Annotated in this window: 36 protein-coding genes and 1 pseudogene (1 of these 37 running past the window's edge); 25 read left to right on the forward strand and 12 right to left on the reverse strand. The window is 44.8% G+C overall.

The annotated features are described in order from the left end of the window. The first annotated feature begins 33 nt into the window (after positions 1–33). The 7 genes and pseudogenes from Q5076_RS07040 (at position 34) to Q5076_RS07070 (ending at position 5983) form a co-directional block, all read left to right on the forward strand. Positions 34–1050 (forward strand): retropepsin-like aspartic protease, encoded by a 1017-nt coding sequence (locus Q5076_RS07040; RefSeq protein WP_303011994.1) that lies wholly within the window; start codon positions 34–36, stop codon positions 1048–1050. A 114-nt stretch (positions 1051–1164) separates the two neighbouring features. Further along, positions 1165–2565 (forward strand): retropepsin-like aspartic protease, encoded by a 1401-nt coding sequence (locus tag Q5076_RS07045; protein ID WP_303011995.1) that lies wholly within the window; start codon positions 1165–1167, stop codon positions 2563–2565. A gap of 35 nt (positions 2566–2600) precedes the next feature. Beyond that, the gene (locus tag Q5076_RS07050) at positions 2601–3974 is read left to right on the forward strand and encodes a hypothetical protein (protein WP_303011997.1); all 1374 of its coding nucleotides are present in this window, start codon (positions 2601–2603) and stop codon (positions 3972–3974) included. An 11-nt stretch (positions 3975–3985) separates the two neighbouring features. Beyond that, complete coding sequence (locus Q5076_RS07055; protein WP_303011998.1) at positions 3986–4297, forward strand: glycosyltransferase family 2 protein; 312 nt, start codon at positions 3986–3988, stop codon at positions 4295–4297. Next, positions 4290–4517 carry a hypothetical protein gene (locus Q5076_RS07060; RefSeq protein WP_303011999.1) on the forward strand — a complete coding sequence of 76 codons (228 nt, stop codon included), beginning with the start codon at positions 4290–4292 and terminating at the stop codon, positions 4515–4517. Before Q5076_RS07055 ends, Q5076_RS07060 begins: the two co-directional genes overlap by 8 nt. Next, positions 4510–4931, forward strand: a pseudogene (locus Q5076_RS07065) (hypothetical protein). The gene Q5076_RS07060 and the pseudogene Q5076_RS07065 overlap by 8 nt, the downstream one beginning before the upstream one ends. A 167-nt stretch (positions 4932–5098) precedes the next feature. After that, positions 5099–5983 (forward strand): D-isomer specific 2-hydroxyacid dehydrogenase family protein, encoded by an 885-nt coding sequence (locus Q5076_RS07070; RefSeq protein ID WP_303012003.1) that lies wholly within the window; start codon positions 5099–5101, stop codon positions 5981–5983. Here Q5076_RS07070 and Q5076_RS07075 read toward each other — a convergent pair. Both Q5076_RS07075 and Q5076_RS07080 read right to left on the reverse strand, forming a co-directional pair. After that, positions 5966–6754: an aspartate dehydrogenase domain-containing protein gene (locus Q5076_RS07075; RefSeq protein WP_303012004.1), complete on the reverse strand. Its 789-nt coding sequence runs from the start codon at positions 6752–6754 to the stop codon at positions 5966–5968. The genes Q5076_RS07070 and Q5076_RS07075 overlap by 18 nt on opposite strands. A 48-nt stretch (positions 6755–6802) precedes the next feature. After that, positions 6803–9406 carry a hypothetical protein gene (locus Q5076_RS07080; RefSeq protein ID WP_303012005.1) on the reverse strand — a complete coding sequence of 868 codons (2604 nt, stop codon included), beginning with the start codon at positions 9404–9406 and terminating at the stop codon, positions 6803–6805. 441 nt (positions 9407–9847) lie between these two features. Here Q5076_RS07080 and Q5076_RS07085 point away from each other — a divergent pair, with 441 nt between their 5' ends. The 13 genes from Q5076_RS07085 to Q5076_RS07145 all read left to right on the forward strand — a co-directional run bounded on the left by Q5076_RS07085 (position 9848) and on the right by Q5076_RS07145 (position 36701). Further along, on the forward strand, positions 9848–12961 hold the full coding sequence (locus Q5076_RS07085) for a TonB-dependent receptor (RefSeq protein ID WP_303012006.1): 3114 nt from the start codon (positions 9848–9850) through the stop codon (positions 12959–12961). Between the two features lie 11 nt (positions 12962–12972). Continuing rightward, positions 12973–14724, forward strand: coding sequence for a RagB/SusD family nutrient uptake outer membrane protein (locus Q5076_RS07090; protein WP_303012007.1), 1752 nt, complete (start codon positions 12973–12975; stop codon positions 14722–14724). A 21-nt stretch (positions 14725–14745) separates the two neighbouring features. Then, positions 14746–17535, forward strand: coding sequence for a TonB-dependent receptor (locus tag Q5076_RS07095; RefSeq protein ID WP_303012009.1), 2790 nt, complete (start codon positions 14746–14748; stop codon positions 17533–17535). 28 nt (positions 17536–17563) lie between these two features. After that, the gene (locus Q5076_RS07100; RefSeq protein ID WP_303012010.1) at positions 17564–19276 is read left to right on the forward strand and encodes a RagB/SusD family nutrient uptake outer membrane protein; all 1713 of its coding nucleotides are present in this window, start codon (positions 17564–17566) and stop codon (positions 19274–19276) included. Positions 19277–19301: 25 nt separating this feature from the next. Continuing rightward, positions 19302–20555: a discoidin domain-containing protein gene (locus Q5076_RS07105; protein WP_303012012.1), complete on the forward strand. Its 1254-nt coding sequence runs from the start codon at positions 19302–19304 to the stop codon at positions 20553–20555. A gap of 38 nt (positions 20556–20593) precedes the next feature. Continuing rightward, positions 20594–22033, forward strand: coding sequence for a glycosyl hydrolase (locus Q5076_RS07110; RefSeq protein WP_303012014.1), 1440 nt, complete (start codon positions 20594–20596; stop codon positions 22031–22033). Positions 22034–22127: 94 nt separating this feature from the next. Further along, complete coding sequence (locus Q5076_RS07115; RefSeq protein WP_303012016.1) at positions 22128–25709, forward strand: glycoside hydrolase family 2 TIM barrel-domain containing protein; 3582 nt, start codon at positions 22128–22130, stop codon at positions 25707–25709. A gap of 25 nt (positions 25710–25734) precedes the next feature. Continuing rightward, entirely contained in the window at positions 25735–27948 is a 2214-nt protein-coding gene (locus tag Q5076_RS07120) for a GH92 family glycosyl hydrolase (protein ID WP_303012018.1), read from the forward strand. Positions 27949–27974: 26 nt separating this feature from the next. Beyond that, a complete protein-coding gene (locus tag Q5076_RS07125; protein ID WP_303012019.1) occupies positions 27975–30221 on the forward strand; it encodes a GH92 family glycosyl hydrolase in 2247 nt (748 codons plus the stop codon). A 15-nt stretch (positions 30222–30236) separates the two neighbouring features. After that, a complete protein-coding gene (locus tag Q5076_RS07130) occupies positions 30237–31697 on the forward strand; it encodes a glycoside hydrolase family 30 protein (RefSeq protein WP_303012020.1) in 1461 nt (486 codons plus the stop codon). A gap of 22 nt (positions 31698–31719) precedes the next feature. Then, positions 31720–33924 carry a glycoside hydrolase family 3 protein gene (locus Q5076_RS07135; protein WP_303012022.1) on the forward strand — a complete coding sequence of 735 codons (2205 nt, stop codon included), beginning with the start codon at positions 31720–31722 and terminating at the stop codon, positions 33922–33924. A gap of 50 nt (positions 33925–33974) precedes the next feature. Further along, positions 33975–35348 carry a discoidin domain-containing protein gene (locus Q5076_RS07140; protein ID WP_303012024.1) on the forward strand — a complete coding sequence of 458 codons (1374 nt, stop codon included), beginning with the start codon at positions 33975–33977 and terminating at the stop codon, positions 35346–35348. Between the two features lie 18 nt (positions 35349–35366). Then, on the forward strand, positions 35367–36701 hold the full coding sequence (locus Q5076_RS07145) for a discoidin domain-containing protein (protein ID WP_303012026.1): 1335 nt from the start codon (positions 35367–35369) through the stop codon (positions 36699–36701). Positions 36702–36980: 279 nt separating this feature from the next. On the opposite strand, the gene Q5076_RS07150 is transcribed toward Q5076_RS07145, so the two are convergent. The 4 genes from Q5076_RS07150 to dapB all read right to left on the reverse strand — a co-directional run bounded on the left by Q5076_RS07150 (position 36981) and on the right by dapB (position 40942). Further along, a complete protein-coding gene (locus Q5076_RS07150) occupies positions 36981–37616 on the reverse strand; it encodes a WbqC family protein (RefSeq protein WP_303012028.1) in 636 nt (211 codons plus the stop codon). 64 nt (positions 37617–37680) lie between these two features. Further along, entirely contained in the window at positions 37681–38619 is a 939-nt protein-coding gene (gene lepB / locus Q5076_RS07155; RefSeq protein ID WP_303012029.1) for a signal peptidase I, read from the reverse strand. Positions 38620–38669: 50 nt separating this feature from the next. Continuing rightward, the gene (gene lepB, locus Q5076_RS07160; RefSeq protein ID WP_303012030.1) at positions 38670–40154 is read right to left on the reverse strand and encodes a signal peptidase I; all 1485 of its coding nucleotides are present in this window, start codon (positions 40152–40154) and stop codon (positions 38670–38672) included. Positions 40155–40177: 23 nt separating this feature from the next. Further along, positions 40178–40942, reverse strand: a complete 765-nt coding sequence (gene dapB / locus Q5076_RS07165) for a 4-hydroxy-tetrahydrodipicolinate reductase (RefSeq protein ID WP_303012031.1) — start codon at positions 40940–40942, stop codon at positions 40178–40180. Positions 40943–41025: 83 nt separating this feature from the next. Between dapB and Q5076_RS07170 the strand changes: the two genes are divergently transcribed. Together Q5076_RS07170 and Q5076_RS07175 are read left to right on the forward strand one after the other, a co-directional pair. Next, a complete protein-coding gene (locus Q5076_RS07170) occupies positions 41026–42324 on the forward strand; it encodes a DUF2851 family protein (protein ID WP_303012033.1) in 1299 nt (432 codons plus the stop codon). 76 nt (positions 42325–42400) lie between these two features. Then, complete coding sequence (locus Q5076_RS07175; RefSeq protein ID WP_303012075.1) at positions 42401–42955, forward strand: DUF4348 domain-containing protein; 555 nt, start codon at positions 42401–42403, stop codon at positions 42953–42955. Positions 42956–43019: 64 nt separating this feature from the next. Here Q5076_RS07175 and Q5076_RS07180 read toward each other — a convergent pair whose 3' ends face one another. Genes Q5076_RS07180 through Q5076_RS07200 form a run of 5 tightly spaced genes read right to left on the reverse strand, consistent with a single transcriptional unit; the run spans position 43020 to position 51361 of the window. Beyond that, positions 43020–43535, reverse strand: a complete 516-nt coding sequence (locus tag Q5076_RS07180) for a DUF1573 domain-containing protein (protein WP_303012034.1) — start codon at positions 43533–43535, stop codon at positions 43020–43022. A gap of 30 nt (positions 43536–43565) precedes the next feature. Continuing rightward, positions 43566–45719, reverse strand: coding sequence for a DUF4838 domain-containing protein (locus Q5076_RS07185; RefSeq protein WP_303012036.1), 2154 nt, complete (start codon positions 45717–45719; stop codon positions 43566–43568). Next, positions 45694–48660 (reverse strand): hypothetical protein, encoded by a 2967-nt coding sequence (locus tag Q5076_RS07190; RefSeq protein ID WP_303012037.1) that lies wholly within the window; start codon positions 48658–48660, stop codon positions 45694–45696. Before Q5076_RS07190 ends, Q5076_RS07185 begins: the two co-directional genes overlap by 26 nt. 41 nt (positions 48661–48701) lie before the next feature. Further along, positions 48702–50183: a glycosyltransferase family 2 protein gene (locus tag Q5076_RS07195; RefSeq protein WP_303012038.1), complete on the reverse strand. Its 1482-nt coding sequence runs from the start codon at positions 50181–50183 to the stop codon at positions 48702–48704. A 5-nt stretch (positions 50184–50188) separates the two neighbouring features. Continuing rightward, complete coding sequence (locus Q5076_RS07200) at positions 50189–51361, reverse strand: HEAT repeat domain-containing protein (protein WP_303012039.1); 1173 nt, start codon at positions 51359–51361, stop codon at positions 50189–50191. A gap of 324 nt (positions 51362–51685) precedes the next feature. Between Q5076_RS07200 and Q5076_RS07205 the strand changes: the two genes are divergently transcribed. The 3 genes from Q5076_RS07205 (at position 51686) to Q5076_RS07215 (ending at position 56990) form a co-directional block, all read left to right on the forward strand. Continuing rightward, a complete protein-coding gene (locus tag Q5076_RS07205) occupies positions 51686–53065 on the forward strand; it encodes an LruC domain-containing protein (protein ID WP_303012077.1) in 1380 nt (459 codons plus the stop codon). 112 nt (positions 53066–53177) lie between these two features. Beyond that, entirely contained in the window at positions 53178–53876 is a 699-nt protein-coding gene (locus Q5076_RS07210; RefSeq protein ID WP_303012041.1) for a DUF6250 domain-containing protein, read from the forward strand. A 36-nt stretch (positions 53877–53912) separates the two neighbouring features. After that, positions 53913–56990 (forward strand): chondroitinase family polysaccharide lyase, encoded by a 3078-nt coding sequence (locus Q5076_RS07215; protein ID WP_303012043.1) that lies wholly within the window; start codon positions 53913–53915, stop codon positions 56988–56990. Positions 56991–57372: 382 nt separating this feature from the next. Here the strand turns inward: Q5076_RS07215 and Q5076_RS07220 are convergent, their stop codons facing one another. After that, positions 57373–57671 carry the final stretch of a DcaP family trimeric outer membrane transporter gene (locus Q5076_RS07220; protein WP_303012045.1) on the reverse strand. The gene runs 985 nt beyond the window's last position, so the window shows 299 of its 1284 coding nt (coding positions 986–1284); the start codon falls outside the window, past its right edge — the gene reads right to left on this strand; the stop codon is at positions 57373–57375.

A 57671-nucleotide genomic window follows, 5' to 3' on the forward strand; every position in this document is an offset into this window, starting at 1 on the left:
GTTCTGCTGTCTGATACAAGAGGATAAATTGAATTGATAGAACTCACCTTAAAAAAGAACCCTTATAATCTAAATAAGGAAGAACTCGCATTGCGAAAAAGAAACTTAGAAGAAGCATTCAGCTATTTTAAAGAAGTTTCAAGTCAACCTTCAATCAAGATACATAGGAAAGCAACAAATGAAAGTATAAAAATGGAAGATAGTTTAATGCTTGGATTTAAGGCCAAGTTTAATGGTGTTCCCCAAATGACAATTTTGGATACAGGTGTTGATTCATATATCTTAATGAAAAAAACGACAGCCAAAGCAATAGGTATAAGACTAAAAAGTGAATCAAAAGGAACGTTGAATGGAGTGGAAATGATGGGAGAAGAGAATATGGTTGATTCTATAGAAATAGGAAATATTACGCTTTATAATATTCCTGTTATAATTTATGATTTCGATTTGACTTCATGTTTGTCGGATTCCATTAGAAAAGATTCATCTACAATGGAACGGTTTAAAATGGCAGACAAATATCTCGAGAATCCGATAATAGGATTACTGTCTATGTTATTGATTGGTAAAATTGAAATAGATTGGGAGAATAGAAATATATTTTTCCCATATAAGAATAGCAATATACTTCGAAAAGATAATAATCTGTTTGTATTTAATAATATGTTATATGCGCGTTTGAAAATAAATAGAACCCCTTTTACAGGATTACTGGATTCAGGTTCTGATGATTATATTAATATGGATACAACATTTTATCAAAAATATCAAAAGGAAATTCCAATAGATACTACAACTGTTAAAGAAAAGCTTAATATAGCATCTGTTCATGGGGTTCAATTGGATGTAAAATATATGGTTGCGGATAATCCTATTATTGAATTTAATGAAAGAACTATAGGGTATACAGGTAAGCATAATATACAAATATATCCGATGTTTCTTCCTTACTTGGTTTCAGATGGAGTATTAGGTATCAATTTTATGAAAAGTATTGGTCGAAAAATATTACTTGATTTTGATAATATGCGTCTTGAAACTATTGAATAAATAGTAAAGATATGGAAATAAAACTGATACCAAATACGTATTTGAAATAATTTCGGAATAATACAGGTATTCAAATAGTTATACCCATTTGAATGCCGAAAACACTCTATAGATATGAAAGATAAGAAACTTTACTTGGTAGCGAACTTTGTTTTCATTTTTTTTCCATACTTTTTGTATGGACAGGAGGATAAATCACAAGAACTTAATACCTTGTTGAATGAAGGAAAATACTTTGAATCGAGAAAACTATATAAAGAAATATGCGATGTGATAAGTCCGGATATGGATTTATTCTATAAGTTTCAAATGGCGCAGTTTATGAATAAAAATGATAGTGCGGCTATTTATATAGAAAATATGTTGATTGATTATCCGGATATGTTTGGGAATAATACAATTTTTGTTTATGCTAGATTATTTGATATATATGCAGTCAGTCTAAGAAACTATGAGAAGAGTGTATGTACCTATAAGCGTATGGTACAACATTTAAAAGATAATCCTTATCATTTGGATGAGAAGGAACTTGCTTTGTGGAAGGATGGGAATAAAACTCGTGTGGATTATTTAAAACAATTGATGAGTCAACCTCCAATAAAATTGAAACGAGGGAGTGTAAACAGCTCTGTATCTTTTAAAAGTGATAAAAAGCAATTAGTAATAGATGTAAAAACTAATGGCATGTCGCAGAAGACGCTTGTTGATACTGGATGCAATTTTTATTATATAATGAATCGAGGAAAGGCAGAGGAATTGGGATTGGAATGCGCTGTTTCCGAAATGAGTAAAGGAGTGATTAATAATACTGAAATGCTTATAAAACAAGTTATTGTTGACTCTATTGAAATAGGAAACATAACCCTTTATAATATACCGGCAACAATCTTTGAATATGATATTACTCAATATCTTCCTGATTCTGTAAAACAACAACAAGAATCTTTTGCTCAAATAGAACCTTTATACACGAATATTACTAATCCAATTATTGGATTACCAATAATGAAATTGATTGGGAAATTCTTAATAGACTATGAGAAGCAGGCAGTTTCTTTCCCATCTATTACCTTTCGTTTGGATTCGTTGATAGATTCTAATATGTTTCTTTACAATGCATATTTATATACACAGTTAAAGCTAAATAAGAAGGACTTTACAGGAACATTGGATATCGGTTTTGATGAATATATGATGATTGACTCTCTATTTTATGAAAGATATCAAAATGACATACCAACGGTTTCTATGGCAGAAAAAGATTCTTATAATATTGTAATGGTTCATCAATTTTATAATAATATTCCATATAAAATTGCCCATAACCTTTCTATAGAATTTAATAATAAACGAGTGTCTCCTCCTTTAGGAAAGGACATAAAAATATACTCAATGCAGCCTGTTTTTTTGCCAATGAAGATTTTTGATGGGATTATAGGATATGATTTTTTTAGAAGGTTAGGAAAGAGGGTATTGCTTGATTTTGATAATATGCGTCTTGAGGTAGAAGAATAGCTTAGCTTAGATAAATGAAAAATACGATTTAAATTATGAATAATAGAAGAGCTTTTTTAACATTGTTTTTTTCTATCATCTATGTTCTGGCTTTTGCTCAAAATGAACAACAGCAAAAGTTGTTGACTTTATTGAGTGAAGGTCGATATTTCGAATCAAGAGATTTGTATAATGAAATACACGATACCCTTGATTTCGATGAAGAGTTATATTATAAGTATTGGATGTGTAAATTTATGAATAGAAAAGATAGTGCTGCAATTTGTTTGGAAAAGATGCTTGAGGATTACCCTGAATTTGTAGGGAATGGTGTAATGTCGATTTATATAGAGCTATTTAATATATATACTGATCTTAAAGACAAAGAAAAAGGTGTATATACCTATAAACGTGTGATGGAATATTTAAAGGATAATCCTTATGGTATCAATGAAGAAGATATACCTGTGCTGAAGAAAGAAACAGAAGAACGTTTTGCTTGTTTTAAACAGCTAGTGAATGAACCTCCCATTAAGTTGAGACGGAAAAAAACAAGTGATTCCTTAAAAATAGAAGGCAAAGATAAACTTTGGCTTAATGCAAAGTTCAATGGGTTCGTACATAAAGCTATATTTGATACAGGAGGAGGGACATACTGTACAATGAGTCGAAATTGTGCAGAAAAAATAGGTGTTAAATATAATACATCTAAAATAGTAAAAAAGCCATTTAATAATACTGATATGCAAATAATTATGGATTCTATTGAAATAGGGGACATTGTACTATACAATATACCGATTCAATTATTGGACCATGATATAAGTCAATATTTGCCCGACTCGATTAAAAATGATTCGATAGAAATGGAAGACTTTGATTCTGTAAAGGATGAGATTGGTAGTCCGATTCTTGGTTTACCGATGATGCAGTTGATAGGAAGATTGCTGATTGATTATGAAAACAATACAATATCTTTTCCTGATATTCATACAAAAATATCAGAAGAACCAAATCTTTTTTTCTATAATGGGGTCTATATGCATGCGAAGTTAAATAAGCAAGACTTCATAGGTCAGTTGGATACAGGAGCCGATAGTTATATTGAGATTGATTCAGTATTTTATGAAAAACATAAAAACGATATACCAATAGATACTATGACAGTGAAAAAGCCATATAATCTTGCAATGTTTCATCGTACATGGGTTGATATGCCTTATCAAATTCCGGATAATTTGAAAATAACTTTTGATAATAAACAAATATCCCCGCCATCAGATGATGAGAATCCGATAAGGATATATTCAATACAACCTATTTGGTCAACGAAGGTTTTTGATGGAGTAATAGGTTACGATTTTTTCAAAAAAATCGGGAAAAGAGTATTATTGGATTTAGATAATATGCGTCTTGAAGCTATTGAATAAATAATGAAAATATGGGAGCAAAACTAACTGTGATTATTCCTTTCTTAAATGAAAAGGAGGAAGTTCGTAATACTGTGAAAAGTCTTCGTGAGAGTTCAGATCAATGTTTTAAGATAATTCTTATTAATGATTGTTCTACCGATGGATACGATTATAAAAAAATTGCAGAAGATTTTGAAACTCAATATATTGAACCTTCAAAAAGAATGGGAGTTGCTGCATCACGAGATGAAGGCGTAAGTAAATGCAATACGGACTATTTCTTATTTTTGGATGCCCACATGCGGGTTTTTCAAAGAGATTGGGTGGAAATAATTGACTAGAGAACTTGATAATGATAGGAAGTGTCTGTTTTGTGCATCTACTTTAAGTCTTGATAAAGAGAGAGTGCCAAATACTGATAATTTAGGATATGCTTCCCGTTTTGATTTTCTTGATTTGAATGCTCCCTGGTTGACAGATAAAGATGATAAATCTGATGACAGAATTATTGATGTTCCTTGTGTGATGGGAGCTTCTTATGCTTGCAATAAGGATTATTGATTACAATTTAAAGAAGAAACCGTCCCTCACCACGAAAGAGGGCGAGACTGAAACGATGTATGCCGACATTGTTTATAGCGGAACAATTACGGCAAGGCTGCTTATTCGGGCAGTAGCCAAGAAAACCGGATTCAAAGAGGGAATGATAGAAGGAACCCTTTCCGAGTTGCGGGACGAAACACTCGACTACCTGGGCGAGGGATTCCGGGTAGAACTGGGAGAGTTTGGATTCTTCATATCTGGCAACATGGGTTTATTACAAGAACAACGTACACCCAACTCACAGGACGGCTGAAGAATACCGCGCTCGCTGACCTCAAATCTTTTGCAGTCGAGGGTATTATCAAGAGGGAGGGACGGGGCAATCAGATGCACTTCATTGCACCGCCACCCAAGGAGCCGGACGGCGAGTAGTGAACTCTGAATGGAGCTGTTTAACTTACGTTCGCGTGTCTAAAACGTACTGTAATCATTCATCTTTAAATGATATTATGGCTGGAAATTTGTATCTTAGCGCCCATGTTGGGTTACTAATCCGGTAACCATATATGTTTGTATAATACTTCTAAAATAAAAAAACGATGTTTCAGAAACTTGTAGCTATAGAACCGGTCAGCCTGGTTCCGTCGGCCGAAAAAGCGTTGTATTCATTTGCCGGTCAGGTGGTGATGTATCCTGATATACCCGCAAATGATGATGAAATAATTGCCCGTATCGGAGATGCTGATGCGGTGCTTTTGAGTTATACCTCCCGTATCAACCGGTATGTACTCGAATGTTGTCCGAATGTGAAATACATTGGAATGTGTTGTTCACTCTATTCTCCCGAAAGTGCCAATGTTGATATTCGTTATGCCAATGAACGGGGTATCACGGTAACAGGTATCCGGGATTATGGTGACGAGGGAGTAGTGGAATATGTAGTCAGTGAGTTGGTGCGCTGTTTGCACGGCTTTGGACAGGAAACGTGGGAAGATTTGCCTCGTGAGATTACCGGATTGAAAGTCGGAATAGTCGGACTGGGTAAGTCTGGCGGCATGATAGCGGACGCCTTGAAATTCTTTGGTGCTGATATTTCATATTATGCCCGCAGTGAGAAAGAAGCGGCTACTGCCAAAGGATATCGCTTTTTGCCATTGAGGGAACTCCTGGCAGAGAGTGAAGTCATTTGTTGTTGCCTTAATAAAAATACGATTCTGTTGCACGAAGAGGAATTTAAGCAGATGGGTAACCGGAAGATCTTATTCAATACCGGTTTGTCACCGGCATGGGATGAGGCTGCTTTTACTGAATGGCTGGAAGGTGATAACCTTTGCTTTTGTGACACGATAGGCGCGTTGGGGGGTGAACAACTTCTCAATCATCCGCATGTACGTTGTATGCAGGTGTCTACTGGCCGCACGCGTCAGGCGTTTGACCGCCTGAGCGCAAAAGTACTGGCCAATCTGTCAGAATACAATGGGTGAAGCGATATTAATCAGGGTGCTCACTACTGACCACCCTGCAATATCCGATGTAGCACTATAAATGTCTACTACGGCATGCACCTGGTCATTTTTGATTTCTACTCTTTGCGTATCTCCCACAAATCCGGGAGTAGACTGTATGGATACCTGCATGTTCTCCGGACCGACAGAAGCCCGTGAGGCGGCAACTGTAACATTCACTTTGGTTGGAAAGAGGCGAATCGCTTCCGCAGCACTGCCGGAGAAAACGGTACGCTGCTCCGTTTGCAAAGAATCATCATAAACGGGAGTTCCTTTGAGTGCGTTAGGACCTTTTTCATTGAAGAAGCGAGCCGTCGTATTTCCCATCAGGGAGGCAGTTCTTAAAACATCGAATCCACCGGTAGCTCCGGATGCGATATAGACCCGTGTACCATTTGCCCTGGCGGTTTCTGTCACTTCCCGGTAGAATGCCTCATCTGCCAAAGCACCGATAGACAAAGTAACGACAGACGTTCCGTTTCTCAATGCCGGCAAAGCCAATTCTCGCATGGCGGCAGGAGAGGCCGATTCTACCAGATAATCAGGCTTTAATGCCAATAACTCTTCCAATGTGGCGCAAGCAATGCAAGGCTTGCCATGTTGCTGCATTTTATTTACGATGTGTGCTGCTTTTGATGCCGTACGCGAATAGACACCTACCAGATAATAATCTGGTAATAAGCCTTTGACAACTGCATCCGCAACGATTTCTGCAAGTCGTCCACATCCTACAATGACTAATTTTTTCATGCAACAAAGATAATACTTTTATTGGTAAGAGCTTCGGCCGGTCTGTAATTACTGGAGGTCTGACAGGATATCCTCGTAACTGATGGCAGGCTTCTCATTCAACAGGCGTGTATGCTCTGCGACGAAAGTGTCATAACACCTTTTGGATGCTCCCTTCTGTCCCATCTGGAATAATATCTGGCACTTGATGCGCATCGCTTCTTCATCAAGCGTATCATTAAGCAGCAGGACGTCTGCTATCTGCAATATGAGCTTGTTGTTTCCTTTCACATCAGAGGTTTCCAACATTCTAAGCATGAAAGTAGTGACCTGTTTGGTATATTCGTCTTTGAAAGAGTCGAGCCATTCTGCACTGATGGTAGGTGTGAGTGTTCCTCCCGCAGCGAGTTTCAGAATACGCTGTAAGGTAGCGATGTCCACCGTTGCTTTGTCCGGTACTTCCTGTAGGATTTTGCTGATCTCATGATAGTCACAGGTAATGTCGTCACCTATACTGATAGACCAGTAGCCGCCTTTATAATTAATGGCTATGTCCCCTGTTCTTTCAAGAATAAGCCGTAGTTTCCTGATATTCACATTCCGGGTGTTGGAAGCATCCGCTTTGTTCATTCCCAGCCAGAAAGTCTCGTCCAGTTCCTGCGAAGTCACTTTTCTGCCTTTTGCAATACTGTTTAGCAGGATATATAGAAACACCTGTTTGATGATGGGCGTAAATTCCTGCGTGATATCATTTCCTTCCTTATCGAACACCTGAAAATCTCCGAGAAGATGGATGGTGGATATACGTGGCTTTTTATCCTGTAATTTGGTTGTGACGGGCTGTTCCTCTGCCTTTGCGGAATTGTCTACCCTCCCTTCTTCCAAAGTACCTGCTGTCGCAGGAGATATTTTTCTCTTCAACCGTTTCCGGTAGCTGATGGTAACGCCTATTATAATAAGGAGAACCACGACCGATAATACGATGTATTTCATAAGCTCCTTATCCCCTCCGGCAGGTATCTGCTCTATGTCCGAAGCCTTGAGTGGAGGAAATGCAAGCGAATAGATTTCGACACTATAATCGTTACCCGGTTCTTTCTTCTCAAGGAAGACACCGTAAAGTGTCGATGTCTGTTCCACATAAATCAAATCGCAGAAAGATTCCGTATCAAGGAAGTTGTAAGGGATGGAGTCCCCCAGCGTTTCAAACGTTCCATTTTTCCAGTCGATAACGCTTAGGATGGCTGTGGAGTGAAACTTGCTGTTATTGTATGCTATCGTGTATGCCTTATGTTCCTCTTTCCGGAGCACCATGGAGTTACTGAACACAAGAGGAGTGGGGCCGACGGAGAACTGCCCGATCATCTTGCTCGTCATGTCTTTATAGTTGATTTCGAGGATATCATAGAGGTTGGTCGGAAACTCCTCCTGACGTCCCGAATGACTGCCATATCCGCCGATAATCAGAAGCGTGTCGTTACCTAAGTAACCCATGGTACTTAAATAACGCGGGATGACGTATGAAGAGAGGTCTTTGGTGGTCCATTCTCCATCGTCCAGTTTATGTTTGTTGATGGTTGCTTTATAGGTGTGTGCACCATATCCTCCGAACAGAATCAGTTCGTCGTCAATGAGAATCCGGTTATGCTGTTGTACGGGGGCCAGATTTTCCCGTCTTTCTTCCGCAGACCATTCGTTCGTTTCGAAATTATAGGTGATAAGTTCGGGGTATTGAACACTATAAGAGATCAGCCGGTTGTTTTTAGCGTCATAAATCGTTTGGCTGCCTCCGTTACGAAACGGATTTCCTTTTTTGTTCATTACTTTCGATACCATTTTATTTGCTATATCATAGGTAATGACAAATTCACTGCTGGCTATGAATATCCGTGGCTGGATGGTGTCGTATGCTATCTGGGCATTGACCTCTGTCAGTGGAATACTTGCTTCCTTTTCCCAAGTGACGTGTTTGTCCACTTTCCAGACACCGTTCTTCACAGTTGCATAGTTGCCTCCTTTTTCATCATACACCCCTTTATCTGTATGGCGCAGCATCGGCCATTCTCTGATTACCTGTCCTTTGTCGTTGGTGATAACGATGTCCCGGACTGAAATGGGAGGTACGTCCGTAGTATAGAACGTTTGGTGAGTATTGGTACCGAAAAGAATCTGGGTGTGCTTGTAACTGTTGAAAGCAAAAGGGATTTCCTTGACTACATTGTTGATCTGGCACCTTATATTCTGCTGGTTGAAAGTCACTTTGATGTCGAGCCATTGGTGCAGTTCCTTGTCATTGAGTTCCGAGAATTGCATATTGCTCAATATCCCTTGCGAATCGGACATTACAAAATTTATCTTGCTGAGGTTCAGATTGGAAATGAAATCCAGGCTTAATGTGTCGTTCACAACAAAACGGAAGATATAACCGTATGTCAGGACAGCCTGTTCCAGTTTTAATTTGAATTGGAGTGAATATCCGGTAGCCATATCAAGTTCACCGTCCGGATTAAGGTTCAGGGAGGTTCTTTGGTCTTGATTGACTGTGTGAGATTGAAATGTCAGTCCGTAGGAGATCTTTTTCTTATCAGGATTGCCAGCATAACTGATACAAGATAATAGCAGGACTAATAGCAATAATATCTTCTTTTTATTATTCGGCATAATTTTTCTCATGATTAAGATAATTCGATCGGGTAAAAACAAAGGAGGTTGTTGCTCCTTATTTTATAGTTCAACAACAAAATTAGATAAAAACTTAAAATCAGCAAAATATTGCAAGTGAAAAGGACGGGCTTGTAGTAAGAAGTAAGACCTGGGGAATTTTAATTATACTTTTTTTCTGTTTTTTGTGGCAGTTAAGGGCTAGTTAAGTCTTAATTAATGATGATATGATATATTTGTTGCCGGAAAAAGCAATAAGTAACGAACCTATATAAGCTGAGAATTTATGAAAACTTGAAAAACGAAACCTTTGTATGAGTCGAATCAAAAACCGTTCGACAGGATAAGAATTTTATCCCCTTTAATCTAAAACAAAATATTATGTTTAAACAGAAAATCAAAACTAAAAGAAGTATTGGATGCAGAATTTACTTAAGCATCTGTCTCTTGCTCATGGGAATTTGTTCTATGGAGGGGGTACATGCGTCACCTCACTCTGACAGGAACATGAATCCCGCCCCCAATCAGCAAAATAACATTACTGTTTCCGGGGTAGTGAAAGATGTGAATGGAATCCCTTTGATAGGAGTCACCGTGTCTGTATTGAATACAACGACCGGAACCATCACCGATGCCGACGGGAAATACACATTGAATGTACCCGCCAATGCAGAACTTCAGTTTACGTATATCGGATTCACGACCGTGAAAGTGAACGTTGCCGGCAAACGTAAGGTAGATGTAACCATGCGCGAAGATACGCAGCAGCTCGAGGAAGTCGTTGTCGTGGCTTACGGTGTGCAGAAGAAAGAAACCGTCACCGGTTCGTTGGCTTCCGTGACTACCAAAGACCTGTTGCAGTCGCCACAGGCCAATATCAGTAATGCGCTGGCAGGCCGTATGCCGGGTTTGTTTGCCGTGCAGCGGAGTGGTGAGCCGGGAAAAGACCAGTCGACTATCCGTATCCGTGGCGTGGGAACCTTTGCCGATAGCGGTAATGAACAAGAACCGTTGATAATGGTGGACGGTATCGAGAGTGATAACTACAACAACATCGACCCGAATGAAATCGAGAATATAACCATTCTGAAAGATGCTTCTGCCACGGCCGTGTATGGCGTGCGCGGTGCGAACGGTGTAATTCTGGTGACGACGAAACGCGGACAGCAAGGTGCTCCCCGCATCAACGTTTCTACCAGTGTGGCCCGTACTTCTTTCATTGATTTGAGAAAGAGCATGAATTCCTATGAGTATGCCAACTCTTACAATCTGGGGCAGGCTTATGATGCTTACGTGACGGGAAATCTTACCCGTCGTTTCTCGGACGAGGTAATTGAAAAATACCGCACCCAGTCCGATCCGATTCTCTATCCGGACGTAAATTGGACAGATTTGCTGGTGAGCGATGCTTCCTATCAGACGCAGACCAATATCAATATCAGTGGCGGTACCGAACGGGTGAAATATTTCTTCTCCGCAGGCTATTTCACGCAGGATGGTTTGTTTAATACCGATGTTTATGACCCCGGTTATGACTATCAGTTGAAGTACAGACGCTATAATCTGCGTTCCAACTTCGACTTCAATATCAACAAGAACTTGAAAGTCAGTTTCGACCTTTCCACACAGATGGATGACACAAGAGGACCTAACTGGTCGACTTCCAGTTTCATGAATATGCTGATAACTGTTCCGCCTACTATTTCTCCGGGAGTAGTGGACAATAAGATCGTAATGGTTCCCACTACGGCACAAATACCCGCATCTACCCCTATGGTGGCTTACATCAAGGGAAATCATAAAGACTATGCCAACTTTCTGAACGGCTCAATCCGTGTGAACTATAAGATGGATTACCTGACAAAAGGTCTGGCAGTGCGTGCAGCTATTTCCTACAAAAACTATAACAATCATATCCGCAAATACGAGCGTAACGGTACGACCTATGAAGGCAAAGCGGACGGTAACGGCGGAGTCGTTCTGATTCCAGGTGATGACGGTTCGGAGGTAACACGTTTTAGCGAACAATACCAGAAAAACCGCCGTGTCTATTTTGAAGGAGGTATCGAATATGCCCGTCGTTTTGGGAGTCACAACGTTACGGGGTTGATACTTTACAATCAGAGCAAATACTATAGTCCGGATTTGGAGTTTTCTATACCGCAGGGGTATCAAGGATTGGTGGGCCGTGTCACTTACGGGTTCAAAGACCGTTACTTGTTCGAGTTCAACATTGGTTATAACGGGACGGAGAACTTTGCTGAGGGAAAACGTTTCGGTACATTCCCGGCATTTTCTTTGGGATGGGTACTTTCCGAAGAATCGTTCTTCCCGAAAGGCGAGGCAGTGACTTTTGCCAAGATTCGTGGTTCCTATGGTGTGGTCGGAAATGATAAAGTCGGAGGTTCCCGCTTCCTTTATCGTCCTACGTCTTACACCTATACAGTCGATAAGAATCTGTTTGGATCCAGTGATATTTATCACTTCGGCGAGATAGGTTCTTCTTATCAGGGATATAAAGGTGTGTACGAGGGCAAACTCGGAAATCCGGACCTGACATGGGAAAAGTCCAAGAAATGGAATATCGGTGCTGACATGAAGTTTTGGGACAGTAGAATCGGACTGGTATTCGATTACTTCGAAGAAAGACGTAATGATATCCTCTGTAATCGTGGAACCGTACCCAATATCACGGGAGCCGACTTCCCTGCCTATAATCTGGGACGTATGAAAAACTCCGGTTATGAATTCGAACTGTCTTATTATGACAAGGTTGGTGATTTCAGTTATTTTGTAAAAGGTAATTATAGTTTTGCCCGTAATAAAATTTTGTATAAGGATGAAGCTCCTTGGGAATATGCCTACCGAAGTGAAACCGGTCTCCGTTACGGGCAGATTTTCGGTTATGTAGCCGATGGACTTTATAATACTTGGGAAGAGGTGAACGACCCCAACCGTCCTACTTACATGTGGAGCAACAACAAGATTCAGCCGGGTGATATCAAATACCGGGACATTAATGGCGACGGTGTGATTAATGACAACGACCAAGTACCTATCGGTTATTCTAACTTTCCGGAGAAAATCTTCGGATTCTCATTTGGCGGCGAGTTTAAGAATTTCGACTTTTCTGTTTTGTTCCAGGGAGCTTCTAATGTTTCTACAATTGCTTCCAACGTATCCCGTCAGGGATTCAATAACAACAGGGGTGCCGTGCAGGACCTGTTGAAAAGCTGGACCTACGAACGTTATGCAAGTGGACAGGAAATTAAGTATCCACGTTTTTCTGTATCCGATAATGATCATAATTACGTGACTTCTACTTATTGGCTTGAAGACGCTTCTTACTTGCGGCTGAAGAATGCAGAAATAGGCTATACGTGGCGCAATTCTTTTTTCAAACGCATTGGTATCAGTTCGCTTCGTCTCTACGCTAATGGTAGTAATCTGCTGACTTGGACGGATTTGTTGCCCGGTGAAGATCCTGAATCTCCTATGATGGATACTAATAACGAGCCTTATCCTGTGACGAGAACCTACAATTTAGGTGTGAGTATAAATTTTTAAAGATGAATGGAATGAAAAAGTTAGTTACTATAATAATATCTTGTATTGCGTTGGCAATAGGTTCCTCTTCTTGTGAGGATATGATGGGAAACTATCTGGATAAAGCTCCCGGGATTGATGTGACCGAAGATACCGTATTCTCATCGACTGCCCATGCAGAACGTTTCCTGGCCACCGTCTACCGATATGCCGTGCATTCCAATCTGCCTTATTTTACGGAGGGATGGGAAGACCCGACCAATTACGATGGGACATTGACTTCCGGAGCCAGTGATGAGTCGGAGACATGTGCAGCCTGGTACTCTACTCAAAAATGGAATTCCGGTTCGTTGACTCCGGACGATATACAAGACAAACGCTACCCGTTTCGTTGGGTCGCTCTCCGGCAGATTGCCGTTATGATAGAACGCATTCATGATGTACCCGACATCTCCAATGCTTATGCCAATCAGATTATTGCAGAGATGAAGACCCTTCGCGCACTGAATTATCTGGAGATGATGAAATGGTACGGTGGCGTGCCTATCATCGACCGTCGGATTGATTTGAATGAAGACTTGAAAATTCCGCGTGCTTCTTTACAGGAAGTGGTGAATTTTATATTAAAAGACTGTCAGGATGCTATTGATACTCCTGAATTCCCGGAAGACCAGACCGGTGCCCAGAAAGGACGTGTCAGTAAAGGGGTGGCACTTGCTATCAAAGCGAAAACATTACTGTATGCTGCCAGTCCGTTGTTCAATACGGAAACACCTTATATGAGTCTCGGAGTGAATAATAATCTGATTTGTCTGGGCAGTTCCAATCACGAATTATGGAAACAAGCTGCTGATGCAGCTAAAGCTGTACTCGACTGGGCGGCCGCTAATGGTCATCACCTCATTACGGATCAGGGAGTGGATAAGAATTATCGCTACTCATGGGAAGTTTATGACAATCCGGAAATCATTTTCGCTGAAAAGGCACATGGTGAAATCGGTACTTGGGATTGGCCCTGGTCAGCTATTTCTCCTCCCAATATTTATCCGGGTAACCGTGGACAGAGTGGTATTTCGCCGACGCTGAACTTTGTGAAGAAATATGAGAAACGTGACGGTACGGACCAGTACTGGAATCCCGATGGTGGTACCGATTTGCAGGCAAAGATGGGCGAACTGGATTATCGCTTCTCACAGACGATTGCTTATAACAAATCCATCTGGAATGAAGAAAAAGGTGAAATGCAGATATGGGAGGGCGGTAGAGATGCTAGTACTTGCCATGGAGGCTTCTGGTTGCACAAACATTTCCCTGCCAAGATAAACAATACTCAGAGTAAATTAGCTCCGAACTCAACCCTGTTCCAGTTGAATGAATTTTATTTGAGTTACGCGGAAGCACTGAATGAATACCACAACGGACCGACGCCGGAAGCTTATGCTGCTGTAAAAGCGATACGCGACCGTTCCGGACAACCGGAATATCCGGCAGGATTGGATTACGAGAGTTTCAAGAAACGCATCCATCGTGAGAGAGACATTGAAATGGCTTTCGACAATCACCGTCTGTGGGACATCATGCGTTGGAAAGAAGCGGAAACGGAGGGAGTGATGCAAGGTGATATGTGGGGAATCAAAATCTATAAGATAGACGGAAACGACAGCGAATTCAGATATGAGCCTTATGTGTTTGAAAAACGCAGTTTCCACAAGAAGATGTATCTCAACCCATTCCCTACATCGGAAATCAACAAAGGTTATCTGGTTCAGAACCCGGGTTATTAATTACCTTAAAAGTAATATAGTATGAAAAATAAGATGATATATAGAAAAAAAGGATGGATGTTGACGGCTATGCTGGGTTTCTGCCTGGGTGGTTCCGTAGCAGCACAAACCATATCGTCAGATACGATAAGCTATGTGGCTTACGGCACACAACCCGCATGGATAACTACCGGTGCAGTATCGTCTGTGAAAGGATCGGCTTTGGAGAATTCTTTCACTACGAATGTAGCCAATACCCTGCACGGGCGTCTGCCGGGGCTGGTCACTCTTCAGGGAAGTGGCGAAGCGGGTTCCGATAGTCCCACCATGCTTTCTCGCGGAGTCAGTTCGTTTGCTGCCGGCAGAGGGATGTTTATGGTGATTGACGGCTTGCAGGCTCCCGACGGTTATTTCCAGCAGTTGGTGCCGGAAGAAATCGAATCGGTTACTCTTTTGAAAGATGCCGCTGCCACCGCACTGTACGGCAACAGAGGGGCGAATGGCGTGTTGGTCATTACAACGAAGAGAGGACAGACAGGTGGATTGAAAATCAATTTCAGTGCCAAGGTAGGCTTTCAACAAGCTACCCGTTTGCCTAAGTTTGTAGATGCCTATGATTATGCAAATCTGTATAATGAAGCTTTGGTGAACGATGGAGGCTCTCCTTTATATTCCAATGAGGCATTAGAGGCTTATCGTACCGGAAGTGATCCGCTGCTTTACCCTGATGTGGACTGGTATGACACTATATTGAGAGACAATGCTCCGGTGATGAATTATAATTTCAATGCCAGTGGAGGAAATGATTTAATCCGTTATTTCGTATTGTTCAATGCAGTGAAGAGCGAGGGATTGTACATTAAGACAAAGGGGCATTCCGACTATACGGATAATTCCAATTTCGTACGCTATAACTTCCGTACCAATGTAGATTTGAACCTGACGAAACGTTTGTCTGCCACGATTACCGTTGGCGGTACGATTGAAGACAAGTCTCTTCCGGGAACTTCGGAAAATACGGGTGCGGTGTTTGATTTGCTTTCTTCCGTTCCGTCCAATTCATTCCCTATTTTTGTAGGAAGCCGCCAGTATGGAGGAAACAATACTTATGCCAATCCATTGGGCGAAATTGCGGAAAAAGGATATTATAAAACCAACGGACGTCTGGCTCTGACTTCTATCCGCCTGAAAGAAGATTTAGGATTTATTACTCCCGGATTAAGCATCTCGGGTGCTATCGGGTTCAATTCCTACTTCCAGACATATACCATCGGAAGCCATGATTACCAACGGTTCAGCGTACAGAAAATTGCGGATGAAGTAGAATTGACTCCCATTGGTGAAGACAGTGGAAAACTGAATATAGATGAAGGCAAATCGTATCAGCAACGTAATTTATCCATGCAGGCATTGTTGAATTACGACCGTACTTTCGGTGTCCATACAGTTAGTGGTATGTTAATGGCTAACCGTGATGAATTGACTATATCAGAACACAATCTTCCTTATTTCAATGTTGGTATGGGCGGACGTTTCACGTACGTTTATGACCAAAGATATATTGGTGAGTTCACATTCGGCTACAACGGGTCCGAGAACTATCCGTCGGGACACCGTTTCGGATTCTTCCCGGCAGGTTCTATCGGCTGGATCGCAACGAATGAGGGCTTCCTGAAAGACAATAAGGTACTTACATTCCTGAAACTGCGTGCATCGTATGGACTGACCGGTAATTTCGATATCGGTGGTACCCGCTATATGTTCGACCAGTATTACGACTGGGGAGGTTATTATCCGTTCGGAGATGCGAACTCCAATGTAGAGACCTACTTTGAGGGAACACTTGCCAACTCAAGTGTGACCTGGGAGAAAGAAAAACAACTGAATGTAGGCTTTGATGCAACATTGTTTAGAAAATTAGATATCAGCTTTGACTTTTTCAACCGTGACCGCAGAGACATTCTGGCAACTCCTTATCGTACGATTCCCGATTTCGTAGGATTCAAGAAACCGGAAATGAATGTCGGTAAGGTGAACAATAAAGGTTTCGAGCTGACAGCTCGTTATGCAGACCGGATTAATGATTTCAACTACTATGTACAGGGTGGCGTGTGGTATGCTCACAATGAAGTGAAATACAATGCGGAGATGTTGCAGCAGTACTCTTATATGTATCGCACCGGTCACCGGGTAGATCAACCTTTCGGATTGCAGGCCATCGGCTTCTTCAAGGATCAGAAAGACATTGACGACTCTCCCCAGCATACTTTCATGAAAGTGCAGCCGGGTGATATCAAATACAAGGATATGAACAATGACGGGGTAATCAATGAAAATGACGTTTGTGCCATCGGATATACCAACCTGCCGGAGTTTACTTATAGCTTCAATCTGGGTTTTGCCTACAAGGGTTTCGACCTCGACGCAAACTTCCAGGGCGTAGGTAACCGTACCGTATACAGAAGCGGACGCTATTACGAAGCTTTTCGCAACAACGGCAACGCATCGGAATGGGCACTCGAAAGATGGACACCTGCCACAGCGGCTACTGCCACCTATCCCAGACTGTCTACAGGCGAAAACCAGAACAACTATCAGACATCATCGTTCTGGCAGGAAAACGGTGCATTCCTCAAACTCCGCAGTCTCGAAGTGGGATACACGCTTCCCGTTCAGCTTGTGAAAAAGCTAAGCTTGGATAAAGTGAGATTTTTCCTCAACGGAACCAATCTGTTCTCTTTCGACCACATGGATGGGTTTACCGATCCGGAAACGATGAGCGGCTATCCTGCCATCCGGACCATGAGCATCGGTGTGAATGTACAACTGTAAAAGCCCTGTAACTTAAAATTGTAACGATATGAAAAAGATAAATATACTATTATCCGGCTCGATAGCCGTTCTTCTGTTAAGCTCGTGCAACCCTATTCTCGATAGGGAGATGATGCTGACCATGACAGAGAAGCAGGCGTTGGAAAGCTATGACGTCGCTCAAAAGCGTGTGAACGGGCTTTATACATATCTTCCCAACGGATTTTCGCCGGTGGGAGGAGCGATGATGGCTGCCGCTTCCGATGAAGCCGAGTATTCGGTAGCTTCTTCATCCGTCCACATGTTCAACAACGGTTCGTGGAATCCGCTGAATAACCCGGATAACGTCTGGACTTATTATTACCAAGGAATCCGTCAGGCGACTCTTTTTCTGGAGACTGCCGACCAGATTAACATGGAAAGATACAAACTGGACCCGCAGAATCAGGCTGATTATGAAATGAGAATGGCGAATATCGAACGGTGGAAATACGAAGCCCGTTTCTTGAGAGCTTATTTCTATTCCGAATTGGTGAAGAGATATGGTGGAGTACCCCTGGCAAACGAACTGATGGATATGGACACCGACTACCGGAACATTCCGCGGAATACATTGCAGGAATGTATTGATTTTATAGTCGATGAGTGCGGACAGGTAGCACCGCATTTGCCGGCCGTCTATCAGGCGAGTGATATGGGACGTGTCACCCGGGGAGCAGCTTTGGCTCTGAAGAGCAGAGTGTTGCTGTATGCGGCAAGCGAACTGTTTAACAATCCGGTATGGGCACAAGGATATGAGCATAAGGATTTGATTTCTTTAAGTGGAACGGACAGACAGACCCGGTGGGAGAATGCAGCGAAAGCGGCCGGAGAGGTTCTTTGGGGTACAGACGTGGCGGAAGCCGGTTATAAATTGTCCGGGAATTATCAGAGCTTGTTCCGTTCGTTCAGCGATAATGAGATAATTCTTGTCCGCCGTAACGGATATGATAATTCATTCGAGAAGAGCAATTACCCGATTGGTGCCGATCAGGCAACCGGTGGTACGGCTCCTTCCGGAAACTTGGTGGATGCTTATGAAACTACTAGTGGAAGAACGTTCAATTGGAAAGACCCGTCGATGGCTGCAAGACCCTATGAAAATAGGGATCCTCGTTTGGCTGCAACCGTTCTTCCGAATAATAGTACTTTCCAGGGACGGCCGGTAGAATGCTGGGAAGGCGGAGCCGATGGACCGGACAAAAATAATGCTTCCCGAACTGGCTATTACTTGCTGAAATACGTTGATCCCGAATTGAAACTCCTACAAGGCCAGACGGCTATTCACTCTTGGATTATCATTCGTTTGGGTGAAATCTACCTCAATTATGCCGAAGCCATGAATGAGGCTTATGGTCCCGATGCAAAAGGAGTCTATGGGAAAAGTGCCCGTGATGCTGTTAATGAAGTACGTAGACGGGTAGGTATGCCTGACGTAGTAGCCGATTCTAAGGAAGAAATGCGTGAGAAGATTCGTCATGAGCGCCGGGTAGAACTGGCGTTCGAGGATCACCGTTTTTGGGACGTGCGCCGTTGGATGACTGCTCCGGATGACTTGAATGCGCCGCTGAAAGGGGTGAAAGTCACTCGACTTTCTTATAACAGTTTCGAGTATCAGAGTGTGGAAGTAGAAAGCCGGAGCTTCAAGCGTTCGATGTATTTCTATCCGATTCCGCAGAATGAGCTGAACATAACAGGATGGCCACAGAATCCGCTTTGGTAATGTAATTATTAAATAGAACAGAAGTATGAAAAATAAGAACATCAAACTTTGGATAGCAGCCCTGGCTTGTCTGGCAGGATGGAGCTCATGCACCCATGAAGAATATGTGGATGTAGAGTATCCCGAACAGCAGATTTATATGCCGGCTGCCAATGTAGATGCTGACGGGATATATTTAATTGATGATGTACCGGCTACTTCCCTTTCGGAGGAGGTGCCGGGCAATCCCTATCGTTTTAAAGTAGACATGAAGACGTATGATTTCGTCGTTCCGTTGGCTGTCTATCGTTCGGGCATAGAAGACGGAGGAACGTTGAACATAAGTCTTCGTGTAAACAATGACACGATACAAAAATTGATAAACGCGGGTAAACTGGAAGCGAACATACTGCCCGTAGACAGATACCGGTTGGAGAAATCGGCAGAGCTTGCAGACGGGAGCACTTATGTACCGTTCAATCTGATTGTGGATTTGAAGTATCTGGATGATAATTATACGGAAACAGGTAAGAAGTTTGCGGTAGCAATAGAGGCACAATGCCATGACCGTCAGTTGAATCATAATGTGGTGATTGTAGTGATTGATACCAAAATCATGCGTCCTACCGTTGATTTTACTTTTTCTGTGGATCAGAACAACTGGAAACGGATTATTTTCAAGAGTACGGCCAAGTATGCTTATTCTTCTACTTGGACGTTTGGTGAGGGGAATGCAACTTCCACTTTGGCTAATCCATCTCATACATATACCGATAAGGGTTCTTACCAGGTTACCTATAGAGCGGTTGGAATCACGGGTAAAGAAGTGGTAGTTTCCAAAACAATCTCGGTATTGAATATTGGTAAATTACCGAATGTGAAGTGGAAGATTACAGATTATTCGAGCTATTCTGCTGAGTCTCCTGGTGATGGACGTCCGGAAGCGGCTATTGATGGTGACCTTTCGACTTATTGGCATTCGCAGTGGAGTGATCCTATTCCTGCATGGCCACATTGGTTTGCAGTAGATATGGGGGAGGTACATGTTATTAGTAGTTTTGTTTGTTACAGACGTTCCGGAGATGCTCGTGGACAGATAAAGAATAGATTCTGGACTAGTCTGGACGGTGTGAATTGGGACGATCAGGGAGAATTCGCTTTCAACTCCGAAACAGATGACGGACAAACATTTCCGATGAATAATTACCCCATGGCAAGATACTTCAAATATGAAGCTACGGAAGGACCAAATGCATGGGCGTTCCTAGCTGAAATAGAAGTGTATGGAGAAGTCGAATAATAATAGAAGAGATTAAAATGTTTAAAAGAAGAATAATTATGAAGAACCTGAATTTATTTATGTACTGTGCATTTGCAGTAATGTCATGTAGCTCTGATTTTCCGACTTATGACGATATTAAAAAACAGCCGGAACCGGTACAGGCAAAAACAGTCAATGAATTTCTCAATTCAATGGGAGTATGTGCCGGAATTGAGGGTAGAGGGGAAACTGTAGAGCCGAGTGCTGATGATAATATGGGCTCTGCTGAACGATTCAACTATATAGGAGTGCGTTGGGTACGTGCAGGAACAGAAGGCTCCTATAGAAGCGATCCTGACGAGTTGGCGGAATCACGGGAAAAACTGATGAAAAGTTTGTATAAGTTCCATGAATTAACCAATGCAAAATTTTCTTTTGGTATAGGTAGCGGTTCCAGTGGTGGTAAAGCTGAACTGGAGTTTATGCTGGATTGTGCTAATGAATTGGCACAAAAAGGAATGTTGATTGCTCTCGAAGGGGCTAATGAACCGAATAATTTTCCGTTAGTTTATGACGGAACACCCGGTGGTGGGAGCGATACATGGCTGGGAGTAGCTTATCAGCAACGAGATCTTTTTGAACTCTCCAGAAGCAGTAAATATCCGTATCTGAATAACATACCTGTGTGGTCGGTATCTACAATCGGTGCGACGAATGATAATGTAGGGTTGCAATATCTGACTATACCGGATGGAGCGAATACCAAAATGCCTGACGGAACCCGTTATGCAACTCACATGAACTGTCACAACTACGCATTTCAGAATGAGGGTGAATGGGCGAAGCCGAATGACAACCAGACTTGGAAACACTCGGATCCTACTTCCAATAATCCCGGTGACGGACCGTACGTGAACTTCGGTGTAACCTGGAATAAGAACTTCAAGGGATATACTAATGAAGAACTGGCCAATCTACCGCGTGTCGTAACGGAAACCGGATTGAAGGTTTTCGGAAACTTCTCGGAAGAGATACATGCTTCTTTCCTGATGAATATCTATTTGAGCCAGTTTAAGAGGGGATGGTCCAACACGGCTATCTATATTCTTCGCGACCGTGTGGATGAAGATCCTATAAACATCACTTATGGTATGTTCAGAGGTGATAATACGAAGCGTCCGGCTGCCGATTGTATCCGTAACATGACTACGATTCTGGCGGATGACGCAAATGCTTCTTTGAATCCGGGAACATTGACGTATGCCATTCCTAACCAGCCGTCGGTAGTGCACGACCTATTGTTGCAGAAAACGAACGGTAAATATTACCTGATTGTCTGGGGTGAGAAATACTCGGGAGGTAAGGTGAACGCTACTGTTCAGTTCGGTCAGAAAGTGAAGAAAGTGAATGTCTACAGTCCGAGAGAAAGTGCGGATGTGCAACAGACTCTGGACAATACGGATGCCATCACAATGACTTACACTACTAATCCTTATATTTTTGAAATAGAACTCTAAAAACTAAACAGATTGTCTGCCATCCCGGTGGAATATCCGGGATGGCAGATTTGATTATCAGAGCTACTGTAAAACTAGAACTCAGATATATACCATGAACAACAGGAAAAACAAATTCATTTTCGCACTCTTTCTTTTCTCTTTGCTGAGAACAATGCTTTCAGCGCAGGAAATCAAGGATAATGTATTATATAAGATTGTCAGCCCGTCGGGACTGGTGCTGGATAATCGTCTGAATACGGATAATTCATCCAATGTATATCTGGCAGCCGACGCCAAGGAAAGTAAAGGACAATATTGGCGGCTGATACGCTACAAGGATTTGTATGTGATATATAATCCTTTTGTGAACAAGAGTTTCGATATCGGAACCAGCAGAGCCATAGAAGAACCGATTGGTGTATGGGATGTGAGCAGAGCCAATGGTAATCAGCAATGGGTATTAACCCCGAAAGGTAAAGATAGGTATGAAATAAAACATAATAACGCACAGCTGCTTCTGTCATTCAAACCCGCGGATAAGGCCGGATCCAAGGTCTATACATTGCCGGCTTCGGAAACAGATGGCGTGTGGAGACTGAAACCGACATCAGAGAAACTTCCCCCCGAAAATGTACATGGAAAAGCGGAGTGGGAGAACGAACAGATTTTTGCCATCAACAAGGAGGAGGGACACAATACGTTTGTACCGTTCTCTTCGGTAGAAAGTTTGAAGAAATCAGAATCTTTCAATCAGCCATGGGCGACTCCTGCATCGGATCTGTATTATTCCCTGAACGGAACTTGGAAGTTCCATTGGGTGAAACAGCCGTCGGAACGTCCGGTCAATTTCTATAAGACGGATTACGATGTGTCTTCATGGAAAGAAATTCCCGTTCCTGCCAATATGGAGATGCAGGGATACGGAACACCGATTTACACCAATGTCACTTATCCTTTCAAGAACTATCCTGCAATGATAGTGCCGCAGAAAGGATATACCAATGAAAAAGAACCGAACCCAGTGGGTTCTTATCGCAGAGATTTTACAGTGCCTGCCAACTGGGACGGCAAAGAGATATTCCTCCATTTCAACGGAGTGTATAGTGGCTTTTACGTTTGGATAAACGGTAAAAAGGTGGGATATAGCCAGGGTTCCAACAATGATGCGGAATTTAATATTACCAAATATCTGAAACCGGGAAACAATACGATTGCAGTGGAAGTATACCGCTGGACGGACGGTAGCTATCTGGAAGACCAGGATATGTTCCGCTTGAGCGGAATATACAGGGATGTGTATCTGTATGCCACTCCTAAAGTACATGTACGCGACTTCCATCTGCAATCTCTTTTCGAGAGCAACGATTACCGGACAGCCGGATTCAAAGTAGACGCCATCGTGGCGAACTATGATAGTAAACAGGCTAAAGGTCATACCATAGAGGTGACGCTGATAGATCCGTCAGGAAATTCAATAGGTACAATGACAGAACCTGTTCAGTCACTGAAAGGGAAAAAAGAACAGAAATATACATTGCAGACAAAGGTAGAGAAGCCTTTGCTGTGGACAAGCGAAACGCCTCATCTCTACAATGTGCTTGTTGCGCTGAAGAATGAGCGTGGAGAAGTGATCGAAGCCATGTCATCCAAATTCGGTTTCCGTCATATTGAAATAAAGAACAAACGGGTATATATCAACAACCGCCAAGTGTTCTTCAAAGGCGTGAATCGCCATGAAATGTTGCCGCGTACGGGTAAGGTACTGTCTACGGAATCAATGATTCAGGATATCCTGATGATGAAGCAGTTTAATGTGAACACGCTTCGTACCAGTCATTATCCGAACGACCCGCGAATGTATGCTTTGTGTGACTACTACGGATTGTATGTAATGGATGAGGCCGACGTGGAGAATCATGGTAATCATACGTTGAGCGAACGCGAATCGTGGAGGCCTGCCTTTATCGACCGTCTGGTCCGAATGATTCAGCGGGATAAGAATCATCCTTCTATCATCTTTTGGTCATTGGGTAACGAGGGTGGAGCCGGAGAGAATTTTATGGCTATGTATGAAGTAGCCAAGAAACTGGAACCTACACGTCCGGTACACTACGAGGGACAGAATGCTGCTGCCGATATTGACTCGCACATGTATCCGAGCATTGCGAATATGAGTCGTTTCGACCAGCAGGAGTCTGATAAACCCTATTTCCTCTGTGAGTATGCACACTCTATGGGAAATGCTCCGGGTAATATTGCCGAGTATTGGGACTATATCGAAAATAAATCTCAGCGAATGATTGGTGCTTGCGTGTGGGACTGGGTAGACCAGGGACTGAATAAGATAGGCGAACCCGACCATCACTATTACTATGGAGGCGACTTCGGCGACCGACCGACCGACTTTGACTTCTGTTGCAACGGTCTGACTACGCCGGACAGAAGAGTGACTCCCAAATTGATCGAGCTGAAGAAGATTTATCAATATATCAAGTTCCGTCTGTTGGCAGTTGAATCCGGAAATGTGGAAATACGTAATGGTTACTATTTCACAGATCTGAATAAATTCCGCTTGAACTGGGAGGTATTGAAAGATGGCAAGGCCGTTGAGAACGGAACCATTGAATCCATCGACCTCGCTCCGGGCGAAAAGACGACCGTCTCCATTCCTTATCGTACTTCAAGAGATAGCGGAAGCGAATACTTCCTGAATTTGAGTATAGAATTGAAAGAAGCGACTATCGCTCTGCCGGCAGGGCATGAGGTAGCATCGGAACAGTTTGCATTGAGCAGCCGTCCGGGCATGAAGAATCTGGATACAGCTTCTTTGGGACAATTATCAGTGAAAGAGGAAAACAATCAATTATGGATTTCAGGAACGGATTTCAGTGTCGCATTTGATAAGAATACAGCACTCATGACCTCTTTGAAATATGGCCCGAAAGAACTGGTTTACGGCAATAGCACGTTGGTTCCGAACTGGTATCGCAGTATCAACAACGACCGTTATACCGATCAGAATTATTATGAGACTTCTTGTAGTTTGCCTTTGTTCAGCTATCAGAAATCGGCAGACGGAAAATCGGTAGTCGTATTGACAGACCGCAAGGCAGTGGTGCAAAGCCCCACTCCGGTGACGATTGATTATCTCGTTCGCTATACAATTTACAGTAACGGAGTGGTGGATGTGGATGCTACCTTTACGAAGCCCGAAAATGCGGAGATCGTCCGTCGTTTGGGATTGCAGATGGTGATTCCGCAGGAGTTCGATCAGGTGAAATGGTACGGACGCGGGCCTCACGAGAATTACATGGACCGCAAACATTCGGCTTATTTCGGACAGTATGCCAGCGACGTGAAAGGTATGGAAGAATACTATGTACGTTCGCAGAGCATGGGCAATCGGGATGATGTACGGTGGGTGTCGTTTACGAATAAGGCGCAACAGGGATTAAAGATCACTTCCAGAAATAATCTGAATTTCAGTGCGCTTCACTTCCACGACAAGGATATCTGGGGAGCCGGACACGGATTCAAACTGGATCAGATCCGCAAACCGGAAGTATATGTGAACCTGGATTGCATCCAGCAGGGATTGGGGAACGCATCTTGCGGACCGCTTCCATTGGATGAATATATGATACCTGTCAATCAGCCGTTAAGCTATTCTTTCCGGTTGGAGATGATAAAATAATGCATTAACAAATATGGATTTAAGAATGAAACACGCTGGATTTAAACTGGGCAGAGCATTGATGTACGTATCTGTATCACTGCTGTTCCTGTCTTGTCAATCTTCCGAAAATGAATCGGAAAACCTGCTGCAGTACGTGGACCCGTTTGTGGGTACTACGTACACGGGACACACGTTTCCGGGAGCTACCTATCCCTTGGGATTTATGCAACCTGGTCCTCAAACCGGTAATTTCGGATGGGATTACTGTGCGGGGTATAGATATGAAGATCCGCTGATTTGGGGATTTTCCCAGAACAGGCTGAATGGTACGGGTGTACCCGATTTGGGAGATTTATTGATTATGCCTTTCTCCGGTACTCCCCGCAATGATTTCAGGAGTACTTATAAGAAAGAATCCGAGAAGGCTTCTCCCGGATATTATGCCGTTACATTGGACCAAAATTCGGTGGATGTGGAAATAACAACTACTCCTCATGTGGCGCTCTACCATTATTCTTTTGAGAAAGAAAAACCAAAGGTTTTTATCGACTTTCAGAATCTGTGTGTAGGCGACGCGGAAAGTTATCACGGCCGGATGCTCGATTCAAAGGTTACTGTTGAAGATAACCGGACGATTACGGGAAATTCGTTGGTTCGTGGTTGGGTAGAGCGTAATTTGTTTTATGTGATTCAGTTCGATAAGCCTTTCATTCTGGTTGAAAATTTACGGGATACCGTAATGAATAAGGCTCCCAGAAAAGTTCTTCATTTTGATTTAGGGAAAGGAAATCAATTGAATGCCAAGATTGCTTTTTCTACCGTGAGTGTTGAGGGGGCAAAAGCAAATATGGAGGCTGAACTTTCTCACTGGAATTTTGCGAAAGTGAGGAAGGCAGCGGAGGAAGAGTGGCAGAAGTATCTGTCTCTGGTGAAAGTGACGGGCACGGAAGATCAGAAGAAGAACTTTTATACTTCCATGTATCATTTGTTTGTTCAGCCTAATAATATAGCCGATGTGGATGGCAGATACCGGGGACCTAATGATTCGATCTATACGGCTGCCACTGGTAAGTATTATTCTACGTTCTCTCTTTGGGATACTTATCGCGCTGCACATCCCATGTATACGGTTCTGTGCCCGGATAAGGCTACCGACATGGTGAATACAATGATAGCTCATGCCGATGTTCAGGGATATCTGCCGATATGGGCTATATGGGGCAAAGAGAATTTCTGTATGATTGGTAATCACGGTGTTCCGGTAGTGGCGGAAGCCTGTCTGAAAGACCTGCCCGGCATTGACCAGGAGAAAGCTTATCAGGCTATCAAGAAGTCGCTCACGGAGAATCATTATAATTCCGAATGGGATATTTACGATCAGTATGGTTATCTGCCGGTTGACCTGATCGACAGGGAAGCGGTGTCCAAAACGCTGGAGTTCGGATATGATGATTATAGTGCTGCTCTTCTGGCAAAGAAACTGGGAAAACAGGAGGACTATGAATTCTTTATGAAACGTGCTTTATATTATAAAAACCTGTTTGATCCTGAAACGAAGCTGATGCGGGGTAAAGACTCGAATGGGAAATGGCGTACACCGTTTAATCCTTTCTACCTCTGTCACGGAAGCACACGTGGAGGAGATTATACGGAGGGAAATGCCTGGCAATATTCATGGCATGTTCAACAAGATGTGGATGGATTGGTTCAACTGATGGGAGGCAAAGAGGCTTTTGCTGCCCAGTTGGATACATTGTTCGAGCTGGAGGCTACGGAAGAACAGAGCGGAGGCGAATTATGGGATGTCACCGGACTGATCGGTCAGTATGCACATGGCAATGAACCCAGTCACCACGTGATTTATCTATATAGCATGATTGGAAAGAATTACCGGACAGCGGAGTTGGCGCGTGAGATTTGCGATAAGTTTTATCAGCCTCGTCCCGATGGCTTGTGTGGAAACGATGACTGCGGACAGATGTCGGCCTGGTATATGTTTACGGTTTTGGGCTTTTATCCGGTCAATCCGGCGAGCGGGGAATATGTGATCGGAAGTCCGCAGTTGCCGGAGGCGACTATCAAGTTGGCCAATGGCAAGACTTTCACCATGATTGCGGAGAATTTGTCTGCAGAGAACAAGTATGTGAAATCCGTTTGGCTCAATGACAAAGAGATAACGGATTACAAGATAACGTATGCTCAACTGATGGATGGAGGCGTTCTGAAGTTTGAGATGACAGATAAGGTAACAGAATGATTGTTTTTCAGAAAAAGTAAACTGTAATGAGTGTGTCTAAAAGATTGATTATTAATGTTGCTCTTTTCCTGGCTGTGGCTTCCGGTTCAATATTGACCGGTTGCCGCAGTGAAAAGGATCCGGTAGATTATGTGAATCCGTATATAGGAAATATCAGTCATTTGCTGGTACCGACCTATCCGACAGTACATCTGCCCAACAGTATGCTTCGTGTTTATCCGAGGCGTGAAGATTTTACGGGAAATAAGTTGAATGGTCTGCCTGTGGTCGTTTCGAGACACAGGGGGTATAGTCCGTTCAGTATCTATCCGTTTCAGGGTGGAAATGCACCGGAGTATATTGATTATGAATATGATAATGAGAAAGTAACTCCTTATTTGTATCAGGTATGTTTGCAGAATATCGGGGCTGATGTACGTTTTGCTCCTTCACACCAGTCTGCCATTTACGAGATACAGTTTGGAGGTGACGGCACTCCCCAATTGGTTGTAAAGTCCAATAACGGTTCTTTGACAGTAGACGGTAATGCCGTGTCGGGATACGAGCAACTGGGTGAGTATGCTACGAAAGCGTATATATATCTGGAGGTTGACCAACCGGTGGTTTCGCAGGAAGTGAACACGCAAGGACAGAGTGCGTCTGCCAGTCTTAAATTTGCGGATAACGTGAAGAAGCTGAATGTGCGTTATGGTATCTCCTACATTGATGAGGTACAGGCAAAAAAGAACCTGAAACGCGAGATTGCGTCATCGGATCTGGATGCTGTGGCGGAAAAAGGACGTCAGGTATGGAATGAAGCCTTGGGAAAGATTGAAGTACAGGGCAGTTCGGAAGAAGACAAGACCATTTTCTATACTTCTTTCTACCGTTTCTATGAGCGGATGATTTGTATGTCCGAAGATGGCCGGTATTACAGCGGATTCGATGGGAAAGTACATAATGACGAGGGGATTCCTTTCTATACGGACGATTGGTTGTGGGATACTTACCGGGCAGCACACCCTTTGCGTACCATCATTGAACCGGAAAAAGAGAGCCACATGGTCAATTCTTATATCCGTATGTCGGAGCAGATGGAGGATTATTGGATGCCTACTTTCCCGGAGGTAGTAGGTGATGTGCGTGGAATGAATTCCAATCACGGCGTTGCAGTAGTAGCGGATTGCTATGCAAAGGGAGTTCGTGGATTTGATTTGGAGAAAGCCTATCGGGCGTGTAAGGGTGCAATTACTGAAAAGACACTGGCTCCCTGGTCTGCTAAAAGGAAAGGCGAACTGGATGAGTTTTTCGTGCAGGAGGGTTATTTCCCTGCGTTGGCAACCGGTGAAGAAGAAACGGTACCCGAAGTACATCCTTTCGAAAGACGTCAGCCTGTATCGGTAACTTTGGGAACTGTGTATGACGAATGGTGCTTGGCACAGGTTGCCAATGCTCTGGGTAAGGAAGATGAATACCGTTATTTTATGGACAGGAGCCTCAACTACAAGAAGATCTTTCATCCGGAAACAAAGTTCTTTCATCCGAAAGATAAATACGGGCAGTTTGTCCAGCCTTTTGATTACCGTTATTCGGGAGGACAGGGAGCACGTGGAGCTTATGCAGAGAACAACGGTTGGATTTATCGTTGGGACGTACCTCACAACGTAGGCGACCTGATTCAAATGATGGGCGGGAATGACGCCTTTGTCTCCGAGATGGAAAGAATGTATAGTACCCCTCTCGGCAGAAGCAAGTATGACTTCTTTGCTCAAATACCCGACCATACGGGAAATGTGGGACAGTTCTCGATGGCTAATGAGCCTTGTCTGCACATCCCGTATCTCTACAACTATGCCGGACAGCCTTGGAGAACGCAGAAACGTATCCGTACTCTTTTGACACAATGGTTTAGAAACGACCTGATGGGAGTTCCCGGTGATGAAGACGGGGGAGGAATGACTTCTTTCGTAGTCTTCTCTTACTTAGGCTTCTATCCCGTGACTCCCGGTATGCCGGTCTATGTCATCGGAAGTCCGGTTTTTGAGCAGGCTACGGTGCATTTGGAGGACGGTAAACGTTTTGAGGTCGTTTGCCACAATTATTCTCCGGAGAATAAATATATCCAGTCGGCAAAGTTGAACGGGAAAGAGTGGAACCGTTCCTGGTTCACGCATGACGATCTGGCGAAAGGTGGAAAATTGGAGTTTGTAATGGGAGATCGTCCCAACAAGCAATGGGCGTCTTCAGCAGATGCTGTTCCTCCTTCTTTTGAATGGAATAAACATAATAACTAAAAACAGATAGATAGAATGAAAACAAAATGGATGTGTGTTGCTTCTTTGGCCGGTACAATGCTTGTGACCGGTTGTCATACTGCAGCTAATCAATCCGGTCAGGAGAAGACGGAACCGATTGCTCCGACTTTTACGATAACGACCAAACCCCAGATATATGTGACAGACTTACAGAATGGAAAAATGATGAACGAGGCTTCTTCCGAATTTTTTGATTCCAGAATGGTACGTGACTATGCTTATATCTATGTAGACCCCAATCATCAGTATGATGAAATGATCGGTTTTGGAGGAGCTATCACGGATGCAGCGGCAGAAACACTCGCCAAACTGCCTAAAGAGAAGCAGGAGGAAATTATAAATGCTTATTATGGCAAAGATGGAATAGGCTATACGGTGGTAAGAACCAATATGAACAGTTGCGACTTTTCGAGCGCGAGCTATGATTATGTAGCGGAAAATGATAGTAGTCTGCAATCGTTTGATATTGCGCCCGACCGTAAGTTCAAGCTCCCGATGATTAAAATGGCGCAGGAGAAGATAGGGGATGACCTTGTATTTTATATCAGCCCGTGGTCGCCTCCCGCATGGATGAAGACTAATAACCACATGCTCCGTGGTGGAGAACTGAAAAAGGAGTTTTATCAGACGTGGGCGGACTATTTTATCAAGTATATCAAGAGCTATGAAGCAGAGGGGCTTCCTGTTTGGGGCTTGACTATCCAGAACGAACCTCAATCGGTGCAGACATGGGAATCTTGTATCTATGACGCTGATATGGCGCATGATTTTATCAAGAATTATATGGGTCCTACCTTGGAGAAGAATCAGATGCAGGATTGCCGCATCATCGCCTGGGACCACAATCGCGACTTTGCCTATCATTATGTAGCCGATATGCTGAATGATCCCGAAACGGCCAAATATATCTGGGGAGTAGGATTTCACTGGTATGACAGAGGGAAATATGAGAATATCGACCAGGTGAAGAAGAGCTTCCCGGACAAGAAACTGGCGTTCACCGAAGGGTGTGGAGAATGGTTCAATCCGGAAAAGATTCACAGTACAGACTTGGGAGAAACGTATGCTACCAATATCATCAACGACCTGAACAGAGGTTGTGTACTCTGGACCGACTGGAATGTACTTTTGGATGAAAAGGGAGGTCCCAACCATGTAGGCAACTTCTGTTTCGCTCCGGTACACGGATTGACGGAAACCGGTGAAGTAGTTTATACTTCGGCTTTCCCGTACATCGGACATTTTTCCAAGTTCATTCATAAAGGTGCGCGTCGCCTTACTGCATCGAGCAACCGTTTCCAGTTGCAGACTACTTCTTTCATCAATCCGGATGGAACAATCGTAGTAGTGGTATTGAATGCTTCCAATGATACTCTGCCTTACAGTCTCTTTATTGACGGTAAGGAGGCAAAGAGTGAAAGTACGCCTCACTCTATCGTGACATGGGTTTTCTAACTAACAACAAAAGGATTATACAATGACTTCTAAGATAAAGAAAAGACTCTTTGGTTTTGGTTTGTACAGTGTAGCCTGCCTGTCCCTTTTTGCACAAAAGGGCGAAGGCGCTGTTACTCCGGTCTATCTGGACGAAAACAAAGCAATCGAACAGCGGGTGGAAGATGCGCTTTCGCGTATGACGTTGGAAGAGAAAGTGGCTATGGTTCATGCGCAATCCAATTTCAGTTCGGCAGGTTGTCCCCGTCTGGGAATACCGGAACTGTGGATGAGCGACGGACCCCACGGAGTGAGAGCCGAGGTACTTTGGGGAAACTTCGATTGGGCAAACTGGACTACTGACTCTTGTACGGCATTTCCGGCTCTGACTTGTTTGGCTGCTTCTTTCAACCCGGATATGGCTTATGCTTATGGAGAGGCTATCGGGGCGGAAGCACGTTATCGTAAGAAAGATGTCCTCTTGGCTCCGGGGGTAAATATCTACCGTTCTCCGCTGAACGGACGTAACTTCGAGTATATGGGCGAGGACCCATATCTGGCTTCCCGTCTGGCGGTACCTTACATTCAGGGAGTGCAGACGAACGGTGTAGCTGCTTGTGTGAAACACTATGCACTGAATAATCAGGAGCAGTGGAGAGGTTCCATCAATGTAGTGGTGGATGACCGTGCGCTTCACGAAATCTATCTGCCGGCATTCAAGGCTTCCGTTTTGGAGGGGGGCACTTGGGCTTTGATGGGCTCTTACAATAAGTATAAAGGCCAGCATTGTTGCCACAATGACTTTATGCTGAACAAGATATTGAAGCAGGATTGGGGTTTTGACGGTGCGGTAGTGAGCGACTGGTCCGGTACGCACAGTACGGATGAGGCTGCCACCAACGGACTGGATGTAGAGATGGGAACCTGGACAGATGGTTTGAAACTGTTGGGAAGACCTTTCACCTACAATGATTATTTCTTGGCCAATCCCTATCTGAAAGGCTTGAAAGAGGGCAAATATGAAGTGAAAGATCTGGATGATAAAGTGAGACGTATGTTGCGTCTTTGCTTCCGTACCAATATGGACCGTCACAGACCTTATGGTAGTTTTGCTACTCCGGAACATGCCGACATAGCTCGCAAGATAGGCGAAGAGGGAATTGTTCTATTGAAGAACGACAAAGGCTTTTTCCCGATTGCTCCCGGTCGCTACTCAAAGATTCTGGTAGTCGGAGAAAATGCAGTCAGGTCTTTGACAGTGGGCGGAGGATCATCGGAACTGAAAGTAAAGAGAGAAATATCTCCTTTGCAAGGACTGAAAGAAAAGTATGGTGATGATCGCATTTCCTATACCATGGGATATACTTCGGATCCGTCCAAATACAACGTTGATTCATTGAAACAACAGGCCATTGCAATGGCTAAGGATGCAGAGGTGGTCCTTTTCATCGGTGGATTGAACAAAGATGCTCATCAGGACTGTGAGGGTGAAGACCGTCAGATTTTTGAATTGCCTTACGAACAAGGAGCGCTTATCAGCCAGTTGGTTGCTTCCAATAAGAATACCGGTGTGATTATTATTTCGGGTAACGGGGTCTCCATGCCTTGGCTGAAGAGCGTACCGGCCTTGATGCAATCTTGGTATCTGGGTTCGGAAGCGGGGTATGCTACGGCGAATGTAGTCTCCGGTGAAGTGAATCCGTCGGGAAAGATGCCGTTCAGTATTCCGGTGAAATTGGAAGATAATGCGGCACATCATTTCGGCACTAAGGCGTTCCCCGGTGATGGCACTGATGTAGTGTATGAAGAGGGTATTCTGGTCGGCTATCGCTGGCACGATACGAAGAAAATTCCGGCACTGTTTCCTTTCGGTTATGGAATGTCTTATACTACGTTCAGTTATGGCAAGATGGCTACTAATAAGAAAGAGTACGGAAAAGAAGACACCATCGAACTCTCTTTTACGCTTGCCAATGACGGGAAATGTGCAGGTGCGGAAACTGCACAGATTTATGTTTCACAATCCAATCCTCTGTTGGAACGTCCGGTGAAAGAGCTGAAAGCCTTTAAGAAAATCTTTCTGGATGCCGGTGAAAGGAAGGTAGTCTCTTTGAGTATCCCGGTGAAAGAACTGGCTTACTATGATGATAAGAAGCAAAATTGGGTAGTCGATTCCGATCAGTTCACACTGCATTGCGGAGCCTCTTCTACGGATATCAAGAGTTCTGTTTCTATCCAAGTGCGCTGAAAGAAGAATTATCATTTTACACTATGTTTAACTTATAAATATTTATTATTATGAAAAAGAATGTTTACTCTTTATTAGTGATGGTCGCATTGGCGCTTACGGCTACATTTACAGCCTGCTCGGATGACGATGACGATACTCCACCAGTAGAAATTAAGTTGGATAAAAATATTGTGACGGTACTTCCCGGTGAATCGGCAACAGTGCAAGTACTTGAAGGGAACGGGTCTTATCAGGTGACATCGCAGAATACTGCGATAGCTACGGCCTCGGTCAATGAGTCTACAATTGAAGTGACCGGTGTGATGGAGAGTGAAGAAGATCAGACCACTACTATAGAAGTGGTTGACGCAAGACAGAAGACTGCAACGATAAAAGTGTATGTTACAAAATCTGTAAATCCATTGAAAATCGATTTGGAAGAAACGACTTTCGAGATGGTGGTAGGCGATACGAAAGATATTGAAATCATTTCCGGTAATCCTTCTTATACGGTGACTAGTTCGAATGATGCTGCAGTTGGAGTAAGTGAAGTAACTGATAATGTTTTCACGATTACAGCAGAGAAAGTTTGTGAAACCCCGGTAACTGTCACTCTCAAAGATAGCAAAAGCAGAGAAGTGGTATTGACGGTGACAAAGGTGGTACCTAATGAGGTGACAAGCATTGCCATTGACGAGGCTGGAAAGGATATCCAACTGACTCCGGGAAAAATGTTTGAATTGGCTGGTCATGTTTCCTGGTTACCGCTCACAGCCGATGTTCCCACTCTTCTTTATTCTTCGTCTGAGGAATCGGTAGCTACTATAGATGCTGATGGCAAAATAACGGCGGTTAGTGTCGGCACTGCGATTATTACTGTAAAAGTAGAGGGTACAGACATTGAAGAAACTGCTACAGTGACGGTAACAGAGCCGGAAGTGATAAAGTTTAGCAATACTGGATGGGGCTTGACCTATTCAGGCTTTGCAGCTTGGGAAGGACATAATGAGGATCCATATGCAATTTTTAATGGAAATCCGTTTGAGGGATGGTGGGAAGCCCCGGAAAGTGGTGGCTCTTCTACCGGTCAATGGATTCAGATAGATATGAAATCTCTTAAGAACGTAACAAAATTGGTGATTGCTAGACGTTGTGAAGGGGATTGGATTAAAGGTGGCTTAAAATCTGTGCGGGTTGAGTATTCGAATGAAGATACGGATAATCCAACTTCCTTTGAATTCTTGATGAACGTCAATTATAGCGATGTGGAACATATTGTAGGAGAACCGGAAGGTTCCGGCTCTGCGGTTGAAGCGGAAGTTTCAAAACCGAATGTTTTGTCGACTGTGATTTCTATGCGACATATTAAGATTACAGTGACAGATCAATGGAAGGCGGACAAACCTTGTATTGGTTATGTAGATGTATTTGGTTATGAATAGATATAAAAGACTATGAGAATGAAGATTTTTTATTCATTATTTCTTATGACGTTATTATCCGTAGTATCCATAGGATGCTCGGATAATAATGTCGAATGGGAAAGTGATGAGATACCGTCTGATAAAATAACTTTAGATGTGCAAGGAATACTGGATTTGTTGCATAATGAAAGTGTTGTAGTAAAGATTCTGACCGGAAATGGTTCTTATCAGGTTGATTCACAAGATGAGAATATTGCCAAGGCGAAAGTTGTGAGCGAAAATGAAATAGAAATCAGTGCCGTTTCAACCAGTGAACAAGATCAATATACCACTATCTATGTAATTGATGAAAAGAAACAGACTGCGGAAATCAAAGTTTGCGTAGGCAAGATGAAGGAACTTCAACTGGATATACCGGATAATTTTGAGATTTATACAGATGTAGAGGAAGACGTTCAGGTGGTAACTGGAAATGGTGGATATATCTTTAGTTTGAGTGGAGATGCGGGAGTGGTAGAACTTGGTGTTTATGTTGACGATACACATACTTTCTCTATAAAAGCGTTGAAAACAGGGACAGCCAAATTGACTGTCACTGATAAGCGGAATAAATCAAAAGAGATAACTATCCAAGTGAAAAAAGCGGATATCCGGATTACAGAATTTAGTGTTCCTCTGAGTGTGGGGTTGACTCTGAACAGCCGGTACAATCTTGGAGAAAACATAGTGATTAAGCCGGCAAATGCTTCATATAAGAAACTGTCTTATACATTGCTTGGAAATTCTGTCAGTGTAGACGAAAATGGTGTTCTCACAGCAATAAGGTCGGGGCAAACGACTGTACGTGTAAAGACGTTGGACGGAAGTAATAAAACCGCAGAATGTGTGGTGACAGTTGTGGAGCCTGGTTCTATGTTGACTCCCCTTGGCTGGACGGTGGATTGTTCGTCAATGGGTGTATGGGGTGACAATGATAATCCGGCAAATATCATTGACAACAATACTGCTACCTGGTGGGAACCTGGATATGACACCGATTTCATTGATGAATGGATTCGGATTGATATGAAATATGTGCAACAGGTAGGTAAGATTAGTATCGCCAGACGTACTTCGGGAAATGAAATTAATGTAAACCTGAAAGCCGTCAAGGTTGAGGGTAGTGTGGATGGTCAGAACTATTTTGATTTGGGTACTGCTGAATGGGGGCAGGATGGAAATAACTATACGGATCTGGAAAATGAGCTCTGGAGAGATCTTGTCTTGGCGAATCCGGTGGAAGTTCGTTATGTTAAGATAACCGTTACCGAATTATTTAGTAATAATCCATGTATTGCTTGCGTGAACCTGTACGCTCCGGAGACTAATTAAACAACAACTTGATAAATAATCCGCTGCTCCAACTGCAACTTGGCAATCTGTAGCAGCGGATTGTTGTGTGTAACTTAAATAAGACTTTTGAATAACTGTTAAAGAGAAATATAATGTGGGTAATCAGTTGTTTTTTGTTGGCAAGTATTCAGAGTCTTTTTCGCAGGGTTCCGATACATTGATTTTAATTACGGGCAGAACGGTCACGTGAAGATACAATGCATCCGACTCATTGAACTTTTGGGGGGGGATATGTCAATCTGGAAGAATGTAAACAAGTTAGTCCGCTTGCTTATTTAGTACTAACAAACTTTCCGGTCCCATATTGAACAGCAAGTCTATAATGCTCAAATTGGGCAGAAAGCCTAATTTGGATTCGAATACCTGGTAGTAAGGTTGCGGAATAAACTCCGTATCTACTTCCCGAAAATCCTTTTTGGGATGAATGACTTCCCGAAAATCGAATTCTCCGGGAGTAAACTCCATCTTATATTCGCTAGTACGCTCCATCGTGGGATGAATATCTATCAACTCACAGACCAGTTGGCAAAGTTCTTCGTTGAAATCGATTAGAAAATCATATTTCTTCTCATAGAAAGGGCGGAAATCGTCCTTGTAATATTCAAAGAAAGGAGTGTTGTTATAAGCGGATTCGATGGCATTCCAATGCAAGTGCCTCCAGTTACCGTGCTCGGAGATACGTATGTCCTTCATCGGGCATTTGGGGGTATCCGGCTTTACGGTAGGAATTGAGAGAGCCAGTTCGCCGTTTGGACCGGTGATGGTACACCGGTTACGGTAAGTTTGTTTCACGTAGTGGTCGTGTTGTTCTATAAAAATCCGGTCGTATGCCGATAATTTAGTATAGTACTCTACGGGAGCAAGATAGGCTGAGGATAAATAAGCGATTTTCATTTCTTTTATTCTTATGTGTTCAGGAGAATTGTTTTTCAGGAACCAGACATGTGATTTAAGCCATTTATTTTATAGTCCGGAAGAAACGGTCCCACCGATAACCGTCAAACAGCCCTGTCCCTTTCTCTTTGGAAAACCAGACGAGGGAGGCTTTCCCGATTACATGGTCGTGCGGGACAAATCCGAACAGACGCGAATCAGTCAGGTTGACGGTGTTGTTGACTCCCATCCAATAGTAATCCTTGGTAAAATAGCAGTGCAGTGCGGGTTTGCCGTCTACATAAAGAGAGTCTCCTTTGATTTCGGCATGCTTGCCTTCATGCATCACAAGAGTGTTTCGTAACAAAGTGATGTTCCAGGGATATACCCGGATGAATTTTCCCTTGCCGGGCACGATGAGAGGCCTTCTTCCGGCGTCTTTTTTTCGTGCCAAAGGCTGAATCCAACTTTTGCCGTTCATGGCCTGTTCCAGCAGATAATATTCATATCGGCTGAAACTGCGTACATGAGTGCTGTCATTGCTTCCCATTAACCCCTCATTGTCGATGGAGAGGCTATGCATGAGTGAGATGAGCCGTTCCTCTTTGGCGGCCGGATAACAGTAAAGCCTTTTTTTGTCCGGATTGAATTGCACATCGGGAGAAGTAGCGGAAAAAAGAGAGTCGATAAATAACGTATCCCCCGGAACGCCGAGACAACGGCCGATGTAAATTTGCCGGCAATCGATAACCGGTTGCCGGATTTCAGCCGGATTGTTGAAAACGACAATATCCTGCCGTCGTACGGGATGTTCGCACCACCGGTGGTAAGAACATACTGACATGAAAGGAATCCGAAGGCCATAGCTCCATTTGTTCACTAAGATACGTTCACCCTGGAGGATGGAATTCTCCATACCGATGGAAGGGATAAAACAGGACGTAAAAGCAAATCCCCGGAGCAGAAGCACGATGGCTATTGCTCCGGCGAATGCCAATATCCATTTGATTCTACGAATGTTCATCAATCTTTATCACCTTATCGTCTTCATCAGTGCCGGTAACGGTATTCTTGTCAGTCCACCCATTTGAAGAGGCGGTTCCAGCGGATTCTGCCGTCAAACCATCCCCGGTCCTTATCCAGTGACAGCCAGACAACAATCGGTTTGCCCACCACATGGTCTTCCGGAACAAACCCCCAATAACGGGAATCGGCGGAATTGTGGCGGTTGTCACCCATCATCCAGTAATAATCCATTTTAAAAGTATATCGGTCGGTCTTTTCTCCGTTGATATAGATACCGTCCGGCTTCATTTCCAGCCGGTTACCCTCGTATGCCACGATACAACGTTCATAGATGGGCAGGTTATCTTCGGTAAGAGTGACGGTAGAACCTTTGGCAGGAATCCAAATCGGGCCGTAATTATTGCGGTTCCACTTGGTGTAAAGATTCAGCGGGTACATCTGCCCGGCATAATCTTCCGGTTCCATGATGATTTTGCTGATTAACTTCTTGTTGCCATTCAAAGTGTCGTACATTTTTTTTGTTAACGGAAGATGGTACACCGGATTCAGCCTTCCCTGCGCGTTTCGGCTGTCCAGTCCCATTTCCAATAATCCGCTTTCCCAACCGGAATCCTCAATCAACATCTGGTCGGCTTTGCTGATGCCCAGTTCACGGAACATGTCTTCCGGAATATACGGGCCGGTAGTTTGTACGAAATAGTTAAATTGCAGGTTCTCCGGGTTCTGAATGGCTTTGCCGTCAATCATTACCTGCCCGTTTACGATTTGGAGCGTGTCTCCCGGAAGTCCTACGCAACGTTTTACGTAATTCTCCCGGCGGTCTACCGGACGCCAGAGGACTTCTCCGTAAGTGCGCGGGTTATTTAGGATTTGTCTGCGTCCGGCAGCATAATATAAGTCGTAGACGGCGCGTTGTTGTTCGCGTGTCAGGCTGTCCATATCTATCTGTTTGGAATAGATACGTTGCCCTTCACCGTAAGCCAGCGTATAAAAGTCCGTAGTCTGTTGGTAATTTACTGCCACCGTATCGCCCGCCGGGAAGTTGAATACCACAATGTCATTCAATTTCACTTTGCCGAAACCCGGAACCCTTTTATATTTCCATTGCGGCCATTCGATGTATGACTTTGTTCCCAGAACAGGTAAGGTATGCTGTGCCAATGGCATGGAAAGCGGCGTATTCGGCACGCGGGGACCGTAGCTCATCTTGCTTACATACAGGAAATCGCCTACCAGCAGTGATTTTTCCAGGGAAGAAGAAGGAATCTGATAGTTCTGGAAAATATAGATATTGACAAAATAGACAGCCACTAATGCGAAAATAATGGCATCTATCCAGCTCATCACGCTGCGTACCGCAGGGTTTTTAGACTTCTTCCAAAACGACCAGGGTATCTTCTTCGTGATGTAAATATCGAAAATGAAAGGTATGACGATTAATCCCCACCAGCTTCGTACCCAAATCAGGAAAGCAAGATAGAGGAGAATGGCAATGGTACATTTTATCCATTGTGTGCGCGTGGCTTGTCTCATAACGGTAAATTTATTTAAAACCTTTATTCATTTAGAAAAGGGAATAGATTGTTCATCCCCAGGAAACCTTCGTGCCGGACAGTGTATTCGGCTGCCAGTACGGCCCCCAATACGAAACCGCCCCGGTTCTTGGCATCATGAGTGATTGAGATAGTGTCTACTTCGGACTCATAGCGGACGGTATGGATACCGAAAACCTCACCTTCGCGGATAGAGCTGACAGGGAGTTCGCCGGGAGCGCAGGCCGTTGTTCCGCTGACTGTCCCGTCCGGTGCGAGATAAGTCCCCTTCACCCATTTGGTTTTACGGTCCATATTTTCTAAAATGCCTTCCGCCAGCGTAATGGCCGTACCGCTGGGAGCATCCAGCTTATGGATATGGTGCGTCTCGCTCATTGTGACATCATAATCCGGAAACCGGTTCATGATTTTAGCCAGATACTTGTTTACGGCGGAAAAAATAGCCACTCCGAGACTGAAATTGGACGACCAGAAAAGGGTTTTTCCTCCTTCCGTACATAACTTCCTGATTTCTTCGCCGTGTTCGGCCATCCAGCCGGTACTGCCGGATACGACCTTGACGCCGGCTTTAAATGCTTTCATATAGTTGTTGTAAGCTACCGTCGGATTGGTAAATTCAATGGCTACGTCAGCCGATTTGAACGCTTCCGATTCGAAGTCTTCCTGATTATTGATGTCGATGATGCAGACAATCTCATGTCCGCGGCTGCGGGCGACCTTCTCTATTTCCTTGCCCATTTTTCCGTAACCTATCAGTGCTATTTTCATTGTTTTCTGACTTATATTCAAAATAATAGTCGCAAAGATAAGATTTTTATTACATTTGCAGCGCACATTAACGTCTTGTTAACATGGAACATCTTCTCCATTACGTGTGGAAACACAAATTATTTCCCCTAAGAGCGCTGCAAACCACAGAAGGTCTACCGGTAGAGGTGATTGATACCGGTCTTCGGAATTCAGGTTCAGGACCGGACTTCTTCAATGCCCGGTTAAGAATCGACGGCATGTTGCGGGTAGGAGATGTGGAAATACATGCCCGTTCTTCGGACAGGTTATGTCGTGGACATCATGGTGACAGAGCCTATGGTTCCGTGATTCTGTGTGTGGTGGGGGAGGCGGACGGGGAAGTGCCCCGTACGGATGAAGAGTCCGTCCCGCAGATGGTATTACCCTATTCCGGAGAGATAGAAGTGCGTTATCGCGAACTCTGTTTCTCAACCCGTTATCCGGCTTGCCATTCTATTTTCAGTTCTTTGTCCGGACTGGCGGTTCATTCATGGATGAGCGCATTACAGGCGGAACGGCTGGAACAAAAAGCCGCATTGATACATGCCCGTCTTGAGCGTTGCGATAATAACTGGGAAGATGCCTTCTTCATCACCTTGGCGCGTAATTACGGTTTCGGCCTGAATGGAAATGCCTTTGAGAAATGGGCGGAACAGTTACCGTTTCGCGCATTGGACAAGCATCGGGACGACTTGTTCCAGATAGAAGCCTTTTTCTACGGTCTGTCGGGGCTGCTTGAAGAAACGTTCCTGGAGCAAGAACAAGAAGACGAATATAGCCTTCGCCTTCGCAAGGAATTCCGTTACTTGCAGCGGAAGTTTGAAATTTCCCGAAAGATGGACGCCTCCCTCTGGCGTTTCCTCCGGTTGCGTCCCGATAATTACCCTCATGTCCGTCTGGCCCAACTGGCTTATTATTATCAAAACGGAGATAAGTTGTTCTCCCGTTTGATGGAGGCGGAAACATTGCCGGAAGTGAGAAACATGCTCTCTGCCCGCACCTCTTTTTATTGGGAAAATCATTATACGTTCGGGCATGTTTCCCGGAAAAAGGAAAAAACGCTGGGAGAACGCTCGAAAGACCTGATTATAATCAATACGGTTGTTCCCTTTTTATACGCCTACGGTTTGCATAAGGCCAATGAAAGAATGTGCGGACGCGCCGGCCGTTTCCTGGAAGAACTGAAAGCGGAGGACAACCGCATCATTCGTTCATGGAGCGATATCGGACTGCCGGTGGCAAATGCGGCAGACAGCCAGGCATTGATACAATTGCAGAAAGAATATTGCGACAAGCGGAAGTGCCTGTATTGCCGCTTCGGATATGAATATATGAGAACGGACAGCCGGGTGAAGAATTAACCGGGAAAATGATGAAGATACCGGACTTGTCATTATCTTTGCGGCTGTCAATCCAATTTCAAATTTATAGGGTATGATAAAGACTAAAAAGTTTGTCTGCTGTTTGTTTGCCGCTATGTTGCTGGCTGCGGCCTCATTTGTCTCTTACGGCAACGGTTCGGAAGCCGGCGGTGGGGCGGTTGTGCAATCCGGCGAAGATTTCAAGTCGTTTCTTGAAAAGTTTACTTCCAGTGCGGCTTTCCAATATACCCGCGTCAGGTTTCCGTTGAAAACCCCGATTGTTTTATTGGCGGATGACGGGGAGACAGAAAAGACATTTCCTTTTACGAAAGAAAAATGGCCGTTGCTGGATGGCGAGACCCTGAAAGAAGAACGGATAGAACGGGAAGAAGGAGGAGTTTACATATCCGGATTTACACTCGACGGGCCGAAGCATAAAGTCTTTGAGGCAGGTTATGAAGAATCGGAGATGGATTTGCGGGTTGAATTTGAATTGGCGTCCGACGGGAAATGGTATGTCGTAGACTGTTATACGGCATGGTACGGTTTCGATTTGCCTGCGGATGAGTTGGAGCAGACCGTCCGTCTGGTAGCGGAAGAAAATGCCGCTTTTAAAGAACTCCATCCCTGAACAGGTAATAAAGCGGCGGGACATAAAACGGCACGCCGCGAATCGAAGCCGCGGGGGCGGTGAGTTACGGAGTTCCCACATAATATCCCAGTTCGGATTCTTTTCCATCCACTATTTCCCTGATGATGCCGTTCTTAGCATTGAATTCCTGGAACAGCTCCTCATAATCACGGGTATAATCGGCGTCGGGGACTACGTTGACGTCGAATTTCAACTCAGCTTTTCCGTGCGGAAGCATATTTCCGAAAATGCGGATACGATGAATAACCTCACCTACATTCTTGATACTGTTGTAAGTGGCTTTAAACTGCCTGATTCCGTCTTCCGGTATGATGATATGCGAACTCTTGTCCAGTATGATGCAGCCGCAGGAGGGTTGCATCTCCGAGATAATTAGCGGAGCGTCTCCCGTATTCGTAACAGTGAACATGATATCCAGTTGTTGCCCTTGTTTGATAGGATAATAATGCCTCACCGAATCTTTGATAGCCATAGTCGTAGGGCGTACTTCTTTTTTACATCCTGTAAAATAGAAAGGAAATGCAACCAGCAGGAGAGTATAAAGTATAAACTTGTTCATGGTTTCCTATATATTTAATGTGATGTCAGATTAGGGAATGAATGCGATTTCATCTATACCGGTTTGCGCTCCGGGTTTGGCCGGACGAGTGATTCTGATGCTGATTCGTTCCGTCCCCTCCAGATTGACCGGGATATTCGTTTGGATGATTTCCCCCTTTTCCGGAGACGTCCCGGAAGCGGGTTTGACTTTCTTGTAAATCACCCCGTCTTTTAGCAGCTCTATTTTCTCAGGAGGATAAAAACGGTGCCTGGCGAGGCTTAGGAAGCTGATGCAAATGCTCCCGGAAGCCTTTATCCCTTCTACAGGCAAGCTAATCGTACATTCTTTTTCCGGAATGATAACCCAGCCGCAATGATAATCTGCCGGTAAACCGTGCGTGCCGTCAGTCAGTTTCTTTATCTGGCTTTTATAAGTTTGCGGAACGATTGAAGGAGTGAGGCCGAGGAATAAATTCTTCTTCAAGCCGGAAGCAAGTATGTGTTGTTCCCATTCCTTTATGTAACCGTCTATTTCATTATCGGATTCGTTATAATACCTCATTCCGGCAAAAGCCTTGTGCTCTTTCAGCCGGGCCAGCCATTCCTGCGCTTGCGGAACAGGCCGGAGAGCCATTCCGTTCCGTGTCGCATATCCGTAAACGTCGAAACCGTGTTCACGTCCCAATTCCAGGCGTGTGAAAGACAGGGCAGTCTGTAGCTCATGAAGCCTTTTACGTTCCCGTCCTTTGCTCCCGGCTATGAAACCCTCCATTTCATCGTAGAATTTAATGAATCCGCCGGGCTTGAGAAATGATTTCTCGGCTTCACGTATGCCGGCGTACATACCGAGACGTTTCCCGGATTGGGCGTTATCCTCCAAATCCTTGTAATAACCATACAGCCATTTCTTGGATACGGGATATTCCTGATTGAAGAAACGGCGCGCCAGGTCGTCGACGGAGAGCGCCGGATTAATCAGAAGCGCCGATAATACGAAAGTCTTCATCTCCTCGAACGAAGAATAACTGTATCCGCTTCCGTTGAAGAAAATGCCGCTGACTCCGTGCCTTTTGAAAAGCTGAAGCCTTTGTTGCGCTATTTTCAATATGGGGAAAGGAGTGAGATAATCATCGAAGTTATTGATGTAATCCCAGATATAGATATTGTTCGTAACCTTTTTCCATTGGTCCAATTGGCGGACAAACTTTTTAACCTTCGCATCTTTGTCATTGAGCCGGCAGAGAGGAAGCTCCATTGCGCTGACAATAACCCCGGCGTTGGGAGGCAATTGCTTGTCCGCGACCTGCTGCGTAGTCAGATAAGAAGTCGTGAAAAAGAAATGTCCGGGAAACCGGCGGGATAAACGGGCGATTAACCCGGTAACGGCCGGTGTCGCGTTTTTCGCGGTATTCCCTATTGCGGTGCAGGAAGGGCACGTACAAGCGTATGGAGTATCTTCCGGTGCGATTACAAAGCGAAAACGCCCCTTTTCACCGAAATTGTCCATGATATGGCTTTCAATAAGCCGGTACATCTCTTCCGATGAGAAACAAAGCTGCGATTCATCTGTTTTCCCGTTGATGACGGCGTATGCTTTTTTCGTGTTCTCCCCTAATGCCTTCCGCAGGTTATGACCCCATATTCCCCAACTGTCGTCGAAATTATCCAATCCCATCACCCCGGTATAATCGGCATTCAGGCCGGTCGGAGAGTAAATACTCTGATAGTCGAAGGCAAAAGAACCGCAAGTATCTTTCAAGTTGATGAGGGCGGGAGGAAGGTCGGAACCGTCTATGCGCGGGTCTTCCTTGCTGATGTTTTTCATCAGTTGATATTGTAACCACAACATCTGCCTGCTGTCTGAGGCCGTTAATCGTATGTCCGCCCCTTTGCAGGCGATTTTGAAACCGTCCTGCATTGCCGGGTCTATCCGCACGACAATGCGCCACATCTCTTTCTCGGAAACCCCGAAAGCGACAGTCTCGTCGTCCTTGGCCCGCTTCTTGAGATGTCCGTATAGATATTTCGCCCACCGGGTATCTTTTTCGGTCGGAGCTTCGCCGATAGTGACGAGATAACCCTCTTTGGAAGGAAACAGCTCTGTGCGCGCCTGCATGCGGCAACCGGCCGAAAGGCAGCAAATACATATCATTCCTGCCAATAGGAGGCAAAACCCGTCAGAATGAGATATAGATTTGTGCATAGATATTATATAGATTTTTATAACGTGTCGAAACACTCTCGATTCGTTCCGACGGATGAGTGCCCCTTACGGTATTTGTCTGGTTATAGTAAGTGTTCCATGTTCCCGTCAGACCTATCGTAATGTTCGGGTTGAGCATATATTGCCCTCCGATTCCTACCATCGTGTTGGTATGAGAGAACGAGCCGGGCAATGCATAGTCCAGTACGGCGGTTTCCGGCGCGGAACCGATGCTTGCCATTGCGTTGATATTCGTTTTCCCGTCGCTTGCCGGGAAATATTTGGCGCCGATTTGAGCGTTGTAGTAGAAGTTGGAATTGAAGAAATGCAAGTCCAGCTTTGTGTTGAGGCGTACCGTTTCGATAGTCTTGGCCACTTCTCCGCCGGCTGTGAACAGATTGGTTTTCGATTCATCCCATCCGGTAAATACGAATCCGTTCTCGCCTTCACTGCCTGTAAACGCTTCATTGTCCCATTCATAACGCTTGTCGTATGCCGATACGCGCCTGTAGCCCGCATGTATTTCCAGTTCCCAGTCGTTTTTCATATAATGTCTTAACGAAACGTTCGCCGTAATGTCAGGGAAATATTTGGTAGCCAGGGCAGCGTTGACCGTACTGCTCCATTTGGATGAGAAATGATGCGTCCATTCCCCTTGCACCTGGATGCCGACACCTCCCGGCGTTTGCTCTTCCGCCTCCATGCTTCCTTCTGCCGAACCGCTTCGTCCTGCATAGTTGAGGCGTCCGGTATATGTGTTCTTCCGGTTTTTCCGAGTATATTCCGCAGTTGCGACAGAAGTGATGATATCTTCCTCACCATACCGGGCGCGCAGATAGCTCAATGCTATCTCATTCTTGAGCATCATGCTCCTCAGGCCTGCCAGATGCCGTTGGAAAGGACGGTACTCCATGATTGAAGGCTCGTAAAACTTCTGGTAGTAATAAGCGGAATCCGCTTGCCTGTCAGCTTCATATACCACTCCTTTGGTGTATTTCAGCGATTTGTTCTGGCTGTCGTAAAGCAGAGCCGTGTCAAGCACGGCAAGAGCCTCTTCCGGTTCTTTCTCTTTGGCTAACTGCAAGGCACGGTATTCGCTGCTTTGTGAAAATGCCCCGATGATTTCTTTGTTGCTCGGATATTTTTCAAGTATCGGCTTCAAGAATTCCAGAGAAGCCTCATACCTCTTGTCACGCTCGAAAACGGTTGCCTTCTTCGCCTGGTAAAACGGCTCTTCCGGGTAATAATCGAGACCTTGCTCTGTATATTTCTCGAATTCATCGAACTTTCCCAGCAAACCCGCCGCATTGATGGCGTATCGTAATCCGAGATCGCTCGACGGATTGAGGCTGACCAGCTTGACCGCCTCCTCGTATGCCTTTTGGGTGGCTCCCGCTTCCATACACTTCTTGATGTAAGGTGTCGCCAGTTCTTCATAACCAATCACGTAGAAGATACGCATATCCTCGTCACTCTGTTCGATGGCAGACAAGTAAAGCTGCAAGGCTTCTTCGGTTTTATCCGTTTTATCGAGGATAAACGCCCTTTTCAACGTGCCGTTTTCATAATCCGGGAAGTGGAGCGTGATGGTATCCAGCGTTGCGAGCGCTTCATTATAACGCTTCATCTGGATATAACAGTTTAAGGTTTTTTCCCATGCCGCCCCGTTTATCTCGTTGTCAATACGTTTCTGCGTTACGAATGATAGATGCGGCAACGCTTCGGAGTACAGCCCGAGTTCCATTAACTTATCCGCCTTCTTCATATGCAGCGTAGTCATGGCTAATGTAATGTCATAATCATCGGGATACATTTCGTACATCCTTTTCAGAGTCGCATAAGCGAGGTCTTCCTCATTCATTTGCCGGTACAGCATGTATTCCTTGTAAAGGATGCCTTTGTCCGTATTGCCGTACTGCTTTTTAGCCTCCCTGATGTAGAAAAGCGCATCATCCGTATATCCTCTGGTGACGGAAGTGTTCAGCAGATAATCCAGCGCTTCCTTATTCTTGCTGCCTCCTTCATAAGCCATGCCGTACAGCACGTAAGGGTCCCGCTGTTTTTCCGACCGGGCGGCCTCCATCAGCAGGTTGTTATATACCCGTCGTATGGCAGGGCTGTTGTTCCTTCTCATGCGGTCGCGTATAAATGCCAGTGCCTCCGGATAACGTGCCAGTTCGCCGAGGATACTGGCCCTTTTAATCGTGAGAGCAGTACTTCCGGGGATTGCCGCCAGCCCGTTGGAAGACCAGCCCAAGGCCGCTTCCCGGTTCCCCTCCTGCAAATACAGGTTGATGATGTCCAGGTAATAAGATTCATTTTCCGGTGAAGCTTTGATTAGCTCCGTCAGTTTCTCGATAGCCTCTTTCCGGTTCCCCCCTTTCTTCAGTTGCCGGTAACCTACCTCCATACTGTAGATATAGTCTTTTCTTAAAACCGTATCGTTCGGATAAATCTGGTTGATTCGTTTCAGCAGCCGGTCTGCCTCCACGTCGTTGTTCTGTTTGCGGTATAACTCGATTTTCCTCCGCCACAATCCCCTCCAATAAGGATTCACCTCCAGAAGCTCGTTTACGTAACAGATTGCGCTGGAGTAGTTTCCGGTAATGTCTTCCACATCCACCAATAAACGCTTGGCGTTGACATTATTGTAATTGTCTTCAATGGCCTTGACAAGATGGTAACGAGACCGGTCATAGTCTTTCCCGTGAAACCAGTATTTCCCCATCAGCCATTCCAAATCGGAGACATCCGGATATTTCTTCAAACCTTCATCCAGCAACGCTTTCCCCGCCTCCCACTCTTCATTGGCGAAATGCTCCTGTACGATTTGGGCATACTGTTCCGGTGTCTGGAATCCTTTGTCGGTACCTATGGAGGAGGTGATTAACAAAAGCAGACAACCCAGTATGGTAATCTTATGAAGAAATTCTCTGTTCATTATTATATCTCGTCTTCGTTGTTTTCCTATTATCTATCGAATCAGACTGCTGCCGGTTCGGACTCTACCGGAGGATGGCCGTCCGCGTCGGCGGTCTTCTTTTTCTTCTCCTGCTTGAATCCCGCCCGTTCCATCTTTTTCCATTTAAAGTCTCTTTTAGTCAGGTAACTGAAATACCCTCTGAGAGAACAGAACGTGATGATGGGATGGTAGAAAATCGGTTCCAGTATGGAAGCGATGATAATCCATAAATATTCATATCCCCGTTTATAAAGCATTCCTACGTAGTAATCATAAGTGATGACGACGATGGATAGAAACTGGCAGAACGTATAGATTGTCAGATAAATCATCCAAGCCGTATTCCAGTTGACCGCGCCGGTGAAAGCCAGATAAATGAATACGATAAGACCTGTCAGCTCGATGATAGGCGCCAGAAACTCAAAAATAAACATATAAGGTAAAGTCAGCATCCCCATCTGTTTGTAAGTCCTGTTGAAAATCATCTTGTGATGGATGCTGAGCGTCTGGAACAAACCGCGCGCCCAGCGTGTACGTTGCCTGTAAAGCATGAATAAGTTGGGCGGGCCCTCCGTCCAGCAACAAGTGTCGGGAATCTGGACAATCTTGTAAGGGCGGGAGAAGTCGCACATATATCCCACCATGCGGGTAATCAAATCCATGTCCTCTGCGAAAGAAGTCGCGTCGTATCCTCCGGCGGCAATAGCGACAGAACGGTCAAAAAGCCCGAATCCACCGGACACATTCGGCATTCCGTTAATTGCAGACCATCCCATTTTCCCAATCAGGTACGAACGCATGTATTCCAGATTCTGAAAAAGCGGAATCGGAGTGCGGGGCGTCTTTACATCGACAATCTGGCCGTCTTTTACCACGCAACCGTTAGCCATCAGCATGGTCCCGCTCACGGCGATTACCTGTTTCTCAGACGATATGATAGGAGAGATGCAACGGTAAAGAGCATACTTCTCCAGAATGCAGTCCACGTCCGTACAGATAAAATAAGGATATGAAGATGCGTTGATTCCGGCATTGGACGCATCCGCTTTGGTCCCTCCGTTTTCCTTGTCGACAACGATAAGGCGGCTGTATTGCGGGTTGGTGGATTTCAGAAGCCTTCTGAACGGCTGGGTCTTGATTCGTTCGATATAAGCATAAGGCACTTCTACCAGTTCATAGTGCTCCACCATTTTTTGCAAGGTATCGTCGGTGCTGCCGTCATTTACGATAATCACCTCGAACAGCGGATATTCCAGCGCGAGCATAGAGTTCACATTGTCGATGATGGTCTTCTCCTCGTTATAGGCAGGAGCGATGACCGAAATGCCGGGAGTATAAGGAGACTCTTTAATCGTCTTCCGGACATAGCTTTCCACATAATAGTCTTTTCTCCGTTTCAATGATATGAAAGAGAGAAAAGCGAACAAGATGAAGAATATCGCCAGCATGCTCGTATAAAAGAATACGAAATAATTGAAGAATGTAAAAATTATATCTCTCATATTCCTTAACTTAACTGGTTAATTAACGGATGTTTGGTATGAGCGAACAGTATCGCTGTATGAGAATCGGCTTTTCTCTCCAATTGATCGAATGTTTTCCGTCCCATGGGGCTATACTCGTAAAGGGCTTTAAGGATGGCGCGCTTAGTCGCCCAGTTGTCCGCATCATCGTATGCATTGTAAAGAAAACCCAAAGCCTTGTCCGTCTTCAAATCTGCAACGGCCGAAATAATGTTCCGTTTTATCTCCTCCGGTTGTATGCTGTACATCTCAATCAGTTTGGGCTCGATTTCTTTATAGTTCAGCTTGCCTAACGTTTTTATGGCCTCCCCTCTGATTTCCGTAGAGCGCGCATTGATTTGTTTGGCCAGGATAGGAGCGCTTTCGGTCTCGTTGTACAGCCTGATTTCATTGATGAAGAAAATCTTCACATTCTCTTCCGCCGAGGTATTTACCCATTTGATGAAGCTCGGAGTGCTGTATCCCACTTTCTTCCGGTGTTCCAGGATGGCGTGCAGCTCCATCATGTCCCATTGCCTTAGTTTCATGCCGATGTCCTCATCGAAGAAACGGAACGGGTTCCCCTGGCTCAACCACATATAAGTATATCGCGCGGAGTTTCTCAATTCGATTTCCCGGTGATACAGGAAACGTACCAGCACCGCTTCCGAAGCGTAACCGTTGATGGACTGAATCAGTTTCAGCGCCCGGATTTTTAATCTTTTGGAGCCGAACTGAAGTTCGCGTTCCAGGAAACGGGTTATCTGGAATACGGTCTGTATCGTCTGGTAATTGAGCTCGTTGATTTCATCCTCATGAATACTCTTAATCTCTGTCAGCAGTTGGGTAATGATGCGCAGCTCGTTCGGCTTAGGACGTTTCTTGGTGTCGTATTTCAATCTTTCGGCAACCTCCTCTTCCGGTATGGCATTGGCATCCAGTGAGATGGCCTTCATCTCCTCATAATATTTATCGAAAGCCTTGTTGTATCTCCGTTTTTCTTTTCTTCTTTTAAATATGCCGTATATGATGTGAAGCAACAAGAACATGTACGCAATGATACAGAACATTACAACAATTGAACATATCCTGATAATTAAAGGATAGCCAATAAACTTGTAATATATCCAATAGAAATAATATTCTATATAATCTATGCCATACAATACTTGATTCATCCTCTCAAGATAATGGGGTTAAAACTTGTATATTTAAAACAAATGGCTTACATTTGTTGTATTGAATGTTCTGCTCTATGCAAATATACGAAATAACTTGTATATATTATCCAATACAAGTATGGAAGCCTCAGCAGCTATGCGGCAGATACTTGCATTTATTTTCGGTGAAAAGGAGGGAAATAAGAAATGAAGCAGTTGAAAGGAATATGGAAAGTTTAATATATTTTTGATTAGTTAACAAATGAACGTGGTTTAAACGTGCAAAAGGTTATGAATTCATTGAGAAACAAGAAACAAACAATTAAAAAATTAAGAAGAATGATGAAGATTAAAAGTTTGATGTATGTCCTCCTGGGGACGATGTTGATTGCTACTGCCTGCTCTGACGTAGAGTTGGAGAACGGAACAGAAGGAGCGGGCTTGCCTGTGAATGCTTCCTCGCTTGTGAATGTGTACTCCGATAAGAGCGGTTCGGAAGAGAGCCTGCTGGCGGGTGATGTGTTGGTTAAAGATACCCGTACCCTCATGTTGAACGTACCTGTGTCCTGCAAGAAGGTATATATGAAATACAATACCGTATCGGGCGGAGAAGCCATGAAAGAATTCAGCGTGTCTCCTGTCGTTCGTGACGGAAAAGAACAGGCCGGCGGTTTCGATTATGCAACCAGTTACATGGCGTCGGTTGATTTGTCGCTTCCCGAAGATGCGGTGCAACCGACGAGCGAAGAAGACGGAGGCTATCTTTTCTACCATAATACGGGAGTCGTCATGTTTGAGGACGGCTGGCCTACTCCTCCGAAATCATGGTATGACGAAGATTTTAACGACGTCGTTTGCGAATACGATTTGAAAGTGACCGAATGCCAGAGTGCGGAACAAATGGCAGTTCAGGGAAGTAAAGAAGAACTGCTCCTGACCTTGGACATCCGTGCGATAGGCGGCATGTATCCCACGGCCCTGGGCGTTGTGCTGGAAGACTTGGATAGCAAGTACATCGAGCGGATTACCGCCGGTCTTTTATTGAAAGGCGGACAGGGAACGATGAGAGATTTAGCCAAGGAAGAACTCTCTGCAGACTCCAAGGTAGAAGTCCGGGTTCCGGAGTGGAGATGGGACGACGATGCTGCGGACATCAAACGCAATGCGGCATTGACGGTAGATAAGACCCCGGAAGAAGGTACGGTCATCACGTTGGACGGCCTGTCTTCTTTGAGCGATGATAAGAATGACGGTTCGCAGAAAGTCTTTTTCCAGGTAACGAAAGGATACATAACCGAAGGATTACCGATGTTACGCGCCGAAATCAGGTTGATTGGCAAGGAAGGGCTGACGGGAACTGAAAGAGAACAGCAGCTTGCCGCTTTCAGAGAGCTGATTCTGGATACCAAGAAACAGAACTTCTTCATCAAGGCAAACGGTAAAGAAATACACATGAAAGGATACGAGCCTACCTCTTCTTACCGGGCGGAATACGATAAGCACGTTGCCGGAGACGGAAACCTCCAGGTCGATGCCCCCTATTCCAACAAAGACGGCTACACTTGGGGAATCAAAGTTCCCGCCGGCACGAAACACGTCTACGAAAAGTGTTCCTTCTCAGAAGCATATCCCGGATTTGAAGAATGGGTGAATACGGAAGGAGCCTCCAATCCGGGATGGTATCTGGATTGTGATTCGGAAAAGACAGTGCGGAATTGGTAATGCAAAATCCCGCTCATACGTAATTTGAGATATTTTGTACAATTTAAACCCCTCTTTTTTCTAAAAGAGGGGTTTCTTTGTATCCGACAATGAAATCTTTGGTACGAATATCATGAAGACAAGACTATATTCTATAAGCTGCGGTCTGGTTATCTTCTTTCTTTTGAACGGCGGGATACTGTCGGCACAGCAGAGAGAACCCTTAGCGGAGCAGTGGAAAATTGAAGACGAGTCCTGCGCCCTTCAAGTGATAGAGCGGGCGGACACGTTGGAGCTGATAACGCCGGGCGGACTGACGATGTGGTACCGGCAACGCCTGACAGGCGACTATGAAATCAGTTACCGTGCCTGTCTGGTGATGGAAGGAGGAAAGTATGACCGCCTGAGCGACTTGAACTGTTTCTGGGCTGCCAACGACCCGGAGCATCCGGATAACCTCTTTGCCCGTTCCCGGTGGCGCAACGGCGTCTTTAAAAACTACAACACATTAAACCTTTTCTACGTTGGATACGGGGGAAATGATAATACTACCACTCGCTTCCGCCGGTACAGGGGAGAATATTACGGGATAGAAGACGGGAAAGTAAAACCCCTGCTTCGGGAATATACGGACGCCCCGCACCTGCTGGTCCCCAACCGCTGGTATCATATCCGGATTCGTGTGGAAAAAGGGGCAACGACTTATTCCGTCGACGGCGAGGAACTGTTCCGTTACGCGATTCCCGCCGGGGGCGGAGGCGACGGGCACTTTGGGTTGCGCCTCTTGCAGAACCATATACTGTTTACCGATTTTAAGGCGGTTACACTTTGATGACTGGACAATAAAACCTATAAGACAATAAAATCCATGATGAAACAATCTTTTACCAGACGGGGAGCGATAACGCTGCTATCCCTTTTGTGTTTTACATTGCTCCGTGCGCAAGTAGTGACTGACGAGCGGATGTTCTCTTTTGAAGAACCGCAGGTTCCGGACTGTATTTCGGCCACCCAATCCCAACTGTCCATTTCCGATATACACTATAAAGACGGAAAATCTTCGATGGAATGGGCTTTTAATCCGGGAGCCGTATTGCAGTTGAAGAAAGACCTGAAATTTGAAAAGAAAGACCCCACCGGTAAGGATTTATATCTTTCGGCATTTATCGTATGGGTATATAATGAAGAACCCCTGGATGCAGCCGTTGAGTTTGAATTTCTGAAAGACGGCAGGAAATGCACCTCTTTCCCCTTCCGCATCAATTTCAAAGGCTGGCGTGCGGCATGGGTCTGTTATGAACGCGACATGCAAGGCACGCCCGAAGAAGGGATGAACGAACTCCGCATTGTCGCCCCGAATGCAAAAGGACGCCTTTTCATCGACCATTTGATTACCGCCACCAAAGTCGATGCACGCCAGCAGACAGCCGATTTGCAAGTGCCTTTTGTCAATGCCGGCACGAACAACCATTGGCTGGTAGTCTACAAACATTCTCTTTTGAAGCCGGACATCGAGCTGACTCCCGTTACGGACAAGCAGAAACAGGAAATGCAACTGTTGGAAAAGCGTTTCCGCGATATGAATTACACGAAAGGCAAGATAACGGATAAAGAAGTGGAAACCATCCGGAAGAAATATGATTTTTACCGGATAACCTATAAGAACGGGCAAGTATCGGGAGTGCCTATCTACATGGTGCGCGCCTCCGAAGCCTATGAACGAATCATCCCCGGCTGGGACAAAGACATGCTGACCAAGCTGGGAGTGGAGATGCGCGCATATTTTGATTTGATGAAACGGATTGCCGTCGCATATAACAACAGTGAGGCGAAACCGGAGATTCATGAAGAGATGAAACGGAAATTCCTGGCTATGTACGACCATATCACAGACCAGGGAGTGGCGTATGGCAGTTGTTGGGGCAACATCCACCATTACGGATACAGTGTCCGCGGGTTATATCTGGCATATTTCCTGATGAAAGACGTGTTGCGTGAAGCCGGGAAATTGCAGGAGGCCGAGCAGACCCTGCGCTGGTATGCGATAACGAACGAAGTCTATCCCAAACCGGAAGGGAACGGAATCGACATGGATTCCTTCAATACGCAGACCGCCGGACGTATCGCAAGCATCCTGATGATGGAGGATACTCCCGAAAAGCTCCAATACCTGAAATCTTTTTCCCGCTGGATTGATTATGGCTGCCGCCCGGCTCCGGGACTGGCAGGCTCTTTTAAGACAGACGGCGGCGCTTTCCACCATCGCAACAATTATCCCGCCTATGCCGTCGGCGGGCTGGACGGGGCGACCAACATGATTTACCTTTTCAACCATACGGAGTTTGCCGTATCCGAGCTGGCGCATAAAACAGTGAAGGAAGTATTGCTTGCCATGCGTTTCTACTGCAATAAACTGAACTTCCCTTTATCGATGTCCGGACGGCATCCCGATGGAAAGGGAAAACTGGTCCCCATGCATTATGCGATGATGGCGATTGCGGGAACTCCCGATGGAAAGGACGGTTTTGATAAAGAAATGGCATCCGCTTACCTGCGTCTCGTTTCGAACGAACCTGTCAAGGAACAGGAACCGGAATACATGCCCCAAGTATCGAACACACGGGAACGTAAAATCGCGAAGCTGCTGGTGAAAAACGGTTTCCGTCCCGAACCGGACCCGCAAGGCAACCTGGCGTTGGGCTACGGATGCGTATCCGTACAGCGGCGTGGCAACTGGTCTGCCGTGGCACGCGGGCATTCGCGCTATCTTTGGGCGGCGGAACATTATTTGGGACATAATCTCTACGGCCGTTATCTGGCGCACGGCAGCTTGCAGGTTCTGACGGCAAAACCGGGCGAAATAGTGACTCCTGCCACCAGCGGATGGCAACAGGAAGGATTCGACTGGAACCGTATTCCGGGTGTGACCTCTATCCATCTTCCTCTGGAACAGTTGAAAGCCAGAGTCCTGAATGTAGATACTTTCTCCGGCGTGGAAGAAATGCTCTATTCCGACGAAGCCTTCGCCGGCGGATTGTCCCAGGAGAAACAGAATGGAAACTTCGGTATGAAACTGCATGAGCACGATAAATATAACGGCTCGCACCGGGCGCGTAAATCTTTCCATTTCATCGGAGGGACGATTGTTTGCCTGGGTTCGGACATTGAAAATGCCAATGCGGAATTCCCTACGGAAACCACCGTCTTTCAGTTGGCCGTGAACGGCAAGGCGGCGCATGATTACTGGAAAAGCTATCAAGGTGGCGGGAATGTCTGGATAGACCATTTGGGAACCGGATATTACGTACCGGTCACCGCCAGGTTTGAAAAGAACTTTCCGCAATATTCCCGTATGCAGGACACAGGCAAGGAAACGAAAGGGGACTGGGTGTCATTGGTTGTAGAACATGGGAAAGCCCCTAAAGGAGGAAGTTATGAATATGCGATTGTGCCGCAGGCCACTGAAAGCGCAATGAAAGCCTTCGCTGCAAAGCCTGCATACGAAGTGTTGAAACAAGACCGTGACGCCCATATCGTCCATTCGCCGGCCGAGCGTGTGTATTCTTACGTGCTTTTTGAAACCCCTCAGGCCGTGTTGCCCGGCGAATTGCTGCAACGGACGGATACCTCCTGCCTGGTGATGATTCGCGAGAAGTCATCGGATAAAATGCTGCTGACCGTGGCGCAGCCGGATTTGGCATTGTATCGCGGTCCGAGCGACGAAGCCTTCGATAAAGACGGGAAACGGATTGAACGCAGCATCTATTCCCGTCCGTGGATTAATAACGAGAGCGGCGAGATTCCGGTGACCGTTACGTTGAAAGGACGCTGGGAGGTAGCGGAGACGCCTTTCTGCAAAGTGCTTTCGGCAGATAAAAAACAGACAGTCATACGTTTCACCTGCAAGGACGGAGCCAGCTTTGAAACGGAGCTAAGGAGGAAATAACCGGGTGTTTCGGGGGTGTATCGGTTTCCACTTATTGGAACTACAGTTTCTACAGTATGAAACTCTAGTTCCAATAGAAAGAAACTGAAGTTTCGTCCGTATGGAAACTCCAGTTTCCATGCAATAGAAACTCTGGTTCCATGCAGCAGAAACTCTAGTTTCATGCAGCAGAAACTCTAGTTTCATACAGCAGAAACTTTGGTTTCATACAGTAGGAACTTTGGTTTCATACAGTAGAGATTATAGTTTCAAGCGTATGGACCGTACTGTACTGGATTTAGTTGACAACTTCGCTTGTTATACCTAAGTTGGTTTACCCGATATTTCTTAAAACTTGGATAAGTTTACTTGCCCCTTTGTAATTCCTGTATAAGTTGTCTTTTTAGAACATAAACATGGCAACCGCCACTATACGGTTATTGCATACGGCGTGCGTATCCTTGATTTTCCCGTCGGACACGTTGAGAGAGCCGTACCATGCGGAACTCAATGTATATTCCAGGCCGAATTTCCAATGGGCGATGTTGTATGTCAGTTCTGCACCGGCGGTCACAAGCTGGTCGAGGTTCGTTCCCGTTCCATACAGCCGCGCTTCTCCGTCGGGAGCATATAAAGCGTCGCTTGTTCCCATATTCTTGGCATATCCGATAAAGATGCCGGGTTTCCATTTTTGCCCGTAAA

Source organism: uncultured Bacteroides sp. (genome assembly GCF_958445495.1).
In the GTDB taxonomy this organism is placed as follows: domain Bacteria; phylum Bacteroidota; class Bacteroidia; order Bacteroidales; family Bacteroidaceae; genus Bacteroides.

Bases quoted from the DNA above. Each gene is read 5' to 3' on its own strand.
- Q5076_RS07200 (WP_303012039.1), bottom strand. From the start codon at position 51,361: ATGAATCAAGTATTGTATGGCATAGATTATATAGAATATTATTTCTAT.
- Q5076_RS07120 (WP_303012018.1), top strand. From the start codon at position 25,735: ATGAAACACGCTGGATTTAAACTGGGCAGAGCATTGATGTACGTATCT.
- Q5076_RS07210 (WP_303012041.1), top strand. From the start codon at position 53,178: ATGAAGACAAGACTATATTCTATAAGCTGCGGTCTGGTTATCTTCTTT.
- Q5076_RS07100 (WP_303012010.1), top strand. From the start codon at position 17,564: ATGAAAAAGATAAATATACTATTATCCGGCTCGATAGCCGTTCTTCTG.
- Q5076_RS07055 (WP_303011998.1), top strand. From the start codon at position 3,986: ATGGGAGCAAAACTAACTGTGATTATTCCTTTCTTAAATGAAAAGGAG.
- Q5076_RS07070 (WP_303012003.1), top strand. From the start codon at position 5,099: ATGTTTCAGAAACTTGTAGCTATAGAACCGGTCAGCCTGGTTCCGTCG.
- Q5076_RS07090 (WP_303012007.1), top strand. From the start codon at position 12,973: ATGAAAAAGTTAGTTACTATAATAATATCTTGTATTGCGTTGGCAATA.
- Q5076_RS07185 (WP_303012036.1), bottom strand. From the start codon at position 45,719: ATGCACAAATCTATATCTCATTCTGACGGGTTTTGCCTCCTATTGGCA.
- Q5076_RS07145 (WP_303012026.1), top strand. From the start codon at position 35,367: ATGAAGATTTTTTATTCATTATTTCTTATGACGTTATTATCCGTAGTA.
- Q5076_RS07125 (WP_303012019.1), top strand. From the start codon at position 27,975: ATGAGTGTGTCTAAAAGATTGATTATTAATGTTGCTCTTTTCCTGGCT.
- Q5076_RS07045 (WP_303011995.1), top strand. From the start codon at position 1,165: ATGAAAGATAAGAAACTTTACTTGGTAGCGAACTTTGTTTTCATTTTT.
- Q5076_RS07215 (WP_303012043.1), top strand. From the start codon at position 53,913: ATGATGAAACAATCTTTTACCAGACGGGGAGCGATAACGCTGCTATCC.
- lepB (WP_303012030.1), bottom strand. From the start codon at position 40,154: ATGAGACAAGCCACGCGCACACAATGGATAAAATGTACCATTGCCATT.
- Q5076_RS07050 (WP_303011997.1), top strand. From the start codon at position 2,601: ATGAATAATAGAAGAGCTTTTTTAACATTGTTTTTTTCTATCATCTAT.
- Q5076_RS07085 (WP_303012006.1), top strand. From the start codon at position 9,848: ATGGGAATTTGTTCTATGGAGGGGGTACATGCGTCACCTCACTCTGAC.
- Q5076_RS07180 (WP_303012034.1), bottom strand. From the start codon at position 43,535: ATGAACAAGTTTATACTTTATACTCTCCTGCTGGTTGCATTTCCTTTC.
- dapB (WP_303012031.1), bottom strand. From the start codon at position 40,942: ATGAAAATAGCACTGATAGGTTACGGAAAAATGGGCAAGGAAATAGAG.
- Q5076_RS07135 (WP_303012022.1), top strand. From the start codon at position 31,720: ATGACTTCTAAGATAAAGAAAAGACTCTTTGGTTTTGGTTTGTACAGT.
- Q5076_RS07110 (WP_303012014.1), top strand. From the start codon at position 20,594: ATGAAGAACCTGAATTTATTTATGTACTGTGCATTTGCAGTAATGTCA.
- Q5076_RS07130 (WP_303012020.1), top strand. From the start codon at position 30,237: ATGAAAACAAAATGGATGTGTGTTGCTTCTTTGGCCGGTACAATGCTT.
- Q5076_RS07095 (WP_303012009.1), top strand. From the start codon at position 14,746: ATGAAAAATAAGATGATATATAGAAAAAAAGGATGGATGTTGACGGCT.
- Q5076_RS07080 (WP_303012005.1), bottom strand. From the start codon at position 9,406: ATGAGAAAAATTATGCCGAATAATAAAAAGAAGATATTATTGCTATTA.
- Q5076_RS07170 (WP_303012033.1), top strand. From the start codon at position 41,026: ATGGAACATCTTCTCCATTACGTGTGGAAACACAAATTATTTCCCCTA.
- Q5076_RS07115 (WP_303012016.1), top strand. From the start codon at position 22,128: ATGAACAACAGGAAAAACAAATTCATTTTCGCACTCTTTCTTTTCTCT.
- Q5076_RS07190 (WP_303012037.1), bottom strand. From the start codon at position 48,660: ATGAACAGAGAATTTCTTCATAAGATTACCATACTGGGTTGTCTGCTT.
- Q5076_RS07140 (WP_303012024.1), top strand. From the start codon at position 33,975: ATGAAAAAGAATGTTTACTCTTTATTAGTGATGGTCGCATTGGCGCTT.
- Q5076_RS07205 (WP_303012077.1), top strand. From the start codon at position 51,686: ATGAAGATTAAAAGTTTGATGTATGTCCTCCTGGGGACGATGTTGATT.
- Q5076_RS07075 (WP_303012004.1), bottom strand. From the start codon at position 6,754: ATGAAAAAATTAGTCATTGTAGGATGTGGACGACTTGCAGAAATCGTT.
- lepB (WP_303012029.1), bottom strand. From the start codon at position 38,619: ATGAACATTCGTAGAATCAAATGGATATTGGCATTCGCCGGAGCAATA.
- Q5076_RS07150 (WP_303012028.1), bottom strand. From the start codon at position 37,616: ATGAAAATCGCTTATTTATCCTCAGCCTATCTTGCTCCCGTAGAGTAC.
- Q5076_RS07195 (WP_303012038.1), bottom strand. From the start codon at position 50,183: ATGAGAGATATAATTTTTACATTCTTCAATTATTTCGTATTCTTTTAT.
- Q5076_RS07105 (WP_303012012.1), top strand. From the start codon at position 19,302: ATGAAAAATAAGAACATCAAACTTTGGATAGCAGCCCTGGCTTGTCTG.